Source organism: Yersinia canariae, assembly GCF_009831415.1.
In the GTDB taxonomy this organism is placed as follows: domain Bacteria; phylum Pseudomonadota; class Gammaproteobacteria; order Enterobacterales; family Enterobacteriaceae; genus Yersinia; species Yersinia canariae.
The window spans coordinates 115,344-173,014 of sequence record NZ_CP043727.1 but is presented as its reverse complement, the minus strand read 5'-3'; the positions used below and the strand labels follow the sequence as shown (position 1 = coordinate 173,014).

Genomic DNA, 57,671 nt, shown 5'->3' with positions numbered 1-57,671 from the left:
AATCTTCTTCTTTTAAATTGAAGCACTTTTTATTTATTTTATTAATATGAACAAAAAACGCGACCATGAATAAATAGTCGCGTTTTTTTCAAGTGGAAAGGATGTTATCCAATCCTCACATCAGTGTTGCCGCCTCAGGGGCTAAGGGGATTAACCCGCAACAGCAATGCGTTTCATATCAGTCATATACCCACGCAGCTTATGGCCAACAGCTTCGATTGGGTGATTACGGATAGCTTCGTTTACATCGCGCAACTGAGCATTATCGACTGCGGTACCGGCAACACTCTTACCCAAATCACCCGCTTGCAGAGAATCCATAAACTTGCCTTTCAGCAAGGGTACGGCTGCATTGGCAAACAGATAGTTACCATATTCAGCAGTATCAGAAATAACAACGTTCATTTCATACAGGCGCTTACGTGCAATAGTATTGGCGATCAGTGGCAATTCATGCAGAGATTCGTAATAAGCAGACTCTTCGATGATGCCAGAATCAACCATGGTTTCGAATGCCAATTCAACACCGGCTTTCACCATAGCAATCATCAATACACCGTGGTCGAAATATTCTTGTTCAGAGATTTTGCCTTCGTACTGTGGCGCGTTCTCAAATGCTGTTTTGCCGGTCTCTTCACGCCAGTTCAGCAATTTAACGTCATCTTCAGCCCAGTCAGCCATCATCCCGCTGGAGAATGCGCCAGAGATAATGTCATCCATATGCTTTTGGAACAGCGGAGCCATGATTTCTTTCAATTGCTCCGACAGCGCATAAGCACGTAATTTAGCTGGGTTGGACAGACGGTCCATCATCAGCGTAATCCCGCCCTGTTTCAGCGCCTCAGTGATGGTTTCCCAACCAAACTGAATCAGTTTTTCAGCATAAGCGGCATCAGTACCTTCAGAAACCAGTTTGTCAAAGCACAACAGTGAACCGGCCTGCAACATACCACACAGGATAGTTTGCTCACCCATCAGGTCAGATTTAACTTCAGCAACGAAAGAGGATTCCAACACACCAGCACGATGGCCGCCAGTCGCCGCCGCCCAAGCCTTGGCAATCGCCATACCTTCGCCTTTAGGATCGTTTTCTGGGTGAACCGCAATCAGTGTCGGTACGCCAAATCCGCGTTTATATTCTTCACGAACTTCTGTCCCTGGGCATTTCGGCGCAACCATCACTACGGTGATGTCTTTACGAACTTGTTCGCCTACTTCAACAATGTTGAAACCGTGGGAGTAACCCAGTGCAGACCCTTCTTTCATCAATGGTTGAATAGCTTGAACCACTGCAGAGTGCTGTTTGTCTGGTGTCAGGTTAACCACTAAATCTGCTTGCGGGATCAGCTCTTCGTAAGTCCCTACTTTGAAGCCATTTTCGGTCGCTTTACGCCATGAAGCGCGCTTTTCTGCAATCGCTTCTTTGCGCAGGGCATAAGCCACATCCAAACCGGAGTCGCGCATGTTCAAGCCTTGGTTCAAGCCTTGTGCGCCACAGCCGACAATCACCACTTTTTTCCCTTTCAGGTAGCCTGCTTCATCGGCAAATTCGTCACGTGCCATAAAGCGACACTTACCTAATTGCGCCAACTGCTGGCGCAGGTTCAATGTGTTGAAATAGTTAGCCATGGTATTACTCCGTTCGGGTTCTGTTTTGTGGGTGCAGCTATTTTTCTGTTACTGCAAACGAATGTTGTGTTGGTGTACTGATACTGTTTTTTTCACATCCCCTGTCTGTGCCGGGGATTACCTTAGATTCACTATATGACAGGAAACACATTGCTGAAATTGATATATTAACAATGTGACATTGCAAATTCTGCAATACTCTTTATTTCTTATGCCATACACTAGGCCATCTCACTCAAGAGGCTGTCTGTGATGGATTTACGCGACCTGAAATTATTTCTTCATTTGGCTGAAAGCCGCCATTTTGGCCGCACTGCCAAAGCAATGCATGTCAGTCCATCCACTCTTTCGCGCCAGATCCAACGGCTGGAAGAAACCATCGGCCAGCCGCTATTTTTACGAGATAACCGCACGGTACAATTGACTGATGCCGGTACTCAGTTGAAAGCCTTTGCTCAGCAAACATTGCTACAATATCAGCAATTGCGCCATGCTCTGGGCCAGCACGGGCCATCACTCAGTGGTGAACTGCGGCTATTTTGCTCAGTCACCGCCGCCTACAGTCATTTACCTCCAATTTTGGACCGCTTTCGCGCGCGTCATCCACTGGTTGAAATCAAACTCACCACCGGTGATGCGGCCGACGCAGTAGATAAAGTGCAATCTAACGAGGCAGATTTAGGGATTGCAGGCCGCCCTGAAGTGCTGCCTACCAGCATTGCATTTACCCAAATTGGTGAGATCCCACTGGTATTGATTGCCCCAGCACTCCCTTGTGCGGTGCGGTCTCAAATCTCCGTGGAGCAACCCGATTGGGCGATGATCCCATTTATCCTGCCGGAGCACGGCCCATCACGAAAACGCATTGATTTGTGGTTCCGCCGTCAGCGCATCAGTAACCCATTGATTTACGCTACAGTTTCTGGTCATGAGGCGATTGTATCGATGGTGGCACTCGGGTGTGGTGTCGCGTTAATTCCATCCGTGGTCGTCGATAACAGCCCGGAACCAGTACGGAATCGTATTTCCCTGTTAGATGATGTTTCGCTGGTTGAGCCGTTTGAATTAGGGGTTTGCGTGCCGAAAAAACGGCTTAATGAGCCGCTAATTGAAGCATTTTGGGGATTATTGTAATTAACCTTGGCTATCTATCATCAATAACATTGACCGATAAATGATAGCGAATGTCATTAATATAAAAAAATCAGGCATCAAAAGTGCCTGATTTTTTGCTGCTATTTCATCTTATGAGTAAGACAATTAACCCGCTAAGAAGAACTTAAACGCTGGGTTATTCGTTTCATCATGGCAATCATAGCCCAATGCAGCCAGGTGCTGTTCAAATTGTGGTTCAGTGGCTGATAATTCAAAGGCTGCCAGCACTCGGCCAAAATCTGTACCGTGGCTACGATAGTGGAACAGAGAAATGTTCCAATGCGTGCCCAAAGTATGCAGGAATTTCAGCAATGCACCGGGAGATTCCGGGAATTCAAAGCTGAACAGCCGCTCGCGCAATGGTTTTGAAGGCCGCCCCCCGACCATATAACGAACATGCAACTTGGCCATTTCGTCATCAGATAAATCCACCACCTGATAACCTTTATCCTGTAATTCAGCTAAGATTTCTGCCCGCTCAGCATAACCGCGGGTCAAACGTACCCCAACAAAAATACAGGCGTTATCTGCATCAGCATAACGATAGTTAAACTCAGTGACTGAACGGCCGCCCAGCAACTCACAAAACCGCAGAAAACTGCCTTTTTGCTCAGGGATAGTCACCGCCAGCAAGGCTTCGCGCTGCTCACCTAACTCACAGCGTTCTGACACATAACGAAGGCCATGAAAGTTAACATTAGCACCAGAAAGCACATGAGCCAGCCGCTCACCCTGGATATTATGCTGCTGAACATACTTTTTCAGACCCGCCAGCGCCAGAGCACCAGAAGGCTCCGCAATGGCGCGCACATCTTCAAATAAGTCTTTTACTGCCGCACAAATGGCGTCGCTATCAACCGTAATAACTTCGTCCAGATATTCCTGACACAGGCGGAAACACTCGTCGCCAATGCGCTTAACCGCCACGCCCTCAGCGAATAATCCGACACGGGCCAAATCCACCGGTTTACCCGCATCCAGTGCCGCCCGTAAGCAGGCAGAATCTTCCGCCTCGACACCAATCACTTTAATCTGTGGCATTAGCTGTTTGATAAGCACCGCTACCCCAGCCACCAGCCCACCGCCTCCGACAGGAACAAATATCCGGTCAAGATGTGCGTCTTGCTGGAGTAACTCCATCGCTAACGTCCCCTGCCCAGCAATCACAGCGGGGTGATCGAACGGTGGAACAAAGGTATAGCCTTGCAGTTGGGACAGCTCGATAGCTTTGGCTTTGGCTTCATCAAAATTGGCACCAAACAGCAGTACTTCGCCACCAAACCCACGGACTGCATCAACTTTGATATCAGCGGTTGCCACTGGCATCACAATAAGCGCTTTGATTCCAAGCTTATTGGCTGACAGCGCCACCCCCTGCGCATGGTTACCGGCAGAGGCGGTTATCACACCACAGGCTTTCTGTTCTTCTGTCAGACCCGCCAACATCGCATAAGCACCACGCAGTTTAAAGCTGTGTACGGGTTGCCGGTCTTCGCGTTTCACTAAAATGGTATTACCCAAGCGGGAGGAGATTTTTTCCATCACTTGCAATGGGGTGACTTGCGCCACCTCATACACCGGCGCGCGAAGTATCGCCCGCAGATATTCTGCCCCACAGGGGGCAGTTGATAAGGGTTGTGATACCGCCATGGGTATTAGCCTCCCAGCTTACTTTTGTCGCGAACAGCACCTTTGTCAGCACTGGTCGCCAGCAAAGCATAAGCCCGTAATGCATAAGAAACCTGACGTTCACGGGCTTTCGGTGTCCATGCAGCATCACCGCGCGCTAATTCTGTTTCACGGCGTGTGGCCAATTCAGCATCACTGACGTCCAGTTTCATCGCACGGTTGGGAATATCAATATCAATAATGTCGCCATCTTGGACCAAAGCAATCAACCCACCGCTGGCGGCTTCCGGCGAAGCATGGCCAATGGATAACCCCGAAGTCCCCCCCGAGAAACGGCCATCTGTTAACAACGCACAGCTTTTCCCTAATCCCATCGATTTCAGGTAAGTGGTCGGATACAACATTTCTTGCATCCCTGGCCCGCCTTTTGGCCCTTCGTAGCGGATAACAACCACATCACCCGCCACCACTTTGCCACCCAGAATAGCGGCAACAGCATCATCCTGACTCTCATAGACTTTGGCCGGGCCGCGGAAAGTTAAGCTGTCTTTATCCACCCCGGCGGTTTTAACAATCGAGCCATTTTCCGAGAGATTGCCATATAACACGGCCAAACCGCCGTCTTGGCTGTAAGCATGTTCACGAGTACGAATACAGCCCTCTTGGCGGTCAGTATCCAGTGATGGGAAGCGGCAATCTTGTGAGAAGGCTTTAGTGGTGCGAATACCGGCTGGGCCTGCGGCGTACATCTGCTTGACCCCTTCGTCTTTGGTCAGCATCACATCATAAGCTTCCAGTGTTTGTGGCAGATTCAGCCCCAACACATTACTGACTTCGCGATTTAGCAACCCGGCCCTGTCCAACTCACCTAAAATACCAACGACCCCCCCCGCACGATGCACATCTTCCATATGGTATTTCTGAGTGCTTGGCGCAACTTTGCACAAATGTGGCACTTTACGAGACAGGCGGTCGATATCGCTGATATCAAAATCAATATCTCCTTCCTGCGCTGCCGCCAGCAAATGCAGGACGGTATTGGTGGAGCCGCCCATGGCGATATCCAGTGTCATGGCATTTTCAAACGCCGCTTTGTTCGCAATGCTGCGCGGCAAGGCGCTGATATCATCTTGTTCATAATAACGTTTGGTCAGCGCAACAATATGCTTGCCAGCATCAAGGAACAGCTGCTTACGATCCGCATGGGTTGCCAGCAATGAGCCGTTGCCCGGCAGCGCCAGACCCAGAGCTTCATTCAGACAGTTCATCGAGTTGGCCGTGAACATGCCAGAACAGGAACCGCAAGTTGGGCAAGCAGAGCGCTCAATTTGCTCGCTGTCGGCATCACTGACATTGGGGTTTGCCCCTTGAATCATGGCATCGACCAAATCTAGCTTGATAATTTTATCGGATAACTTGGTTTTACCGGCTTCCATCGGGCCGCCAGAAACAAAGATAACCGGAATATTCAAGCGCAGAGACGCCATCAGCATCCCTGGGGTAATTTTATCGCAGTTAGAGATACACACCATGGCGTCCGCACAGTGGGCGTTAACCATGTATTCAACGGAGTCGGCAATCAATTCACGTGAAGGCAGTGAATAGAGCATGCCGCCGTGGCCCATCGCGATCCCATCATCCACCGCAATAGTATTGAACTCTTTAGCCACACCGCCGGACGCTTCAATTTGCTCTGCCACCAGCTTTCCTAAGTCGCGCAAATGAACGTGGCCCGGTACAAACTGGGTAAATGAGTTAACTACCGCAATAATTGGTTTGCCGAAGTCATCATCGGTCATACCGGTTGCGCGCCACAATGCGCGGGCGCCAGCCATATTACGGCCATGAGTGGTGGTATGGGAACGGTACTTAGGCATTGTCTCTTCACTCCAGATTTTATTTTTTAAATCAACTAGTTGTTATAAATACAGTGTGTTGCAAATAGGTGCTGTATGGCAGGTAGCGAACGAACTACCTGCTAATGCTGTCTGCTTGTCGTTATTATGGATTGATCGGATCCAGCCAACCGTGTTTATCTTCGGTTTCACCGGTGAACAGGCCGAAGAACGCTTGTTGAATTTTTGTAGTGATCGGGCCACGTTTACCAATACCAACCTGAATACCATCTACGCTACGCACTGGGGTAATTTCTGCCGCAGTACCAGACATAAATACTTCATCGGCCAGATAGAGAGATTCACGTGACAACACTTGCTCACGGACTTCCAGACCCATGTCTTTCGCCAGTTTAATAATGGCGTCGCGGGTAATACCCGGCAGGGCAGAAGAGGTAAACGGCGGCGTGAACAGAATGCCATCTTTCACTTCAAACAAGTTTTCACCCGCACCTTCAGACAGGAAGCCGTGAATATCCAGTGCAATCCCTTCCTGATAGCCATGGCGGCGTGCTTCACTACCCACCAGCAAGGACGACAGGTAGTTACCACCCGCTTTAGCCGCAGTTGGAATGGTGTTTGGCGCTACACGATTCCATGAAGACACCATCGCATCAATACCTTGCTCCAATGCTTCTGCGCCCAAATAAGCCCCCCACGGGAAGGCCGCAATGATGATGTCTGTCTTATAACCATCCGGCGGATTAACACCCATGCCGACATCACCAATAAAGACCAATGGGCGGATATAGGCGCTGGTTAGCTTGTTTTTACGCAGTGTTGCGCGGCAAGCCTCCATCAGCTCATCAACCGACTGAGAAACCGGCATGCGGTAAATTTTGGCTGAGTCGTGCAAGCGCTGCATGTGTTCGCGGTGACGGAAAACTACCGGCCCCTTGTGGGATTCGTAACAACGAACACCTTCGAAGACTGACGTGCCATAGTGTAACGCGTGAGACATCACGTGAACTTTCGCTTCTGCCCACGGAACCATTTCGCCGTTAAACCAAATAAAATCAGCTTTCTTCGTCATTCTTTTCTTTCCTTGTGGCGCATCAGGCGCGTATCTGTAATGTATTAGGTTGTAGGATCTCGACGCAGGCGACATCCATAAGCTTACTCAGCTGAGAAGACAGTAAATCGACAGGTCGCCCGCTGGCAACGGTCAATTCAATATTAATATTCTCAGCGTTAATCATTGGTGACATATTCATAGCACAAACCTGAAAACCGCGGTGCCGCACGACTCGCAATACGCGCTCTAACATCTCAGGGCGGAAGCGGGCTTGGATAGAGAGTTGATGTTGCATCATGAGATTTTCTCCAGCATGGTTTCATTACCTGCGCCTGGCGGCACTAACGGCCAAACGTTTTCGAGTTCGTCGATAGAAACCTGGAGCAAATAAGGCCCTTCGCTGTTAAACAGCGCATCCAGTGCGGCTTCGACTTGGTCTTTTCGGGTGATACGTTGGCCGGGGATATTGAAAGCACTGGCCAGTGTGATGAAATCGGGGTTATCAGAAAGATTGGTTTCGCTATAGCGTCCATCAAAAAACAGTTGCTGCCACTGCCTAACCATACCTAATCGCTGGTTATCCAATAAAACAATTTTCAGCGGTAACTGTCGGCGTTTTATGGTGCCCAGCTCCTGAACATTCATCATGAATGAGCCATCGCCGGAAACACATATAACCATGTCATCTGGCCGGGCCATCTGCGCACCAACGGCGGCGGGAACACCAAAGCCCATCGTGCCCAGACCGCTAGAAGTGATGAAATTCTCAGGGCGGGTAAAGCTCATGTGCTGCGCTGTCCACATCTGGTGCTGGCCTACGTCAGTGGTGACCACAGTCTGCGGGGCTTTACGCTCGGAGATCTGCTTGAGCAGTAATGGCGCATAAATTGCTTGGCCGGGGTGATCATAACGCCAGCTATGCTGATGTTTTAACGCCATAACCTCATCACGCCACGGCTGAATACTCAGCGGTTGCTGCAAGGCGGGCAGTAACACTTTCAAATCGCCCTGCAACGCGACATGCGCCTGGCGCAATTTACCCAGCTCTGCCGGGTCGATATCCATATGAATAACTTTTGCTTTCGCGGCAAATGTATTCAGCTTGCCAGTCACGCGATCATCAAAACGCGCGCCCACGGCTATCAATAAGTCACAGTCCTGTACCGCAAAATTCGCCGCTTTGGTGCCGTGCATCCCCAGCATGCCCAAATAGCACGGGTGATGAGTATCTGGCGCGCCCAAACCTTTCAAGGTGGCAACCGCAGGAATACCGGTGACGTCAATAAACTCGCGTAAAGCCGGAACCGCCTGCGCCATCCCAACGCCGCCACCGACATACAACATCGGCTTTTTAGCTGTTGCCAACATATCCAAGGCCTGTTGTAACTCAGCAGCAGAATCAACCGGATACTCTTCAACGGGCATCAAATGCGGGGTCAATTCCCCCACCGCCAATTGAATATCTTTTGGAATGTCGATTAAAACAGGCCCAGGACGGCCACTGGTGGCGATAGCAAAAGCTTCCGCCATGATCCCCGGCAGCGCATCTAATGATTCGACCAAAAAACTGTGTTTGGTACAGGCCAGAGACAGGCCCAGAACATCAATTTCCTGAAAAGCGTCAGTGCCGATTAAAGCCGACCCGACCTGACCAGTGATGGCGATTACCGGCACAGAATCGAGCAAAGCATCAGCCAAACCGGTGATCAGATTAGTGGCTCCGGGGCCGGAAGTGGCGATACACACCCCGACTTTACCGGTTGCACGCGCATAACCAATAGCGGCAATAGCAGCACCCTGCTCATGGCGGCAGAGCAAATGCTCGACACCACCATCATACAAAGCATCGTAGACAGGCATTATTGCCCCGCCCGGATAGCCGAATACCGTATCAACCCCCTGCGCACGCAACGCTTGAACCACCCACTGAGCACCATTCATAGTTATTTCCCCGACCTTTTACGGGAGGAGCAGGATTTTATTCTGTTGTGCATTTTATGTCCCTCGCGTCTTTTAACGTACCAATAAAAAAACCCCCGGACCTTTCGGTGCGGGGGTTCTCTTGAGATTAAGGCTTGATTTTTATGCCTTTATTCGTCCAAGTGCAGCCCCGCACGGTGGGATAATAATCACCACCACGCTAATTAGGACTAGGTTAATCACTTGGACAATCGCTTTCATAATTAGGTTGTTCATCTGTCTAGTGTCGAACGAATACCTACAGAGTTATCACAGTTATTGGTTACCTGACAATATTTATTTAAATTATTATTTTGTGGGCATCTGTGCAAAACACAATAAATATATTATTTATCAATCAGTAAAACCCACATCGGCACTTAGGTCTTTTTTCTGCGCTCTGCATCGCAATTTTTGATTTTGATACATCCATTGCAACGAAACTTCTCGCGAGCTTTCGCAAACCAATACTTTTTCTAAGTGCTGAAAAAAAACCTGAGGCACTCTGTGACCATGCCCCAACACTAAGGGCGCACGACAGCAAAGGAAAGCGAAATGTCACTGGCAACTATTCATACCCGTGCCACATTAGGTATTCAGGCCCCCTCAGTTACGGTTGAAGTTCATATCAGCAATGGGCTACCTGGGTTAATTTTGGTTGGACTGCCGGAAACGACGGTAAGAGAGGCGCGGGACAGGGTTCGTAGCGCATTAATCAACAGCGGCTTTACTTATCCAGCCAAACGGATCACGGTCAGTCTGGCACCGGCAGATTTACCCAAAGAAGGAGGCCGTTATGACCTGCCTATCGCTTTAGCGATATTAGCCGCGTCAGAGCAGATTCCTGCGGATAAATTAGCGCACTATGAGTTCTTGGGTGAGCTAGCCCTATCAGGGGCGCTAAGACGCGTTAGCGGCGCAATTCCAGCAGCTCTCGCCAGCAGTCAGGTCCATCGACAATTAATTTTGCCGTCAGAGAACAGTGTGGAGATAGGGTTAATTGCACAAGATGACAGCTGGGTCGCAGATCACTTATTAGCAGTGTGTGGTTTTCTACAAGGTGAAAATACGCTTGCTCAAGGTCAACGCCTTGAGGCTGTTTCAAATTGGGATGACCGCCTTGATCTACAAGATATTATCGGCCAATCACAAGCCAAACGTGCTCTGGAGATAACCGCTGCCGGTGGGCACAACCTGCTGTTGCTCGGGCCGCCTGGCACTGGCAAAACTATGCTGGCAAATCGGCTCACTGGGTTATTACCGCCGCTGACGGATCAAGAAGCACTCGAGGCTGCGGCCATTAATGGCTTATCGCACAGCAATGAACTGCCGGCTCAATGGCGCTATCGGGCTTTTCGGGCACCGCATCACAGCGCGTCGATGGCTGCTTTGATTGGCGGAGGATCAATTCCCCGCCCCGGCGAAATATCACTGGCACACAACGGGGTACTTTTTCTGGATGAACTGCCGGAGTTTGAACGCAGGGTACTGGATTCATTGCGCGAACCACTAGAATCGGGTGAAATTATCATTTCCCGCGCAACCGCAAAAGTCTGTTTCCCAGCTAGAGTACAGTTGATAGCCGCGATGAATCCTAGCCCCAGTGGCCATTATCAAGGCATCCATAATCGAGCACCGCCACAACAAGTCTTACGCTATCTGGCAAAACTATCAGGCCCATTTTTGGACCGATTTGATTTATCGATTGAAGTACCACTACTTCCTGCAGGAATGCTGGGGGCACAAAAACATCAGGGTGAAAGTAGTAAAACTGTCAGGCAACGAGTATTGCAGGCTAGAAAAAGACAATTGGATAGAGCGGGGAAGATAAACACGCGGCTGAACAGCCAAGAGATAGCTGAATATTGCTATTTAACACCTGAGAATGCCGTTTTTTTGGAACAGGTATTACTAAAACTGGGGCTATCAGTGCGCGCCTGGCACCATATTTTGAAAGTGGCACGGACCATTGCGGATCTGGCTCTGGAAGATAATATTCAAAAAAATCATCTTTCAGAAGCACTGAGCTATCGTTGTATGGACCGGTTACTTTTGCAGTTGCACAAAAGCTTGATATAAAAACTAAAATGGGGCAAAAAAACCATAAGACTTAAACGCAATATTATACCCAGAATGATGGAAGAGTCGCAGGTCAGTAATTACAGTGCCCTGCGACTTCAAGAACAAAGGATATTAGTCGTCGCTATCAGTGTAATCTTCCACTGCGTCCATCTGCGGTTTACCGCCAGATAGCGTATGGAAACGTTTAGGGCGACGAGTCCGGGTCACATACTTGGACCAGACTTTCTCCTCAGCGCTGACTGGCTCACGCTCGCCGCGACAGACAGCAACAAACAACTGTTCTTCTTCCGTTGCAGGCTGGCGTTTTCCGAGATCGAGTTCGTTGAAGGCGTAACCGCAGCGCTCTAGTAATTGCGCCTCTTTAATGGTGAAATCGCCGTGACGCGAGAACCCGCGAGGATAATGTTTATTATCAAAAAAACGATTGGTCGTGATGAAGCTATCCGCCATCTGACACGCTCCTAATTCTCTCATGGTCGTGCTGTTTATGGCGCGGAGTATTAGATAGGCTTGACATCGTGTAAAACAAAACATTTAAATCTTAACGACAAAAAAAATTGGAGATGGGTGTGGATACCGAATTACTGAAAACCTTTTTGGAGGTCAGTAGAACTCGCCACTTTGGTCGCGCAGCTGAATCTTTGTACTTAACCCAGTCGGCGGTGAGTTTTCGTATCCGTCAGTTGGAAAATCAATTAGGTGCAAATTTATTCACTCGCCATCGCAATAATATTCGCCTGACTCCAGCCGGTGAACGGTTGGTGCCTTATGCTGAAACACTGATGAGCACTTGGCAGTTAGCCAAAAAAGAAGTTGTTCACTCGCTGCAACACACCGAGTTGTCCATTGGTGCAACCGCCTCACTTTGGGAGGCTTACCTCACTCCTTGGTTGCAACAGCTATATAAACAACGAGAGGCATTACGACTTGAGGCGCGGATTGCACTACGTCAATCGCTGGTCAAACAGTTGCACGAACGGCAACTCGATTTATTGATAACGACCGAACCTCCTAAAATGGACGAGTTGGCCAGCCTGCTACTAGGCCATTTTTCATTGCGCTTGTTCTCCTCGATTCCCCTTGGTCTATCTGAGAAAACTGACGACGAGACCGAGTATAAAAATGTAAATGAAGCGCCATATATCAAACTTGAATGGGGAGCAGATTTCCATCAGCAAGAAAATCGTTTACTCAATAGCGAGCAAATGCCCGTGCTGACCACGACTTCTGCCCATTTAACCCGGCAGCTGTTGGAAACCACCGGCGGCTGTGCTTTTCTACCTGAACATTGGCAAAAAGAGTACCCAGAGTTGATCATCAACACTGAAATACCGCCCATAGTTCGGCCACTGTATGCCGTTTGGTTGCAAAACAGTGACCAGCAAACATTAATTCGACAGTTATTAAAAACGCCTATGAATAACGCAGCCCAAAGCGCTATACCGGATTAAGTGGGGGTGATTGAGGACGAGCGCGTCGATTCAAATAAAATGCACTCATCGCCTTCTGGATGGCAATAAAGCTAAATAGCAGAATTCCGATGACAATTTTGGTCCACCATGAACTGAGAGTGCCATCAAAAGTGATATAACTCTGTATCAGGCCTTGAATCAGCACGCCAAACAGAGTGCCGAAAACTGTACCAATACCGCCGGTAAGCAAAGTGCCACCAATTACGACGGCGGCTATAGCATCGAGCTCAACACCACTAGCCGCTAATGCATAACCTGCGGAGGTATAGAGAGAGAAAACAATCCCGGACAGAGCAGCCAAGGTGCTCGATAACATGTAGATTTTTATCGTGGTTTGTCTAACCGGAACTCCCATCAGGGCTGCAGAAACACTATTGCCACCGATTGCATAGACGTTATGACCAAAGCGGGTTTTATGGGCTAGCAAAATACCAAATACCACAACCAATAGCATAATCAGGGCGAGCAGTGTAAATCGCCCACCACCGGGAACTTTCCAAGCATAATTAGCAAGATAGCCATAAAGTGGGTGATTAATGGGAATGGACTCTTCCGATACAATAAAACTCATGCCACGGACAAAAAACATCCCCGCAAGAGTGATGATAAACGCCGGGAGTTTCAGTGAATCAATAATCCAGCCCATGAACGCACCAAACATCGCGCCCATAACTAAGACGATAGCAAAAGCATACATTGGGTGAATACCATAAGTACCGATTAGCTTTGCCAGTAGTACGCCAGTAAACGCAATAACTGAACCGACAGATAAATCGATACCACCGGATAAAATAACAAAGGTCATACCTACGGCGACAATTCCCAGAAAAGCATTATCAGTCAGTAAGTCACACCAAACACGGGTGGAAGAAAAGCTGGGGAATTGGCTGAGACAAAAGGCATATCCCAGAATAAAAACGGCGATAGTAATCAGCAAAGGAATATTACGCTTTAACATTATTTTCGCCTCCGGAAGATATGGCTCAATGAGATCATCGGTGACTGCACCACCAATACGGCTAACACCACAATGGCTTTAAGAACCAGATTAAATTCAGGTTGATAACCTGAAAGTAAAATCCCAGTATTCATTCCCTGAATAATCAAAGCGCCAATGACCGAGAGCAAAAGATTAAAACGCCCTCCCATTAAGGATGCACCGCCAATTACTACCGCCAGAATGGCATCCAATTCCAGCCATAAACCCGCATTGTTAGCATCAGCACCTCGAATATCGGCCGTCACAATAATGCCCGCGACCGCGGCACAGATGCCGCAAATCACATACACAGCAATCAGCACCAACCGGGTACTCACGCCCGCATTACGCGCAGAACGCAAATTGATCCCGACCGACTCAATAAAGAGCCCCAACGCCGTTTTGCGCGTCAATAACCACACAATAATCAGCATGCTGAATGCGATAACCACAGACATCGGCATATACATCAATGTGCTGCTGCCTAACTCTGCCAACCCACCGCTATCAAATGTAACAATCTGCCCTTGTGTAATAAGCTGAGCGATACCTCGCCCGGCGACCATTAACATCAATGTGGCGACAATAGGTTGAATTTGTAACACCGCGACTAAAAAACCGTTCCATAATCCGCACAATGCCCCAACGGCAAGCGCTGCAACCAATACCGTGAATAAAGGATACCCAGCACTGGTCAGGGTCGCAGCCGTGGCACCAGCAATTGCCATTACTGCTCCAACGGATAAATCAATGCCCCCAGTTGCAATAACTAATGTCATTCCCAGTGCTAATAAAGCAACGGGCGCACCCCGGTTTAAGATATCAATGACACTGCCGAATAGCCGTCCATCCTGGATGTGAATGGAGAAAAAGTGCGGGGCGACTAAGCTATCAATTAATAAAATGGCAGCCAGAGCACCAAACTGAGTGGCACCCTTCGGCAAGACCCATTTAACTTTACGCGGCCTTTGCGGCATAGATAGGCTCCTGTTTCCCATGAGATAACTCCTTATTGCACCGCGATCGCCTGCATAATGGCAGGAACAGAAATCTCATCGTGACCGAGTTGTGCAATATGCTTACGATCTCGCAGGACAATGACGCGATCGGCATAACCAGCCAATTCCTCTAATTCGGAAGAGATAATAAGTAGCGCCAAACCTTCGTCACACAATTTCTCAATCAACCGAATAATTTCAGCATGCGCTCCCACATCAATACCGCGGGTTGGCTCATCTAAAATCAAAAATCGAGGTTTTGTGGCCAGCCAACGGGCTAATAATACTTTTTGCTGGTTCCCACCGGAGAGATACTGAATTTGCTGTTCAGGGCCAGGGGTTCGGATACCTAACTGCTGGATAAAATCCTCAGCAATTTGAGTCTGTTCTCGCATAGATATAGGTCTCAGCCACCCACGCTGGGCCTGAAGGGCTAAAATAATATTTTCTCGTACCGTTGCAGCCCCCACAATACCATCGGTTTTGCGGTCTTCCGGGCAATAACCAAAACCGTATTTTGATGCTTTACGTGGTGTTCTAATCTTCACCGGCTTGCCCTGAATTTTAGCTTCACCAGTGTCAGGTGTTGTAACGCCGAAAATTAACTGTGCCGTTTCTGTTCGACCAGACCCCAATAACCCCGCTAGCCCAACAATTTCACCGGGAGAAACAGATAAATCGAAGCTCTCCACAACCCCTCGCCGACCATAGTTTTTGAATTCAACCAATGGGTTACTAACCGCAATATTATGTTCACTACGTTTTAGTAATTGTTCATCAAAGCTATGACCCAGCATCATCTGAACCAATTCAATGCGAGGAAGTTCCGTTGTGGTTTTAGTACCGACGAGCTTGCCGTTACGCAAAACAGTAATGCGGTCACTGATCCGATAGACTTGATCAAGGAAATGAGTCACGAAAACCATGCCAATACCTTGGTCCCGCAACTGTCGCAAAATATCCAGTAACATACTGACTTCTTTAGCATCCAAACTCGCCGTCGGTTCATCCAAAATCAGTACTTTCGCTGACAAATCAACTGCCCGTGCAATTGCAACAATCTGCTGTATTGCAATAGAGAAATCAGCCAAAGGCCGCTGAACATCCAACACCAGTCCATAGCCTTCCAGTAATTTTTCCGCCTTTCGGTTCATCGTACGATTATCGATTAATCCCCAACGTAATGGCTCTCGGCCAATAAAGAGATTTGCTGCAATAGAAATATTTGGCAGTAAATTCACTTCTTGATAAACAGTACCAATCCCCATCTTTTGAGCATCAGCTGTATCAATAGGACAGATGGCGACACCCTCTAAATAAACTTCACCGGCGGCCCGTTTATAGACCCCAGTTAATGCCTTGATTAAAGTCGATTTTCCCGCACCATTCTCCCCCAATAAAGCGACAACCTCGCCACGATGTAGAGAAAAATCCACAGAATCTAATGCCTTAACACCAGGAAATTCAACTGATAAGCCACGGACTTCTAGCAGTGTTTCCATCAGATGTACCCACGTTCAAAAACGACTCAGATATTGCCCAAATACAGGTGACGAAAGCAGGCGGGGTTTTCCCCGCCTTTAAAATCAATAACCCAGGCTCTTCTTGGATTCATATTCCTGTTTAGCCGTATCAGGCTGTAATAGGCGGGATTCTGTCTGGATAAACTTAGGTGGTTGGGTACCATCTTTCTTGAGCGCAATGAGTGCATCAAAAGCTGGGCCGGCCATATTTGGTGTTAATTCAACAGTCGCGTTTGCTTCACCACTACTCATTGCTTTGAAAATATCTGGGACACCATCGATAGAAACGATTTTAATTTCTGAACCAGGCTTCAAACCAGCTTCTTTAATGGCTTGAATGGCACCAATTGCCATATCATCGTTATGAGCATAGACGGCACAGATATTCTTACCGTTTTGTTCTGCTTTAATGAAGCTCTCCATAACTTCTTTGCCTTTACTGCGTGTGAAATCCCCAGACTGAGAGCGAATTATTTTCACATTTGGTGCTGAAGCTATGCCGTCAGCAAACCCTTTTTTACGGTTAATCGCTACGCTGGAACCAACCGTACCTTGGAGTTCAACAACGTTACAAGGCTTGCCTGCCACATCTTTCAGCAGCCATTCCCCTGCAACTTTACCTTCATATACACTGTCAGAAGCCACTGCCGCTGTGTATAAAGAGGGATCATTCACCTCAATCATACGATCAAGTAGGAATACAGGAATTTTGGCTTCTTTAGCTTCCTGTAATACTGGCGTCCAACCAGTTGCGACTACTGGAGCAATAAAAATGGCATCAACACCTTGAGCAATAAACGATCTGACCGCTTTGATTTGGTTTTCTTGTTTTTGTTGAGCATCCGCGATTTTTAATGTTATTCCGCGTTTCTCCGCTTCTTGTTTAGAAACCTTAGTCTCCGCAGAGCGCCAACCGGACTCTGAACCAATTTGAGAAAAACCCACGACCAGTGGAGCTGCCTGGGCGGTGCTACACATTGCTGCTGTCACAGCTGCTGCTAACAGTAAACGCCTGTACATATTTATCTCCTCACTTACCATCGTCGAGCCGCTGACTCATTACTATTCCGAAGAACAGTTAACATGATCATTCAGGCCATTGATTGCCCTGAAATTCGGCCAATTTGCAGATAATGTTGTTCTAAAAGCACATGATGTTTTTTAAGGTGAGCTTCCTGATAGCTAAAATGTTAATTAGTTTTAGTACATTTTGTGAAAGTAATAATGAGCAACGTCACACCGTAGAATAACAATCGTTTTGTACATAAATTCAGCTAAATAGGTATGCGTTGGGAACGTTACCTGCTAAATCTTCAGGGTGATTTAATAAGAAATATTGCTATAACAAATATTAACTGCGTAAAGCACATATTATGAGTAGGTGACATCAGAAGGAATTTCTAAGGGAAAAAGTGGAACACAGATATGGGCTAGAGGAGAAAAAGAAGGGAGAAATAGACAAAGGGAATAAAAAAATCGGTATAAAAAAAGAACTAATTGAGTATTTCCAATATAAAAAAACCCCTCGTTTTCACGAAGGGTTGTTTATATGGCAGGGGCGGAGAGACTCGAACTCGCGACACCCGGTTTTGGAGACCGGTGCTCTACCAACTGAGCTACGCCCCTAAATTACGCTTAACATTATGCCTGCTAAGATAAGCAGGCATAATTTAAATAAGTGGCGGAACGGACGGGGCTCGAACCCGCGACCCCCTGCGTGACAGGCAGGTATTCTAACCAACTGAACTACCGCTCCACCGATTCTTTTACGTGTATCATCCTGATACCTACCCTTAAAGGGCCAGCGCTCCTCGCTGTGCAAAACCGCATCTGGCGATTTTGTCAGTCACCAGATGTCACTCTGATAACTCGTGTTTGATGCCTGGCAGTGTCCTACTCTCGCATGGGGAGACCCCACACTACCATCGGCGCTACGGCGTTTCACTTCTGAGTTCGGCATGGGATCAGGTGGGACCACCGCGCTATGGCCGCCAGGCAAATTCTGTCTAAACTAACCCGCTATGTAATCCTACACACAGCCAGCCAGCCCAATCTCGGAACGTCGCTGAAAATCTCTCTCAAACACAAAACACCTTCGGTGTTGTAAGGTTAAGCCTCACGGATCATTAGTACTGGTTAGCTCAATGCATCGCTGCACTTACACACCCAGCCTATCAACGTCATAGTCTTTAACGTTCCTTCAGGGGGCTTAAAGCCCCAGGGAAGACTCATCTCGAGGCAAGTTTCCCGCTTAGATGCTTTCAGCGGTTATCTCTTCCGAATTTAGCTACCGGGCAATGCCATTGGCATGACAACCCGAACACCAGTGATTCGTCCACTCCGGTCCTCTCGTACTAGGAGCAGCCCCTCTCAATCTTCCAACGCCCACGGCAGATAGGGACCGAACTGTCTCACGACGTTCTAAACCCAGCTCGCGTACCACTTTAAATGGCGAACAGCCATACCCTTGGGACCTACTTCAGCCCCAGGATGTGATGAGCCGACATCGAGGTGCCAAACACCGCCGTCGATATGAACTCTTGGGCGGTATCAGCCTGTTATCCCCGGAGTACCTTTTATCCGTTGAGCGATGGCCCTTCCATTCAGAACCACCGGATCACTAAGACCTACTTTCGTACCTGCTCGAGCCGTCACTCTCGCAGTCAAGCTAGCTTATGCCTTTGCACTAACCTCACGATGTCCGACCGTGATTAGCTAACCTTCGTGCTCCTCCGTTACTCTTTGGGAGGAGACCGCCCCAGTCAAACTACCCACCAGACACTGTCCTCACCCCGGATTACGGGGCCGAGTTAGAACATCAAACATTAAAGGGTGGTATTTCAAGGTTGGCTCCACGCAGACTGGCGTCCACGCTTCGATGCCTCCCACCTATCCTACACATCAAGGCTCAATGTTCAGTGTCAAGCTATAGTAAAGGTTCACGGGGTCTTTCCGTCTTGCCGCGGGTACACTGCATCTTCACAGCGAGTTCAATTTCACTGAGTCTCGGGTGGAGACAGCCTGGCCATCATTACGCCATTCGTGCAGGTCGGAACTTACCCGACAAGGAATTTCGCTACCTTAGGACCGTTATAGTTACGGCCGCCGTTTACTGGGGCTTCGATCAAGAGCTTCGCCTTGCGGCTGACCCCATCAATTAACCTTCCAGCACCGGGCAGGCGTCACACCGTATACGTCCACTTTCGTGTTTGCACAGTGCTGTGTTTTTATTAAACAGTTGCAGCCAGCTGGTATCTGCGACTGGCTTCGGCGCCGAGAGCAAGTCTCTTTACCTAATGCCAGCGTGCCTTCTCCCGAAGTTACGGCACCATTTTGCCTAGTTCCTTCACCCGAGTTCTCTCAAGCGCCTGAGTATTCTCTACCTGACCACCTGTGTCGGTTTGGGGTACGATTTAATGTTACCTGATGCTTAGAGGCTTTTCCTGGAAGCTTGGCATCAACTACTTCACCACCGTAGTGGCTCGTCATCACACCTCAGCGTTGATAAGCAACCGGATTTACCAAGTCACTCCGCCTACATGCTTAAACCGGGACAACCGTCGCCCGGCTAGCCTAGCCTTCTCCGTCCCCCCCCTTCGCAGTAACACCAAGTACAGGAATATTAACCTGTTTCCCATCGACTACGCTTTTCAGCCTCGCCTTAGGGGTCGACTCACCCTGCCCCGATTAACGTTGGACAGGAACCCTTGGTCTTCCGGCGTGCGGGCTTTTCACCCGCATTATCGTTACTTATGTCAGCATTCGCACTTCTGATACCTCCAGCAACCCTCACAGGTCACCTTCAACGGCTTACAGAACGCTCCCCTACCCAACAACACCTAAGTGTCGCTGCCGCAGCTTCGGTGCATGGTTTAGCCCCGTTACATCTTCCGCGCAGGCCGACTCGACCAGTGAGCTATTACGCTTTCTTTAAATGATGGCTGCTTCTAAGCCAACATCCTGGCTGTCTATGCCTTCCCACATCGTTTCCCACTTAACCATGACTTTGGGACCTTAGCTGGCGGTCTGGGTTGTTTCCCTCTTCACGACGGACGTTAGCACCCGCCGTGTGTCTCCCGTGATAACATTCTTCGGTATTCGGAGTTTGCATCGGTTTGGTAAGTCGGGATGACCCCCTAGCCGAAACAGTGCTCTACCCCCGAAGATGAGTTCACGAGGCGCTACCTAAATAGCTTTCGGGGAGAACCAGCTATCTCCCGGTTTGATTGGCCTTTCACCCCCAGCCACAAGTCATCCGCTAATTTTTCAACATTAGTCGGTTCGGTCCTCCAGTTAGTGTTACCCAACCTTCAACCTGCCCATGGCTAGATCACCGGGTTTCGGGTCTATACCTTGCAACTAGACGCCCAGTTAAGACTCGGTTTCCCTACGGCTCCCCCTATTCGGTTAACCTTGCTACAAAATATAAGTCGCTGACCCATTATACAAAAGGTACGCAGTCACACCACGAAGGTGCTCCCACTGCTTGTACGTACACGGTTTCAGGTTCTATTTCACTCCCCCTCGCCGGGGTTCTTTTCGCCTTTCCCTCACGGTACTGGTTCACTATCGGTCAGTCAGGAGTATTTAGCCTTGGAGGATGGTCCCCCCCATATTCAGACAGGATGTCACGTGTCCCGCCCTACTCATCGAGTTCACAGCAAGTGTGTTTTTGTGTACGGGAGTATCACCCTGTACCCTGCGACTTTCCAGACGCTTCCACTAACACACAAACTGATTCAGACTCTGGGCTCCTCCCCCGTTCGCTCGCCGCTACTGGGGGAATCTCGGTTGATTTCTTTTCCTCGGGGTACTTAGATGTTTCAGTTCCCCCGGTTCGCCTTGCATGGCTATGTATTCACCATGCAATAGTGCAACGAATTGCACTGGGTTTCCCCATTCGGGTATCGTCGGTTGTAACGGTTCATATCACCTTACCGACGCTTTTCGCAGATTAGCACGCCCTTCATCGCCTCTGACTGCCTAGGCATCCACCGTGTACGCTTAGTCGCTTAACCTCACAACCCGAAGGTGTCTTTACAGACATCGTCGTATTGCGATTATTTGAGAGACTCTAATACAGGTTAATCCTTATCTCAGTAAATCTACGGAGAGATAAGTTTCAGCTGTATTGTTTCAATTTTCAGCTTGTTCCAGATTGTTAAAGAGCAATATTTCACAACACACTGAGTCTTACGACCGCAGTACGTTTTGAAATAATTTTTTATATGGTGGAGCTAAGCGGGATCGAACCGCTGACCTCCTGCGTGCAAGGCAGGCGCTCTCCCAGCTGAGCTATAGCCCCATATAAAAAGCAAATCACCTTATTGCTGCAACTCATTTTCAGACAAGGCACAGATACGCGACGTTTATTGTTATAAACGAGTGTGACTGTAACGCAGTATGGGGATGAGTTGGTGGGTCTGAGTGGACTTGAACCACCGACCTCACCCTTATCAGGGGTGCGCTCTAACCACCTGAGCTACAGACCCAACAAGGTACTAAAGCCCGACTAATTTCTCAGCCCGGCCTTATTTGCTCGTTACTTTCTATCAGACAATCTGTGTGGACACTGCGCAATGCGTATCGTTAGGTAAGGAGGTGATCCAACCGCAGGTTCCCCTACGGTTACCTTGTTACGACTTCACCCCAGTCATGAATCACAAAGTGGTAAGCGCCCTCCCGAAGGTTAAGCTACCTACTTCTTTTGCAACCCACTCCCATGGTGTGACGGGCGGTGTGTACAAGGCCCGGGAACGTATTCACCGTAGCATTCTGATCTACGATTACTAGCGATTCCGACTTCATGGAGTCGAGTTGCAGACTCCAATCCGGACTACGACAGACTTTATGTGGTCCGCTTGCTCTCGCGAGTTCGCTTCACTTTGTATCTGCCATTGTAGCACGTGTGTAGCCCTACTCGTAAGGGCCATGATGACTTGACGTCATCCCCACCTTCCTCCGGTTTATCACCGGCAGTCTCCTTTGAGTTCCCACCATTACGTGCTGGCAACAAAGGATAAGGGTTGCGCTCGTTGCGGGACTTAACCCAACATTTCACAACACGAGCTGACGACAGCCATGCAGCACCTGTCTCACAGTTCCCGAAGGCACCGAAGCATCTCTGCTAAGTTCTGTGGATGTCAAGAGTAGGTAAGGTTCTTCGCGTTGCATCGAATTAAACCACATGCTCCACCGCTTGTGCGGGCCCCCGTCAATTCATTTGAGTTTTAACCTTGCGGCCGTACTCCCCAGGCGGTCGACTTAACGCGTTAGCTCCGGAAGCCACGCCTCAAGGGCACAACCTCCAAGTCGACATCGTTTACAGCGTGGACTACCAGGGTATCTAATCCTGTTTGCTCCCCACGCTTTCGCACCTGAGCGTCAGTCTTTGTCCAGGGGGCCGCCTTCGCCACCGGTATTCCTCCAGATCTCTACGCATTTCACCGCTACACCTGGAATTCTACCCCCCCTCTACAAGACTCTAGCTTGCCAGTTTCAAATGCAGTTCCCACGTTAAGCGCGGGGATTTCACATCTGACTTAACAAACCGCCTGCGTGCGCTTTACGCCCAGTAATTCCGATTAACGCTTGCACCCTCCGTATTACCGCGGCTGCTGGCACGGAGTTAGCCGGTGCTTCTTCTGCGAGTAACGTCAATCACTGCGGTTATTAACCACAATGCCTTCCTCCTCGCTGAAAGTGCTTTACAACCCGAAGGCCTTCTTCACACACGCGGCATGGCTGCATCAGGCTTGCGCCCATTGTGCAATATTCCCCACTGCTGCCTCCCGTAGGAGTCTGGACCGTGTCTCAGTTCCAGTGTGGCTGGTCATCCTCTCAGACCAGCTAGGGATCGTCGCCTAGGTGAGCCGTTACCCCACCTACTAGCTAATCCCATCTGGGCACATCCGATGGCGTGAGGCCCTAAGGTCCCCCACTTTGCTCTTGCGAGGTCATGCGGTATTAGCTACCGTTTCCAGTAGTTATCCCCCCTCCATCAGGCAGTTTCCCAGACATTACTCACCCGTCCGCCGCTCGCCGGCGAAGTAGTAAACTACTTCCCGCTGCCGCTCGACTTGCATGTGTTAGGCCTGCCGCCAGCGTTCAATCTGAGCCATGATCAAACTCTTCAATTTAAGATTTGTTTGATTTGCTACTAATGAAAGTAGCGATGCTCAAAGATTACTTTCTGCAAATATGCATTCGAACCGAGGTTCAAATGTGTACTGCTTTGGTCACTCTTCAAGACTTTGATATTTCTTTGCCTGTCGAAACAGGCTTCGATATCGTCTTGCGAGTGCCCACACAGATTGTCTGATAAATTGTTAAAGAGCGTTCGTTACCCGTTTGCCTTGCGGCGAATCTTACGGTAACGCGGGAGGCAGATAATACGCTTTCCCGCTGAAGAGTCAAGAGTTTATTTGTTTTCTTTCGAAGTCAAAGTCTATCTTTTCTCTTCCTGACCCGGCGAAGTATGTTTCGTTGTTCCCGGTCAGTGGAGGCGCATTATAGGGAGTTCCTGACAGCCTGCAACCCCTAATTTGAAAAAACTTTTCAACCGCTGATTCTTTAGTCAAAACGCCGTTAAATTGGCAGTTTTTCCAGCGTTAGAAAACCATATCCCTGTAAAACGGGCAATAAAGCGTCAGTATCCGCATTCAGTGCCATGCAATACGCGATGTTTTCTTCATCAGAAGAAATCACATTTTCTTGAGAAGAGATAAGCCAGGCGGTACGGCGAGCAATTGCAGCGCCGGAATCGACCATTCGGGTGCCTTCTGGTAACACTTGTGCTAACTCTTCAGTTAATAGAGGGAAATGGGTACAGCCTAAAACGATGGTATCTGGCGGTTCACGCATTGCGAGCCACGGATGAAGGATTTTCTTTAATGCTTCTTTCGGAACAACACCACCATGCAACTTGGTTTCCGCCAACTCCACCAGCTCAGATGAACCCAGTAATTCAATTTTGCAGTCTGTCGCAAAGCGCTCGATCAAATCACGAGTATAAGAAGCATGAACTGTGCCCCGGGTAGCCAATAGGCCGACCACGCCATTACGGGTTAAGCGCACCGCAGGTTTGATAGCCGGGACAACCCCGACGACAGGAAAGGTAAAACGTTCGCGTAATGCAGGAAGGCAAACCGTGCTGGCAGTGTTACAGGCGATAACTACAATCGCCAGCGGATGGCGCTGCTGTACCGCAGTGACAATGTCCAATACGCGCTCAACGATGAATTCGCCGGACTTCTCGCCATAAGGGAACGCGACATTGTCGAAAGCATATATATAGTGGAGATCCGGCAGCAATTGCCGAATCTCCTGATAGACAGATAGCCCGCCAACACCGGAATCAAAAATCAGCGCTGTCGGGCGAAGAGCAGTATCAGCCTTATTAGAAGTTATAACTTCCTGTGAGGTAATACTCTCGTCCAGCGGTTTTATAGCCATAAGCCGTTTCGTATTCTTTATCAAACAGGTTAGCAATTCTACCACGAACTGTTAGATGAGAAGTAACCGGATAACCAGCTGAAACGTCTACTGTGCTATAACTCGACAATTCGCGCTGCGTTGTACTGTACGCAGAGGTGTTATTGTCATAGCGTTTGCCGTAATACTGATAAGAAACGTCCATGTCTAAGTTGAACATGGTCCAATCCAACTGATACTTGGCTTGTTGCTTAGAGCGGCGGGCTAGCACTTCGTTATTTACATCGTTTCGCGGATCAATATATTGCAGTGTGACCGCGTGCGTAAATATGCCGGTAGTCAGATTCCCCGTCCATTCCACTCCTTTTATCGTCGCAGAATTGACATTGTAGTAATGTCCTTTGAATGTTGAATTATCAAAGGAGTAATCAATCAGATTTTCAATTTTGTTGTGATAAGCCGATAAGCGCCAGTCAACCGGCCCTGTGATACCTTCCAAACCGGCTTCCCATTGGCGCGATTCTTCCGGCTTAAGGTCACTGTTGGAGATGATGTCGAAGCGCTGCGAACCATATTGCTGACCCAATGATGGTGCTAAGAAACCGGTGCCGTAAGACACCGTCACACGATAGTCAGGAATGAACTCCCAGCCCGCCGCAGTTTGCCATGTTTCGTGCCAACCGAATTGCTCGTCTTTATCTGCACGGCCAGAAGCTTCAAGCGTCACGTTATCAAACTTCTGCTGTCCGCTGAGGTACAAACCGGTGTTATCCCGCTTATAAGTATCAGAGATGGTCTGGTTAGATGAGGTCAAGCGCTGCTGTTGCCAGTCAAGACCCCCGCTCAGAGTCCCACTTTCAAAGCTGTAAGTGTTACCCCATTGCACATTGCGCTGATCCATATTGTCCAACGTGGTAGCCACACCATAGCGGCCATATTGGCTGCTAAAGTTATAGTCTTTATATTTCTGATAACTGCCCACTAATTGGGAAGAATAAGCGCCCGAAGCATAACGTAGCCCCGCATCATAAGTATGGTTATATAACCGCTCTTCATCGCCACTGTAAGCAGGAGAAGAAATGTTGCCAATATCGTAATCAGAATTATTGGTATAGCCATAGCCTCTGACAAAACCAGAGATCTCTTGGTTGAATTGGTGCTCCAATCCTGCCCAGAAATTTTTATTACGGAAACCATCTCGATCATTATCGATTGGATTCGGTGAATCAGGTTTGATGTTATAGCCATTGCTCGTTTGATACCCACCCGCTAACGTGGCCAAGGTATCGCCAAAGCGCTGGCGAACACTGCCATCATATTGCTGATAGCCTTTGGAACCAATCCCGGCATTAATCTGCGCGCCTTCCTGGTCTGTCTGTGTAATCACGTTAATGACGCCACCAATTGCACCAGAACCATACACAGCAGAACGTGGCCCACGGATATATTCAACCCGCTGCACTAAGGAAATAGGTATTTGATTGAGATTAACGCTATTGACGATACCAGTACGAGCCAGAGGAATGCCATCAATCAATATCAATACATGGCGAGCTTCAGTACCCCGGATATACATGGAAGAGCCCTGACCTAATCCCCCCATTTGGGCAATATCCACCCCTGGTAACCGCCGCATCACTTCATTCAGGCTTTTTGCCTGCCAGCGGTCAATATCATCACGTGTGACGACATCGGCGGGTGCTAATACAGTCGAAACGGGTTGTTTGAAACGGCTGGCGGTAACCATCATTTCATCTTTATTATTAGCGGTTGTGGTGTTGTCCTGCGCCCATCCAGAAAATGCTGTCACAGAAAGGGCTGTGAGCAGCGTATATTTTTTAATTGTCATTAGAAATAGCATCCAAACACAAATAGCGGATGCCGCAGTGCCATGGCCGGTATTACGCGACGGCCACGAATATTGCGACGTATACCGGCAGGTCTTCGGGCTTGGGATCTCTGAAAAACAGAGCGGGCGATGACTTCCCGTCTTGCGGACAGTGTCTGATTGAAACCTATCGCCGTAACTTCCCCTTACCGCTGCGCGTCAGCTCCGGATTTACACCGGATTCCCTTTTAACTCTTAGGTGTTTAAGTAACAGCATGAGGCCGGACCGCAATGCTACGATCAAGTAAAATAGATGTCTAGACTTCCAATGTTGTTACGCAGAATAAACACAACAAAACTGGACATCACCCCCACTTTCCCTACAATCCGCAGCAGTAACCCTCTTTTATAATGGCCAGACGAGAAGAATCATGACGCCCGACATCCTGCCGACAGATAGCTACGACCACCAATTGGCGGAAAAATCTGCCCGTCTTCAGGCGATGATGTCGCCGTTTCAGGCCCCTGCTCCGGAAATATTCCGTTCTCCTGCACAACATTACCGCATGAGAGCCGAGTTCCGCGTTTGGCACGACGAAGACGACCTGTACCACATCATGTTTGACCAACAGACTAAGCAGCGAATTCGAGTCGAGCAATTCCCGGTGGCTAATCTGCTAATCAATCGCCTGATGAGTGCCCTGATGACCGCCATCAGAGCTGAGCCAATCTTGCGGTATAAACTGTTTCAGATTGATTACTTATCGACTCTTAGCGGTAAACTGATTGCGTCCTTGCTATATCACCGTCAAATAGATGAAGAATGGCAGCATAAAGCGCAAGAATTACGTGATCAGTTGCGCGAGCAAGGTTTTGATTTTCAACTGATTGGGCGGGCGTCAAAAACCAAAATCATGCTCGATCACGACTATATCGACGAAGTGTTGCCCGTCGCCGGGCGCGATATGATTTACCGCCAGGTTGAGAATAGCTTCACCCAACCTAATGCGGCGGTGAATATCCATATGTTGGAATGGGCGATTGATGTCACCCAACATGCCAGCGGCGATTTATTAGAGCTGTACTGCGGCAACGGTAATTTCTCACTGGCGCTGGCGCGCAATTTCGATCGGGTATTGGCAACTGAAATTGCCAAACCGTCAGTCGCCGCGGCGCAATACAACATCGCGGCCAATCATATTGATAATGTGCAAATTATCCGAATGTCTGCGGAGGAATTTACCCAGGCCATGCAAGGTGTGCGTGAGTTTAAGCGCCTGAAGGGCATTGATTTGAGTGGTTATAACTGCGAGACCATTTTTGTCGACCCGCCGCGCAGTGGGCTGGATGACGAAACCGTCAAGCTGGTGCAGGCCTACCCGCGCATCCTTTATATCTCCTGTAACCCAGAGACCTTGTGCGCCAACCTTGAACAGTTACAACACACACATAAAATCAGCCGGTTAGCGCTATTTGATCAGTTCCCTTACACCCATCATATGGAGTGTGGGGTTTTACTGGAAAAACGAAACTGACGACAAGCAGAAATCGGGACAAAATAAGGGCAACGCGATGTTGCCCTTTCTATTGGGTTCGATGAGTGAACGGAAAAGCTATTGCGGCTGCTGATTGTCAGTCTCTGTGTCGGCATCGGCATTCATATCTGTCTGCGCCGATTTTCGCGTTTTCAGTTTGAACAAAATCCAAAATACCAACACCACACTTAGAATCGAAGGAACAAAGTTAGAACCAATCGCCGGATGCTCAACCCGCACAATCGCGCTGTACAATAGAATGCCGAGTAAGAAACACGCACAAACCAGCACTGGCAGGCCTTGCGGCATCGCAAAATTGAGATAGCGCTGGTGCAGACAATAAACCGCCAAGATTAATGTCAGCAGCGGAAAGACTGAAAAAGGAACAAATCCGCTGAATAATGCGTTAAATGAACCATTTATTGCCAAACCCGTAATTAAAGCCAACAACAGGGTGCCGGTTTCACGGTGAGGTCGTTTTTCTGAGCACGAGTGTTCCATCATTTTCTTTACCTTATTAAGCGCGGGACACAGCAAGCTTTTCCTGCTCGCGACGATACCAATAATAAGCGCCCTTGGAGATCATTCGCAGTTGTAAAACCAGCCGTTCTTCTAACTGTCGCCGTTGTTCGATATCCACGTCCAGCGCTTCTGCACCCGCACTGAAGACAATGGTGACCATGGCCTCAGCTTGAGCTTCAGTGAAGCTGCGCGGCATGTGGTTTTCCAGTTCAAGGTAGTCGGCCAGCTCAGCAATAAAATGCTGAATTTCACGCGCAACTGCCGCACGGAATGCGGCGGACGTCCCGGAGCGTTCCCGTAGCAATAAGCGGAATGCATTAGGGTTATTACCGATAAACTCCATAAATGTAGATACTGAGGTGCGGATAACACTGCCGCCCTTGGCAATCCGCTGACGAGCTTGCCGCATAAGTTGGCGCAACATCAGGCCGCTTTCGTCGACCATTGTCAGCCCAAGTTCATCTACATCACGGAAATGCCGATAAAAAGAAGTCGGTGCAATACCCGCCTCACGGGAGACCTCCCGCAAACTCAAGCTGGCAAAACTCCGCTCAGCACTCAGTTGGCTGAACGCCGCTTCGATAAGGGAACGACGAGTCCGCTCTTTTTGTTGTGCTCTGACGCCCATAATCGTACCCAAGGGATATCCAATTTCTCAATCTAAGACATATAGTCAGCAATATACCAAACTTTATAGTAACAACCGTTATACAAACTTATCATCACAATACGGAATTCCCGCTTTACAGCACACATCACGGCGATTTGCCCATTGTTTATTGGGTTATACTTGGGATGATGTTAATGTAGCGTTGTAATTTTGTATAATAATAGGTCTCTCCTACATGCAACAGCACTTCCATTTTGATGCCATTGTCATTGGCTCGGGTCCTGGCGGTGAAGGCGCCGCTATGGGGTTGGTCAAACAAGGTGCCCGCGTTGCCGTGATTGAACGGTATAATAATGTGGGCGGGGGTTGCACCCATTGGGGCACCATCCCTTCCAAAGCTTTGCGCCACGCCGTTAGCCGTATTATCGAGTTCAATCAAAACCCACTTTACAGCGACAATGCCCGAACTATCAGCTCTTCTTTCTCTGATATCTTAAACCATGCAGATCGTGTTATTAACCAGCAGACCCGCATGCGCCAAGGCTTTTATGATCGCAATCACTGCCAAATGTTCTCCGGTGATGCCAGTTTCATCGATGCCAATACCATCAACGTACGTTATGCCGATGGCACCAACGATACACTGCGGGCCGACAACATCGTGATAGCGACCGGCTCACGTCCTTATCGCCCAGCAAACGTTGATTTCACCCACGAACGTATTTACGACAGTGATACCATTTTACAACTCAGCCATGAACCACAACACGTTATTATCTATGGCGCAGGCGTTATTGGCTGTGAATATGCTTCAATTTTCCGTGGTTTGAGTGTCAAAGTTGATTTAATCAATACCCGTGACCGTCTGCTGGCTTTCCTCGATCAGGAAATGTCAGATGCCCTCTCTTACCATTTCTGGAATAACGGCGTGGTTATCCGTCATAACGAAGAGTTTGAGCAGATAGAGGGAACCGCTGACGGGGTTATCGTCCATCTAAAATCAGGCAAAAAGGTCAAAGCGGATTGCTTGCTGTATGCCAATGGGCGCACCGGCAATACCAGTGGTTTAGGCCTGGAGAAGATTGGGCTGGAAGCGGATAGCCGTGGGTTGTTGAAGGTCAACAGCATGTATCAGACAGCACTTTCCCATGTGTATGCAGTTGGGGATGTGATTGGCTACCCAAGTCTGGCCTCTGCGGCTTATGACCAAGGGCGAATTGCAGCACAGGCAATGATCAAAGGCGAAGCGAATACTCACCTGATCGAAGATATTCCAACCGGAATTTATACTATTCCGGAAATCAGTTCGGTGGGAAAAACAGAACAAGATCTGACGGCGATGAAAGTCCCCTACGAGGTCGGTCGGGCGCAATTTAAACATCTCGCGCGGGCGCAAATCGTTGGTATGGATACCGGCAGTTTAAAAATCCTGTTCCATCGGGAAACCAAGCAGATCCTCGGTATTCATTGCTTTGGTGAACGTGCGGCTGAAATTATCCACATCGGGCAGGCCATCATGGAGCAAAAAGGAGAAGGCAATACTATCGAATATTTCGTTAATACTACCTTCAACTACCCAACTATGGCGGAAGCCTACCGAGTGGCAGCACTCAATGGATTAAACCGCCTGTTCTAGTTTTTGGTTGATAACATCTGGATCCATGCGCGGTTGCATGTGTTCACGTATTGCCTCGGCAAGTTGCTCATAGCGGCCACGCAATGGGGAGCCGGGGCGATACACTAACGCAATGGTGCGTTTTGGTACTGGCTTATAGCATTCCAGATAACAAACACCGTCACGCTTTCTTTCATTCGGTACTGCCAGTGATGGCAATAGCGTAATTCCACTACCCGCTGCGACCATGTTGCGCAAGGTTTCCAAACTGGTGGCGCGGAAATGCGTGTCTTCTTCAGCACCCGCCTGGAAGCAAAAGCCCATCGCCTGATCACGCAAACAGTGACCATCTTCCAGCATCAGCAGTTTCTCGCCCGCCAGCTCATGCATCTGCACTTTGTCACGATCTGCCCATGGGTGATCGGCATAAATCGCCAGTTGCATCGGCTCATCAAACAGCGGAACTTCAATAAAGGCCTCAGTCTCTTTGACTAATGCCAAAATGGCGCAATCGAGTTTACCGCTATCTAACTGAGCCAGAAGGTTTTGGGTTTGCGCTTCGTGCAGATACATTTCCAGTTTCGGGAATGTTTGATGCAACATAGGAATGATTTGCGGCAACAAATAAGGCCCAACAGTCGGGATCAGCCCAATATGCAGCGGGCCAGACATACTTTCACCCTGCAAACTGGCCATTTCTTTGAGCACTTTCACTTCTCGCAATACTGTTCTGGCTTGCTCCACCAGCAATAATCCTGCCTGAGTAAACAGCACCTTACGACTGGTGCGCTCTAACAACATCACGCCCAGTTCATCTTCCAATTTACGAATCTGGCCACTTAATGTGGGTTGACTGACATGACAAGAGTCGGCTGCACGCCGGAAATGCCTGAACTCAGCCAGCGCCACTAGGTATTCTAAATCACGAATATTCATCGGTGCTCCGCTTTATGATAGCCATTAACGATAGATAAGATAGCAACGAGTGATTAGAACTATCAAGTGATAAAATGAATAATGTGTCCCAACGAAGAGATACCTAGAAAAATTTAAATATTTTATTTTTTAATTAAGGAGTTACAGATGTTTACTAACCAAGAAGGTAAAAAAATCCCACAAGTCACTTTTCATACCCGTCAGGGCGACCAGTGGATTGATGTAACCACCGATGAATTGTTTAACAATAAAACTGTAATCGTATTTTCATTGCCGGGTGCCTTTACCCCGACCTGTTCTTCCAGCCATCTGCCGCGTTATAACGAACTGGCCGGTGTGTTTAAACAGCATGGTGTTGATAGCATTCTGTGTGTGTCCGTCAATGATACTTTCGTGATGAATGCTTGGAAAGCCGATCAACATGCTGAAAATATTACTTTTATCCCTGATGGTAACGGCGAATTCACCAAAGGCATGGACATGCTGGTTGAGAAAGCTGACTTAGGCTTTGGCCCGCGTTCATGGCGTTACTCCATGCTGGTACGTAATGGCGTGGTTGAGAAAATGTTTGTAGAGCCGAACAAGCCGGGCGACCCGTTTGAAGTGTCTGATGCTGATACCATGCTGAAATATCTGGCACCTGATTTTAAAGTACAAGAATCTGTTTCTGTGTTTACCAAGCCGGGCTGCCCATTCTGCGCCAAAGCAAAACAAATGCTGCAAGAACGTGGCATTCAGTATGAAGAAATCGTGTTGGGTAAAGACGCAACCACCGTCAGTCTGCGTGCTGTCACGGGCCGAGGGACAGTACCACAAGTGTTTATCGGTGGTCGTCATATCGGTGGCAGTGATGATTTAGAGAATTTCTTATCTGCTTAATAATATTAATAGAATGAAGATAATGTGAAGTAACTTGGTAGGCTTCGGCCTACCCTTTTTTTCTGTTAGGAGCAGACATGAAAACCTTAAATGTTGATGTCGCTGTTATTGGCGGCGGTACTGCTGGGCTTGGCGCTTACCGCGCCGCCAAACTGTCGACCCCCAATGTGGTGATGATTGAAGGTGGCGAGTACGGTACTACCTGTGCCCGTGTCGGTTGCATGCCATCCAAACTACTGATTGCGGCGGCCGAAGCTGTACATCAGATTGAAAAAGCCCCCGGTTTTGGTATTCACCCACAAGGTGACATTCTGATTAATGGCCGCGAAGTCATGGATCGCGTAAAACGCGAGCGTGACCGTTTTGTGGGTTTTGTTTTGGAAGGTGTCGATAGCATTCCGGCAGATGACAAAATTCAGGGTTATGCCCGTTTTATTGATGACAACACACTACAAGTGGATGATCACACTCGCATTGTTGCACAACGCATTGTGATTGCTACTGGCTCTCGTCCAAGCTGGCCTGCCGCCTGGAATGAGCTGGGTGATCGACTTATCGTCAACGACGACGTATTCAACTGGGACGATTTGCCCAAATCGGTTGCTGTTTTCGGCCCTGGTGTTATTGGGCTGGAACTTGGCCAGGCACTGCATCGACTCGGTGTTCAAGTCAAAATGTTTGGCGTGGGTGGCGGTGTCGGCCCACTAACAGACAGTATTGTGCGCAATTACGCAGCAAAAACGCTGGGCGAAGAGTTCTATCTCAATCCAGATGTGAAAGTGGAAGTGATGCAGCGCGAAGGGGATAAAGTCTTTATCCGCTATCTGGATGAAGCCGGTTCACCACAAGAAATTATGGTGGATTATGTTTTAGCTGCCACTGGCCGCCGCCCAAATGTCGATAAGCTGGGTTTGGAAAATACCTCACTGGAGCTTGACGACCGTGGTGTTCCGCCAGCAGACCGGCTGACAATGCAGACTAGCGTGCCACATATCTTTATTGCCGGTGATGCCAGCAACCAATTACCATTACTGCATGAGGCCAGTGACCAAGCTCGTATTGCGGGAGTGAATGCCGGAGGGTTCCCGGAAGTGGTGCCGGGTTTGCGCCGCAGCCCAATCTCCGTGGTGTTTTCTGATCCACAAATCGCGATGATAGGCTCAACTTTCCGCGAATTATCACAAAAGTTTAGTGCATGTGGTTGCTTTGAAATCGGCGAAGTCTCTTTTGAGAATCAAGGCCGCTCACGTGTCATGCTGAAAAATAAAGGTATTTTGCGAGTTTATGGTGAGCAAGGTACCGGACGTTTTCTCGGTGCCGAGATGATGGGGCCGAGTGCCGAACATATTGCTCATCTATTGGCTTGGGCGCATCAGCAGCAAATGACCATCAACCAGATGTTGGATATGCCGTTCTATCACCCGGTGATTGAAGAAGGCTTGCGTACAGCATTGCGTGATTTGCAGTCTAAATTGAAACTGGGCACTGACGAGGCTGAACGTTGCCTGCGCTGCCCAGGCGAATAATAGCGAAGTCAGGATTTTTAGTTTGATAACAGGGGTTTATCGCCCCCAACGGCGCGATCCCCTTCATTTGACTTTATCTGCTGTCTGAACCGGGCCATATGCCCGGTTTTTTATCCGCTCTTTCTCGGAGTTACCTCGAAAATATTGCGCTATTTACCACTTTCTATTTTTGAGATCAAAACCCACCGGCAGAGTCAATGAAACCGGCCCATTCGCTAACAACTCAACAGGGGGCTGGGGTAAAGGTTGGGCGCGTTTAATCACGGCCAATGCTTCTTGATCTAAAGCAGCAACTCCACTGCTCTTAATCAGTTTAGTGGATAGCACATATCCTTCTTTATTAACCACAAACTGGATAATGACAGTTCCTTGTTGGCGCTGTTTTCGGGCGCGGGGCGGATAACGTTTAAACCCCGCCAGATGTCCTTGTAAGCGGCTTTTCCAATTCATTTTACTTTGTTGATTATGCAACGAATGACTGTTCGCGGCAGCTGCAACTCGCTGACTCTCCCCCGATAAAGACGTACTGGTAACCACTGCTGGCGCAGAGGGTTTGCTATGGTTTTCAGGTGTTTGCTCACTAATCGGCTGGCGTGGTGTCATCACTTTCTGTTGTGGCCGTTTTGCTTTACTTAGCTCTTTTTGCGGCGCATCCACTTCTCTTTCGACAAGCAACGCCGCATTTGAATGCTCAGGCGCGGTCAGCACATGACCCACTTCTTCGGGCTGATGTTCCGACGGCTCAGTCACCGGCTCGTTGATATCTTGAGTTATACCGACCGCCGAATCTTGCTCCACATGTTGGGCAAACTCCGGTTCCGCCGACACCGCGATCATCATTGCTACTGGGGAAACCTCTGTGGAGGTCGGGGGGATAAAGGTATTGCTCAATAGCCATATCAGATAAATATGAATACCGCTGGTTAATAAGGCACTTGTCCCCCAAAACACCCAACTCCCGTTATTTGGTCGAATCTCCATAAATTAAATCACTATATTCCTTTATTTTTAATAAGTTACTTCGGAGTCATCATTCTTCAGCAAAGGCGGCATGCAAGCGATCAGTTAACGGTTTAAACAAATAATTGAGTAACGACCTTTCCCCCGTTCGGATAAAAATATCGACTGACATACCGGGCCGGATTTCCAGCTCAGTCTGTGAGGTGTCAATAGCGACCGTTAAAGGATAATAAGGCTCTAAAGTATGCGGGCGCTGTATACGATCGGCACCAATGTGTAATACCGAACCTTGTAAACGCGGAGTATGGCTTTGATTAAAAGCAGAGAAATTCAGGTCTACCGGTAGCCCAACCATCACCTTATCAATTAACCACACGGGAAGTTGCGCCTCAGCTAATAGTGGCTGCCCACTGGGAACCAGCTCCATTAATGTTTGCCCGGTACTGACCACACCGCCAACCGTGTGTTGAACAAGGTCGATAACTGTGCCACTGACCGGCGCATGAATACGCGTGTTATCTAATTCGTATTCCGCAACACTCAAACGCTGCTCTAACTCCTGAGTGGTTTGTTGTGCTTTGCTCAGTTGCTCGCGATTCTCGCTTTTATACTGCTCAACTCGTTGTAAAATATGCTGTTCTATTTCACTAATTTGCTTATGAAGCTCCAATATATCACTGGTGTTTTTCTCTATATTGGCGCGCAGTGAAATCGCCTGACGTTCCATTTCTAACAGTTGGCTTTGAGAGGCGTGACCATTCTTCGCCAATAATTGAATCCCCTGCAATTGCCGCTGGAATAAGTCAAATTGGTGCTGGTTATGTCCCCGCATTGTTTGTAACCCGTCCAGCCGACTTTCGTGACGTGTAATTTGTGCAGATAGCCGGGCAATTTCACTCAGTTGGGCTTGGCGGCGATGCTGGAAAAGCTGCTGCTGCAACACAGTATTTCGCTCAACTAAAGCGTGTGCTGGATGTTGAAGCAATGCCGGAGGGAAGGTAATTTTCGGTAATTCATGCTGCTCAGCCGTGAGGCGAGACTCCTGAGCAAGTGCGCTCAAATATTGATGCTGTAGGTTATCCCGATGACTTCGCACCGCAGTATCATCCAGTGTGATAAGCAATTGACCTTGCGTGACATCATCGCCCTCAGCTATATGCAACTGCTGGACACGCCCTCCTTGTAACGATTGAACCAACTTGCGGTTTTCCGCGACGACAATATGCCCCATGACCGCAATACCTTTATCCAAAGGTGCCAACCCCGCCCAAATCAGGGAGCCGACAAAACCCCCTAAGACCAATAACCCCCCAAGACGAAGATATCTCCCGCTATTGGTTTGGAGCCGTGGCGGTTCTTGCGATGTTTGATTTTGCTGCTGGGGTGACGAACAACTTGAATCCGATAACATGATTTATCTCCACCCGTGGCCTTTATGATTTGTGTGATGCAGTGCGAATCGGGGCAACACCATAGGACATACCACTCCCCCAACTGCTACGCTCAGCTGTTGCTTTCTCTTTATTCTGAGGGCCTTGCAATATCGTTTGAGTGGGGCCAAACAGCTCTACTTGCCCATTTTGCAAAAATAGTAAGTAATCACTGCCCGATAACAGCTCGGGTTTATGGGTAATCATCACGATAGTGCACCCCTGCTGCTTTAACTGGCTGATACTGACTAATAAGGCTTTTTCGCCAACTTTATCCAAACTGGCATTCGGCTCATCAAGCACGATAAGCCGTGGTACACCGTACATGGCTCTCGCCAATGCAATTCGCTGCCTTTGACCACCGGATAGCCCGTCACCGTCATCCCCCAGTTGGGTGTCATAGCCATGCGGCAGATGTAAAATTAAGTCATGTACATCAGCCAGTTGGGCCGCAGAGATAACTTTTGCATTATCCATTGGGCCAAAACGCGCAATATTCTCAGCAATTGAACCGCGAAATAGCTGAATATCTTGGGGTAGGTAACCGATATATTCCCCTAAATGACTTTTATCCCATTGCGAAAGGTCTGCGCTGTCCAAACGGACCGAACCACTCAGTGCAGATTGGCTCGCGACCAACAACTTCGCCAGAGTAGATTTACCACTCCCTGATGGCCCCAAAACGCCCAAAACATCACCGGGTTGCAGTTCAAAATTGATAGATTGCAATACCGGTATATGTGTTCCCGGTTTACAGACGGTAAGTTGTGTCACACTCAATTCACCCTGAGGCGGGGGGAGAACCATGCCGGTGACTGGCTGAGGATGTTGTGCTAACAAAGACGAGAGACGTTGGTAAGCCAGGCGGGTGTGACTCCATTGTTTCCAAACCGCGATCAATTGATCGATTGGCCCTAACACCCGGCCAACCAAGATAGATCCGGCAATCATAACGCCTGCTGTGATGGCACCATCTATGACCAGCAATGCGCCCAACCCGAGCATCATTGATTGCAATGCCTGACGGCTAGATTTGGATAAGGCCGTCACGCGGCTACTTTTATCGCTGGCAATATTTTGCTGATAGAGAAAATGCGAGTGCTGCTTTAACCAGCGTTCACGTAAAACGTTGAGCATTCCCATTGCTTGAATGGCATCGGCATTACGCAAGTTCGCATTCGCCTGTTGAGTTGCCTGTGAAGTGATGGCTGAGGCCTCTTTCAGTGGCTTTTGGCATATCCAATGATTAAGCCAGGCAAGAAAGATCAGAAAAACGGCCCCCAACGCGGCTAATGCTCCGAGCCAAGGATGAAGGATAAAAATGACCAGTAAATAAAATGGGAACCACGGTGCATCAAAAAAGGCAAAAAGCGCATTACCCGTCGCAAACTGGCGCAAAGTTGTCAGGTCGTTCAATGCCTGCGCAGCCTGTATTTTTTGACCATTAAGGTTAGAGGCAAATGCTGCATTAAAAACCTGCTGATTCAATTGCATATCAATACGTGTTCCCAAGCGGATAACCACTGCGCTCCGGATCCATTCTAATAAACCGATAAATGCAAATATGGCTAGCACGAGAATCGTTAGCATTAATAACGTCATGGTATTCGCTGAAGCAAGCACACGATCATAAACTTGCAGCATATAAATTGCCGGTGCCAACATCAGCAAATTAATTACAGCCGTAAACAATCCGATGCCCCAGAGTATTTTTTTATGATGGGTCAGCTCAGAAATAAGGGTTGGTGATACTGATGAAGATCTGGCATTTTGACTTGATTCCATGACATCCATTTCCATACTGAAAACATTATTCTCCATAAATATCTTGTAATTTATTTTATGGACTAATTATTTCAGAGCAATATCAACATTCACTACTACTGATAAATACTCACATATCACAGGTAAGTTATATAAATATGTCAGTGGCAGTATTATTTACACAGAATATTATTGCACTCGGATTTCACTAAGCAATTAATAGTATTTCGTTCGCCTCGGTTACACCTACAGTATCAATGACTGGCATTTCAGAAGAAACATCAAATTGTCTGGCAATAACAATATCTTTAAGTGGTGTATTAACATCAATGCCTTGGGCTTCAAGGGTTTTCATCATCGGGTCAATATTGCCTCTCAGTAAATTGTATACACCAAGGTCAATATCATTCCGATTGATATTATCCGTCAGCATCGCAAAAACAATCTCAAATATTGAGGTATCAATATCATCTGAGATATTTATTCCACTGAGTTTCAGTTGTGTTTGCTTAAGTTGAAGTTGATGAAATTGAGGGTCTTCTAAATCAGCATCTGGAATAGGGATTAAATATTTACCAAATTGTAGGTTTTCATTCTTTCCTTCTATCAGAGTGGTCCCTGTAGACTTCTTGATTTCATTAACTTCAAAGACCATCGCCGCGTGCATTCCCTTAGACTCCATCACTATCGCGGCTTTACTTTGGGGAGAATTGCTTTGAATTGCATATTTCACACCAACAGTCGGTGGGTTTGGGCCAGCCGAATAAAGATGAAATTTGCTGTCACTTAATTCCGTGGCTATGTCACCAAAATCGGTGGCCCACTGCTTGGTATAAGATGAAATAGTTTGATGTCTAATATCTGCTTGATAGTTTATTTCTATTGCCATAATAATATCCCTTTAATTGACAATTAATTTATGGTTCATCAATAAACCATTCTGAGTTATAATGTAAATAATTTATACCACCGCCAGTAGATTATGCCAAACTAACCCAGAGCATATGGCGGCGGTATTATTTAATATATTCGGATAAAGAATGATTTTTTAATGACCTTTATTATGCGGCCATCAGTATTTCGTTAGCATCATATGTGCCAATTGTCTCAATGATTGGCCCATCAGCCATTACTTCGCTGTTATCTTCAAACTGGCTGGCAATCGCCATATCTTTCAGTGGAATATTCACATCAATACCTTTAGCCGTGAGTACTTCCAGCAGTGGATCGGCATTGCCACGCATCAAACCATAAGTGGCTTTGTGCATATCGCCCAAATGGTTTTCTGCCATCATTTTATCAACGTCATAATCACCAGTAATGTCTAAGCCGCTTAATTTCAGTTGCACTTGAGCAAGCTCTTTACCAATACCATTTGGATTATCAGTCAAGTTTTCACCCAACTCTAAGCTTTCCATTTTTCCGTAGAACGTATGTTGGGGCATAAAGGAGTACTTCAAATCCCCTTCAACAACCATTGCGGTATTAACATTACTGTGAGAGCTACCAACTGAATATTGGGTCCCATGAAACCACCCGCCGCCGGCAAATTGACCAAAATCCTTGGAAAATCCTTCAGCCGCAGTGTCTTTTATATCGCCATGCTTAGTGGCCCACTCATTAATATAAGAACTTAGAGAATTATTACTGAATTGATCAAGATATTTTATTGTTACTGTCATAGTAAATTTCCTTATTGTTAACAATAATAATATGACTCATCATTGAGTCACTGTGACTACAGATGAAGTTATCACTCCACCTGAAGATTTTAAATTAAATATTTAGTTTCTTTATTTTATTTCAATAATTAAAACTTATATTCAAAACCACCCTGAATAGTTCTACCCCGGTTTGGGGCAAAAGAAAGCGAATCACCATAACTAATAAGATAAGCGCGATTAGTTATATTTTCTATTGAGCTGCGCAATGTTAAGTTATTAGTCAATTTATAACTGGCATAAAGATCAAATATAGTATATTTGGGCCAATCCGCGACATAGGCAGTATTTACATGACCATGATTATCAAGGACTGCCTCATCTTGGTGTCCTTTGTTATAACGAATAATGGTGCCTAGATCCAGTTTTTTATCGAATATTCTCCCCCCTAAAGTTAAACTGCCGCGATCACCAGGCAAATAGGCAGAAGACCCAAATAAATTCCTTGCAGCCCTGCAGTCTATTTTATTATTTGAATAATCAGCATCAATAGAATATGCCTTCTTATTACCATTATAATAAACAGATTTTTTCACCCCTCCTAACCAAGCCCTTTTTGAACAGATAGAATTAACACCAATCATTCTGGTATAATTTAAGCTAGTATAAAATAAACCCATATCATAACTTAATTGATATTCCAACCCGCGAAACTGCGTTGTTAGTAAATTATTAATATAAGTGGCGTTAGCAAAGGTTCCGCTGCCAAACAGAGGTTTAGTCTTGGCTAGCTCAAGGTTGATATAATTGGTAACGCGGGTATCAAAGTAGGCCAATTTAGCGACCAGGCGGTCTTCTTCAATAAACAGATTGCTTTGCTGGATATTAATGCCGGCTTCCCAGGCTTTGGAATGCTCTGCTGCCAATATAGGGTTGGGTAAGATCCAACCATGGCCATGTGCGCTGCCCGTAGCCAACATTTCGGTAATCGCCGGCGGCCGCCAGGACTTACCGTAATTACCAAAAAATTCCAACCACTGTACGCCAGGTTTGATACCAATAGCGGCTGTGGGTGAGAGTTGCTGTTTACGGCGATCCACCTCCCAGTTCATTTTCATCAACCGGTTATATGAGCACCGTTTCCATTTGATAAGATGCTGATCATGTAGCTTTATATCGCAGGGGTTTTCACGGGTATAGGTGCCGCTGAAATTTTTGCTATGCATCCAAGTATTGCCTTGTAACCTAAATTGATCGCGACGCAAACCGCCTTCCAACCGCAGCCAATTGTCATAATCGTAATTCAACTGAGCAAAAGTGCTGGTAATAGTGCGCTTGCCGGGTGGGGTGATACCCAGCATCGACTGATGAGTTGAGTTGCCGTTGGAACGGTCACTGAACCACTCAAGGCCATAGTTGAGACGGAATTGATGGTGGTCGGCAAGGCTAAAGAAACTGGTATTTTGCAGTTGTAAACCATGGGTGCTTAAGCGGGTTTGTGTCCAGAATTTATCGCGGAAAATAACATTGGCATTATGAGTATCCGTTTTATCATCGGTATCAACGTAATAGATTTTTGCTGTCATATCTAGCCAGGCGATATGCTCGGGCTTGAGGCTATAATCCAGCCCAATATTGCGATTCAGAACATTACTAACACTACTGCTTAACCAGCCATGCCTTCCTTTTCCTGGACCTTCTTTTATGTTAGTCATAAAACCAGTATTAGGGCTGTGTATTTGTGTTTGTAAATAACTGAATTCCAGCCGTTGATCGGCAGGTAAATTCCAGCCTAGCTTGGCCAAGTGCGACTGCATTTTATAATTGGTGAATGGCACTTTATTATTCTTAATATCATAACTAAATTTCTGTGTACCGTTGCCGAAACGAATATCCCCCAGAGTTCCTTTATTGCCCGGCCAATAATCACTTAAATTGCGCTCGCTGATTGCGATTAATATATCGCCATATTCATTCCCCAATGCCTGTGCGGCACTGCCAATAAACTGAGTGCCGTTATCACCGATTAGGGCGCGGATTTTGCCGCCAATCTCTTTACCTTGCTCAAGGAAATCACTGGCATTAATAGTATTGAAAGTGGCAACCCCGCCAATCACTCCAGCACCGCCAATACCACTGGATGCCCCTTTTTCAATTACTACATTACTTAATATCTCCGGATCGATATACATCACGCCGTGGCGCTGACCATGACCACTTTTCATAAAGTTTTGCCGCATCCCATCAATATTCATATTGACGCGGCCATAATCCTGAATGCCACGGATATTCACTGAAAGTGCCGGATCTTGCTGGCTAACGCTGGAATAGACACCGGGGGTTTGTTCCAATATATCCGCCGCATGGCGAGCAGGCCGATTATCGAGCTGTTCCCGGGATATCTCACTAACAGAATGGAGTTCATCGTAAACCCAGTCCCCCTCATGGGCGTTACTGGTTCCCTCAACTTTGAGTTCATCTAATACTATGTCATGCTCATTAATGGGTATTAAGGTAGTTTCAGCATTAATACTCCCAGAATAGCCCTGAGTGACTAAAGCTAATAATATACCTAATGTAATTCTATTCATTGAATTTATTGTTATTCTTTTGTTTATTACTATATTATCCATTTATAATATTTCATCCTTACTAATATAGAATCAATACATCAATTAATTATTAGCCATTATTTAAATGATATTCGCTATAAAATTTATCCATAGGATTACCGCCAAATAATAGAAAGTATCCGGTTGCTAGAATGATGTTATGTTGTATTGGCTAAATAAGTTACGTCATCAAATAAATGGAACATTAAATTTAAAAATAAAGTCATTACTTTATTAGAGGATTCAGTAATATTTTTCAGTAAAACTTACCGTTATTTAACCTCAGTAATATTCATTGAATTTTTTAATGCTAGTAGAGGTTTTACTATATCGCCATTATTTGATAATGATTATCATAATCATTTGTAGTTATAAACTCAACTGCCTATTAAGAATAAAATAAGAGGCTATTGATGCCATTGATTTTAGAGGAAAATTAAATAATAGATAAATATCGATTCCTGTTACGCGAATTAAAATTTTATAAAAAATTGAGTCACCAGTGATGTATATTTAAGTATTTATAACGCAAAACGGGCCACATTAATTGTGGCCCGCGTCAAGATTAACAAATACTCTGCGAATTAAAATAAACGCGCTTTGGCCTCGGCAATGGCCGATGCGACTTGTTGGGGTGAAACACCACCTTTAGCCACACGCTTATCTAAACAAGATTGTAACGCCAGAATCGGATAAACATCATCGTCAATGACTGCACTGAATTTTTGCAAATCACTTAGCGCTAAAGCCTCTAATGCTTTCTCCTGACGAATAGCCTCAACCACCGCCTCACCAACAATATGGTGTGCTTCACGGAATGGTACGCCTTTGGCGACCAGATAATCAGCTAACTCAGTCGCATTGGCATAACCTTGCTCAGCCGCTTCTTTGCAACGTGGCCGTTTCACTTGAATGCCATCCAACACCAGCGCCGCCATATGTAAGCAGTCAAGCCAGGTATCGAGTGCATCAAACAGCCCTTCTTTATCTTCTTGCATGTCTTTGTTATAAGCCAGAGGCAAGCCTTTTAGCGTCATCATCATCCCGGTCAATGCACCCTGTACCCGACCACATTTCCCACGGATTAATTCCAACGCGTCTGGATTTTTCTTTTGCGGCATCAGTGAAGAGCCTGACGTGACGCGGTCAGATAAGTCGACAAACGCCGCTTCGCCACTGTTGAAGAAAATCAAATCTTCAGCAAAACGGGATAAATGCACCATACCAATACTGGCATCAGACAGTAATTCCAACACATGGTCACGGTCAGAAACGCTGTCCAGACTATTACGTGTGGCCGAAGCAAAACCTAGCCAACCCGCCAGTTGTTCACGATCGATAGCATAGGCTGTTCCGGCCAAAGCACCACTGCCTAACGGGCTGACATCCAAGCGTTTTAGGGTATCTTGTAGGCGGCTTTCATCACGGGCTAGCATTTCAGCATAGGCCAGACACCAGTGTGCAAAGGTCACAGGTTGAGCACGCTGCAAATGGGTATAACCCGGCATCACTGCATCCTGATTGGCTTCAGCAGTGATAACCAGCGCTTGTTGCAACTGTTGCACCGCGGTTTTTAATTCGGTTATCTGGAATTTGCACCACAATTTCAGGTCAGTTGCCACTTGGTCGTTACGGCTGCGCCCTGTATGCAGTTTTTTGCCTAAATCACCAACTTTATCAATTAGTTTCGTTTCAACCCAACTGTGAATATCTTCTGCATCACTGGCTAAAATAGCGTGTGGATCGGCCTGTACTTCCTCTAGTAAAATACAGAGTGCCTGCTCAAGCTGTTGCTGTTCAGCCGCCGTCAAAACGCCAACCGTGACCAGTGCTTTCGACCAGGCAACAGAACCAATAATATCCTGCTCTGCCAGTCGGTAATCAAACCGCAAGGAATCATTAAATTGCTTAAATCGCTGATCTGCTGCCTGACTGAACCGTCCGCCCCACAATGCCATAATCTTGCTTCCCTAAATTCTTAATAAAAAATCATAATAGTCTGTTTGAACAGTATTAAGCCAGAATCCGTGTACCAATCGGCACGCCATTAAATAATGCAGGCAACTGATCAGCATGACGCCAACTGGCAATATCCACTGGGCGGCCCAATGAGCGAGCCGCATCCAGCGCCGCATTCACTTTAACGACCATGCCGTCAGTGATGATGCCCTGCGCAATCAGTTGCTCGGCTTTTTGTGCGGTCATTTCAGCAATTCGCTGGCCTTTGCCATCTAAAATCCCACTGACATCTGACAGCAAAATTAAATCGGCTCCCAATGTCGCGGCCAGAGCCGTGGCTGCCTGATCAGCATTTACATTCATCAGACTACCCTCTTTGGTGATACCAATAGAGCTGATGATTGGCATGTAATTTGCGGCCAGTAAGGTTTGGACTAAAGCCGGCGAGCCAGCTTCCGCCTTGCCCACATGGCCGAGTGCTGCATCCAGTGGTGTGACCGACACGGTATTACCATCGCCCAAACATAAGCCAACAGCATTGATGTCATGTTTCACCGCCCAAGCCAGCAACGTTTTGTTGGCGGTGCCCGCTAATGCACCTGTAATAATGTCAATTTGATCGGCTGGCGTCACGCGCAGGCCGTTTTTCTTCACGACCGGCAACGCGAGCTTTTTCATCAGATCATCAACTACGCAACCACCACCGTGCATAATCACAAGCGGGCGCTCATGCTTCTCACGATAGGTCACCAATGCAGTAAACAGGCGTTCCAGCGCTTCTTCGCTGTCGAGCAACACGCCACCTAATTTAATGACCAACGGGTTTATCATGTTTCGCCTCAATATAATTGGAAAAAATGTCTGTTCCGACTCTGTCGCAAACCGCTCTGTTACCGACTGTTTTATTGTTCACAATAGGGACTGGGTTTCCGCAAAACCAAAACGTATATTCATGCATTGCACCGCCTGCGCCGCCGCGCCTTTCAGCAGGTTATCTTCTGTCGCGACAATAATTAAATGCTCGCCCTGCACAGAGAAACCAATATCGCAGAACGGCAGGCCCACCACCGCTTTTAGCGCCGGCACGCCTTGCTTATAGAGCCTTACCAGTGGTTTGTCCTGATAAGCATTGTGATACGCCTCGGCGATATCTTGTGCCGTCACACCTGCTTTTAGGCGGCAAGTAATAGTCGCCAAAATACCGCGTGCAAAATTCCCCAAGTGCGGAGTAAAAATCACTGGCGTACCAAGGTGGGCAACAATTTCCGGCTGATGACGATGATTAAACAAACCATACGGCTGCAAACTCACTTCACAGAAACTGTTGCCAATACTGGCCTTGCGCCCCGCACCACTGACACCGCTGACGGCGTTAATCACCGGCCATTGCGCATCATTGAGCAAATCGCCATCCACCAACGGCTTAAGCGCCAGTTGGGATGCGGTTGGATAACAACCGGGTACCGCGATCAATTGGGCCTGCTTGATTTGTTCGGCCTGCCATTCAGCTAATCCATAGACCGCTTTATTCAGCCAATCGGCATGTTGATGCTCAAAACCGTAATACTGACTATAAAACGCCGCATCCTGAACCCGGAATGCGCCGGAGAGATCGAATACCACACAACCCGCCGCCAGGAATTGCGGTGCTAAATCATGGCTGACCTCATGAGCGGTGGCGAGGAAGACGACATCAACACCTTTTGCCGCTTGAGCCACATCCACCAAGGGTTGCAGCGGAAGATCAATAATGCCTTTTAGTTGCGGATGCAGATCAGAAAGCAATTTTCCTGCATCTGCACTTTGCGCTGAAACCGTTAAACCGGTTATGTTCATATGTGGGTGACGATTCAGGTAAGCCGTAAGCTCCGCTCCGGCATAACCACTGGCACCAACAATCAGCGTATTTAACATGGGTTCCGTTTACCTTCTGAGTATTCTTACCTAGGTATATACCCCATTATGAATATGGGTATAACAACATAAGTAGTCAAAACCGGCATTTGGGTTCTCAGCAAGGTTTTACTGTTCCCCCACGTGATTGAGCATTGACATTTTCGTAAATTTAAGGGTGTTTTTAGGTTCCCTTACGCTCAAGCTTAATGTATTTTTATTCATAATTAATGCATGAATATTGATACTACCCTAACCAAAGGCTGTCAACAGTGAAGATGAAATTACCTCCATTTATTGAGCTGTATCGGGCGCTAATCGCAACGCCATCGATCAGCGCAACCGATAGCGCCCTCGATCAAAGCAATGAGGCGTTAATCAACTTGTTGGCCGGATGGTTTGCTGATTTGGGTTTTCGCGTCGAAATCCAGCCTGTCCCGGAGACACGCCACAAATTTAATCTGCTCGCCAGCATCGGAGAGGGCCACGGCGGGCTGCTATTGGCAGGTCATACCGACACCGTCCCTTACGATGAAGGCCGCTGGACCCGAGATCCCTTCACTCTGACCGAACATGACAATAAATTGTATGGTCTGGGTACTGCCGACATGAAAGGCTTCTTTGCCTTTATTCTTGATGCAGTGCGTGATATCGATGCCAGCACATTGAGTAAACCACTGTATATTCTCGCGACCGCCGATGAAGAAACCACCATGGCGGGCGCGCGCTATTTTGCTGCTTCCACCCAATTACGCCCTGACTTTGCCATTATTGGTGAGCCAACATCACTGCAACCGGTGCGAGCACATAAAGGCCATATTTCCAATGCTATCCGTATTACGGGTCAGTCCGGCCATTCCAGTGATCCGGCGCGCGGCGTTAATGCTATTGATTTGATGCATGAATCTATTACCCAGTTAATGAAGCTGCGTACCACCCTGCAAGAGCGTTATAACAACCCAGCATTTGCCATCCCTTATCCCACCATGAATTTCGGTCATATCAATGGTGGTGATGCTGCAAACCGTATCTGTGCTTGCTGTGAATTACATATGGATATCCGCCCATTGCCAGGGCTGACATTAAGTGATCTGGATGAATTGATGACGGAAGCACTGGCCCCCGTCAGTGCCCGCTGGCCGGGCCGCTTAAGTATTGATGAACTGCATCCGCCGATTCCGGGCTATGAATGTCCGACAGATCATCATATGGTCGGGGTTATCGAGAAATTACTGGGTGAGCGTACGGCGGTGGTTAACTACTGCACCGAAGCCCCGTTTATTCAGCAAATTTGCCCGACATTAGTGCTGGGGCCCGGCTCCATTAATCAAGCTCATCAACCAGATGAATTCATTGATATGGCCTTTATCGAGCCAACACGCGAGTTGATTGGCCAGTTAGTTGATCATTTCTGCCAGCAGAAATAACCATTATGGGGTAGGCGGATCAATATTGCCGATAAGCCAGACTGATAATCTGGCCTTGGTAATTAAATTTCAGCAATATCCCTAAAAATGATGTTTTTTTGCTAAAAATAGTGTCAATTGGGGTATGGAATTGAACGTGGCGAGTGGATTTGTCCATCTTTGCCTTTTGGATGAAACTAATTTACAAAAAGAAACCATAAAAGTTTATACCCAAAGTCATTGGCGTTGCAGCCAGGCAGCAAGTGAACAAATCCCGATGAGCTGACATTGGTCAGTGATTCCGGTGAGTGAGCGTTGCTAACAACTCTGCGGCGTCAAGGGCGAAGGGGATATGGGTCAGGGGTCATATGAACGAACAATATTCCGCAATGCGAAGTAACGTCAGTATGCTCGGTAAACTACTCGGGGACACAATCAAGGAAGCGCTCGGCGAGCACATTCTGGATAGAGTAGAAACCATCCGTAAATTATCTAAATCTTCGCGTGCTGGTAATGAAGCAAGCCGTCAGGAACTGCTGACAACACTGCAAAATTTATCCAATGACGAGCTGCTGCCGGTAGCCCGTGCTTTTAGCCAATTCCTCAATCTGACGAATACGGCTGAGCAATATCACAGCATTTCGCCGCATGGTGAAGCCGCAAGTAACCCGGAAGCTCTGGCCCAGCTCTTCACCCGTTTGAAAGATAAAAAGCTGAGCGAAAAAGACATGCGCAGCGCGGTGGATGAGTTATCCATTGAGCTGGTGCTAACCGCTCACCCAACTGAAATTACCCGCCGGACCCTGATTCATAAGCTGGTCGAAGTGAATTCCTGTCTGAGCCAGTTGGATCACAATGACTTAGCCGATTACGAACGCAACAAGATCATGCGTCGTTTGCGGCAGTTAGTCGCACAATCATGGCATACCGACGAAATTCGTAAAATTCGCCCTTCCCCGGTTGATGAAGCAAAATGGGGCTTTGCTGTTGTTGAAAACAGCTTGTGGGAAGGTGTGCCAGCTTTCCTGCGTGAATTTAACGAGCAGTTGCAAAACTCTCTTGATTACCGCTTGCCGGTAGAAGCGGTGCCGATCCGCTTCACCTCGTGGATGGGCGGCGACCGTGACGGTAACCCGAATGTCACCGCTGAAATTACCCGTCATGTGCTGTTACTAAGCCGTTGGAAAGCAACTGATTTATTCCTGCGCGATATTCAGGTATTGGTGTCAGAGCTTTCCATGTCGGAATGTACGCCAGAACTGCGTGAGTTGGCGGGCGGCGATGAAATACTCGAACCCTATCGTGAACTGATGAAGCACGTGCGCACTCAGTTGAACAATACTCAGGCTTATCTGGAAGCACGCCTGAAGGGCGAGCGCGTATTACCGCCAACAGATTTACTGGTCAGCAATGACCAGCTGTGGGATCCGCTATACGCCTGTTATCAATCCCTGAAAGCGTGTGGCATGGAAATCATCGCCAACGGCCAGTTACTCGATACCTTGCGCCGCGTGCGCTGCTTTGGCGTACCATTGGTGCGCATTGATGTCCGCCAGGAAAGTACCCGTCACACCGATGCCATTGCTGAACTGACCCGCTATTTGGGTCTGGGTGATTATGAAAGCTGGTCTGAAGCTGATAAACAAGCTTTCCTGATCCGCGAACTGAACTCCAAACGCCCATTAGTTCCACTGAAATGGGAACCCAGTGCAGACACCCAAGAAGTGCTGGAAACCTGCCGGGTGATTGCCGAAGCGCCGCAAGGCTCTATCGCCGCGTATGTGATTTCCATGGCAAAAGTGCCATCAGACGTGCTGGCGGTGCATTTACTGCTGAAAGAAGCTGGCTGCCCATTCACTCTGCCAGTAGCGCCATTATTCGAAACCCTTGATGACCTGAACAATGCTGACGACGTGATGACCCAGTTACTGAACATTGACTGGTATCGCGGCCTGATCCAAGGCAAGCAAATGGTGATGATTGGCTATTCTGACTCGGCGAAAGATGCCGGTGTGATGGCCGCGTCTTGGGCACAATATCGCGCGCAGGATGCTTTAATCAAAACCTGCGAGAAAGCCGGTATCTCCCTGACACTGTTCCATGGCCGTGGTGGTTCTATCGGTCGCGGTGGTGCGCCTGCGCATGCCGCTTTGCTTTCTCAGCCTCCGGGCAGCCTGAAAGGCGGCTTACGTGTGACTGAGCAAGGCGAGATGATTCGCTTTAAATTTGGTCTACCGGAAGTCACTATTAGCAGCCTGGCACTGTACGCAGGGGCGATTCTGGAAGCTAATCTATTGCCGCCGCCAGAACCGAAGAAAGAATGGGTTGAGGTGATGGATATTCTGTCTGATGCCTCTTGCGATATGTATCGTGGCTATGTGCGCGAGAATCCCGAATTCGTCCCTTACTTCCGCGCCGCAACGCCAGAGCTGGAATTAGGCAAGCTGCCATTGGGTTCACGCCCAGCCAAACGCCGCCCGAACGGCGGGGTTGAAAGCTTGCGCGCCATTCCGTGGATCTTCGCCTGGACACAAAATCGCCTGATGTTACCTGCGTGGTTGGGTGCGGGGGCAGGTTTGCAGAAAGCTATCGATGCCGGTAAGAAAGAAGCATTAGCCACGATGTGCCGCGACTGGCCGTTCTTCTCAACCCGCATTGGTATGCTGGAAATGGTGTTTGCTAAAGCAGATTTATGGCTGGCCGAATATTATGACCAGCGCCTGGTGGATAAATCATTGTGGCCGTTAGGCCAGCAATTACGCGACCAACTGGAAGCCGATATTAAAGTGGTGCTGGCCATTGCTAACGATGATCACTTGATGGCTGATTTGCCGTGGATTGCCGAATCTATTGCGCTGCGTAACGTGTATACCGACCCACTAAACGTCTTGCAAGCGGAGCTGTTGCACCGTTCGCGCCAGCAAGAACACCCCGATGCCCGCGTTGAGCAAGCATTGATGGTGACCATTGCGGGTGTGGCGGCTGGGATGCGTAATACAGGTTAATCATCCGTAGAGCTGCATAATATGATATGACCAAACGGGCCAAGCGCCCGTTTTTTATTGTCCACTCAGCACGTTAGATTCATCCGCTTATCCATCCTCGTTTTATGACAGACTTGTATTGGTAATTGACTCATTATTAACCTAATAAAACCATTTTTATTAATAATATTAGGAATCAATATGAGTATTCAAAGATCAACCCAGAGCGCATCTCCGAAAGTTCATTTTAGCGATATCAAAGCGGTGAAAAGCTCGCTAAAGGAATTAACAAGCACTAAATTGAGTGGTGGTCCATTAATGTCGGGCAAATTAGCTGATATAAAAAATAGTTGCGAAAACTTGCAAACAAGGCTTGATTCGCAGCACACAAAGGCAACAGATGATAAAAAACTAAAAGTTGGAGAACTGTTGAAACAAGTTACCAACCTAATTAATAAAAACGCACCACGAACAGAGGAAAGCAATAATTTAACCGAGAAAAAAACAAATCATTTTAAAGAAAAAGACCTTAAGAACTCTTATATTCGTATGAGCCAAGGTCTCGACTTCTCTAGTAACACAAAATCACATAGACAGGATGTGGCGCTGTAAATAAAACAAAAACCTATTTCAGCTTTATATAATAAACCCGCCAATCGCCGGGTTTAATCTATCTAAACTACGGCCTCACCCCAAGGGTATGGCAAATCGCATAGCTCAATTCTGCACGATTCAGTGTGTAGAAATGGAAATCCTTCACCCCTTCGCGACTGAGGATCTTCACCATGTCCATGGCCACCGATGCTCCGACCATTTTGCGCGTCTCAGGGTCGTTATCCAGCCCTTCAAAAATAGTGGTCATCCAATTAGGCACTCGCACATTGGTCATTGTGGCAAAGCGCTGAAGTTGCTTAAAGTTAGATACGGGTAAAATGCCGGGAACTATCTCCACGTCAATGCCGGTTGCCACACAACGGTCGCGAAAACGCAGATAACTTTCCACATCAAAGAAGAACTGAGTGATTGCGCGGTTAGCACCGGCATCAATCTTACGTTTCAGATTAATCAGATCCGCTTGCGCACTTTTCGCTTCCGGATGCACTTCCGGGTAAGCGGCAACGGAGATATCAAAATCACCCACATCTTTCAGTAAGCTAACTAAATCAGAAGCATACATTTCTGGCTTGCCGCTATCTGGCGGTAAATCACCGCGCAAAGCAACAATATGGCGGATGCCGCTATTCCAGTAATCAGTGGCAATATCACGTAACTGAGTCGGAGAAGCATCAATACAAGTCAAATGCGGTGCGGCTTCAAGCCCAGTGCGCTCTTTAATTCCTTTGATGATGCTGTGAGTGCGATCGCGCTCACCGGAGTTAGCGCCATAAGTCACGGAGACAAATTTTGGTTTTAGAGTGCTCAGACGATCAATCGAGCTCCACAGGGTGTCTTCCATCTCGCTGGTACGCGGCGGGAAAAACTCAAAAGAAACATTAATCTGGCCTTGCAGCTCTGCCAAACTTTGATTCAGCGCTTCCCGCTGGTTTGCGTGGAAAAAACTCATACCCTGTTACCCCATTGCCTGTTGTCATCATTTTGACGACTTATGTTATCTGTCATTTATTTTTTATAAGCGTCTATACGTTTAGACGTCTAAATAGAAAATGACCGAAGTTGGCTAAAGAGTCAACTTTTAAATAAGTTTAGAACGATGATTAATATTCACACGCAATGCGCAGAAAATTCATGTAGCAACTTCACCTCCCCTGCGGCAAGCAGAGGAGGCGAATAAGTGCGGGTTACAACAGTTGGGATAAGCGGTTTAAATCAGACTGAATAGCGCCAGCGGTGACATCACGACCAGCTCCTGGGCCACGGATGACCAACGGATTATCGCGATACCAACGGCTCTCAATGGCAAATACGTTATCGCATGGCAGCAAAGAAGCTAATGGATGGTCAGCACGTACCGCTTCAACACCCACTCGCGCCTTACCATTGGCATCAAAGCGGGCAACGTAACGTAACACCAGACCCATTTCATTCGCGGCTTCTAAACGCTGAATCATTTGCTGATTCAATGCTTCACCATTTTCAAAAAATTGATCCACTGAGCCAACATCGGCACCAGCAGGTACGAGTGATTCCACCCGCACCTGATTCGGTTCAATGTCGTAACCGGCTTCGCGGGCTAAAATCACCAGCTTGCGCATGACGTCTTGCCCAGACAGGTCCACTCGCGGGTCAGGTTCTGTCAGCCCTTGTTGCCAGGCTTGGTCCACCAGATCGGTAAAGGGCACTGTGCCGTCAAATTGCAGGAATAACCAAGATAGAGTGCCGGAGAAAATACCGCTGATCGCCAGAATACTGTCACCGCTATCTCGCAGGTCGCGCACGGTGTGGTTGACTGGCAAACCCGCCCCTACCGTGGCGTTATACAGCCAATGGCGGCCTGTTTTAGCAAAAGCATCGCGGATTTGGCGGTAATTATTGCTACTGGATGCTCCGGCTAATTTATTGGCACTGATAACATGGAAACCGTAGCTGGCGAAATCCAGATATTGCTCTGCCAGTGACTCACTCGCAGTCACATCCAACACCACCAAATCATCAAATGGATGCGCACGCATCCACAAAAATAGCGATTCTTCATCCTGCTCTTGGGCTTCGTCATCGTAAAATGCCAGTGTCCGACTGGCATCCAGCCCGTCATAACTCAGCAGACTGCGGCGGCTATCCACCACTCCCGCCAGCACGAACTCAAAACCACTGCGAGCTGAGATATTTTTTTGCTCACGAGCAAATAGCTCCAGCCAACGGGCACCAATATTACCTTTACCAAACAACATTAAACCGATGCGCTTCTCCGCGCGGAATAGCGACTGATGTAATCCCTGAATCAGATGTTCAGTCGGCCCTAGGCGCAGTACCGCGACCAGACTAATGCCGTCTTCTGCCTGCCAAATAAACTCGACCGGCTGATCTTTCAGTTGCTGATAGAAACGGTGGCTATGCAGTGGGTTCTTGCTGACCCCCGCCCCCACCAAAGCAACCAATGCCAGCCCTTCACGCAGAGATAATTTCCCCGGCAGGGTGGCATCTTCCAGCACTCTTAATGCGCTGTTAACCACTTCTGAGGTATAGCAAAGTTGCAATAGATTGCGGTCAGGATGAATGCCGGTCGCCAACGGCTTGATTTGTGCGCGCTTGAGCAGCAAGTCGATCTCTTTTTGTGCCAGCGAGAAATCATGGTGGCTGGCAATCTGCAATTCGATAAGACAGACATCATCATGGCTGGTAACAATCTTGGCACCGGAGCCAGAAGCCAGTACGCGCTCAATTCGGGTTGAACCTTGTTCTGGCTGATAACTACAACGCAGTTGCAAATCAATATCACTGCCCGAAACCGGCTGTAGTGTGCGGGTGTGCAACACCGGAGCCGCCAGACGGGCCAATTCACTGGCTTCATCCAGGCGCAGTAATGGCAACAAACAGGCGTCTTTCACTTTGCGCGGGTCAGCACTGTATACCCCAGCCACGTCACTCCATATCGTGACGCGTTCGACCCCCGCCAGTGCGCCAACTTGTGTCGCGGAATAGTCACTGCCGTTACGCCCTAACAGCACGGTTTCACCCGTGTTATTGCGCGAAATAAACCCGGTCACCACCAGACGTTGATGTGGGTGCTGCACCATCAATTGTTGCAACAACGGATAAGAGCGGCCCTCGTCGATTTGTGGCTGCGCCGCGCGTTCAGCACGCAGGAAACTGCGAGCATCAAGCCAGGTAGCTTCCATATCAAGTTTGTTCAATACCGCCGCCATCAGACGGGCGGACCAAATCTCACCATGGCCGACCACTTCAGCATAAATGGCATCGTCGACTTTGTTATCTAACAGACCAGCCAGGCGCTCCAAATCATGGATAAACTCACTAATCAGCGGCTCAGCCATTTCTGGAGACAATAAGCCGCTAATCAGGTCATGTTGGTAACGACGCAGATTTTGCTGCACCTGATGGGCAGAAAGACGATCACTTTGACTGAGTTTCAACCAGCTAATCAGCTGGTTTGTTGTACTACCTGCCGCAGACACCACCATGAGATCGCCGGGATGACTGTAATTGGCCATGATATTGGCCACTCGCAGGTAACACTTCACATCCGCAAGACTACTACCACCAAACTTATGCAGTTGACGGCCAGTCACCGCCGCTGCTACCGCTGTTGCATTCATACTTACCTCGGTCTCGCCAACTGGAAAGCATTTTCCAAATCGGCAATCAAATCTTCGCTGTCTTCGATACCCACGGAAATTCGCAATAAACTATCAGTAATACCTGCGGCAGTGCGCGCTTCTGGCGCCATACCGGCATGGGTCATGGTTGCAGCATGGGAAATCAGGCTTTCAACGCCCCCCAAAGATTCTGCCAAGGTAAATAATTCAAGGGCAGAAAGGAAACGACGCAATACCTGTTCATCACCCTCTAGCTCAAAACTGAGCATCGCACCAAAACCTGACTGCTGACGGCGAGCAATTTCGTGGCCGGGATGTTGTGGCAGAGAAGGATGATACAGCTTTTTCACTAAAGGCTGCTGCTGTAAATAGCGAACAATTTCATCCGCGTTACGCTGCTGTTGAGCCATGCGGGGCGATAACGTACGCAATCCGCGTAATAACAGGTAACTGTCGAATGCCGCACCGGTAACACCGATATTATTCGCCCACCATGCCAGCTCAACAGCCAACTCTGGATCTTTGGCAATCACCGCGCCGGCGACCACATCAGAATGACCATTCAGATATTTAGTACATGAGTGAACCACCAGATCCGCACCGAGAGAAAGAGGCTGTTGCAACGCCGGGCTAAGGAAGGTGTTATCGCAAACTGTTAATGCGCCAACGGCATGAGCTGCTGTGCAAATAGCGGCAATATCCACCACCCGTAACAGCGGGTTACTCGGAGTTTCAATCAATACAAGCTTGGGTTTTTCAGCCAATGCCTGACTCAATGCCACTTCATCGCCTTGGTCAACAAACAGCACCCGATACGCGCCGCGCTTGCTTAAACTGTCAAATAGGCGATAGCTACCGCCGTAACAGTCATGCGGAGCAACCAGTAAATCGCCCGGTTTAAGAAAAGTGGTGCAAACCAAATGAATCGCCGACATCCCGCTGCTGGTCATCACTGCACCAGCACCTCCTTCCAGCTCAGCTAATGCCCGTTGCACGACATCACGCGTTGGATTACCACGACGTGAATAGTCATGGGCGCGCGGCTGATTAAAGTCGATAAAATTATAGGTACTGGAGAGGTGAATCGGGGGGACAACGCAACCGTATTGCTCGTCATCGTTCAACCCGCTACGGACTGCTATTGTTGCCTGTTTACGCGTCATATGGATTTCCACCAGCCGGTTATCGAGAAAATGTTACGCCAGAGTAGACTCACAAATTACGGACGTCAATACATCTGGACATCTAAACTTCTTTGCGTATAGATTGAGCAATGGGATAATAACCGCTAAAATTATAGAGGTTTTAGATATCCTCATGATGTCAGTCAGCTTTCAGTAGTGCTTTGTTTAACCGCAAAGATGGCATAGAAAGGTAATAGCTATCAATAAATAGCAAAAAAGGTTATTTCAGTGACCTTAGTCTAGTAAAATCGACATTTATTTAGTGAGAACAGCGAAGATCGGGCATAATTGGTCGGTTTTCAGAACTTTGTATTTTTCCGACAAATTTAAGGTGTCCCATGGCTGAGTGGAACGGCGAGTATGTCAGCCCTTACGCTGAACACGGTAAGAAAAGCGAACAGGTCAAAAAAATTACGGTATCCATTCCGCTGAAGGTTTTAAAAATCCTCACCGATGAACGGACCCGCCGTCAGGTGAACAACCTGCGCCACGCCACCAACAGTGAATTGTTGTGTGAGGCTTTTCTGCATGCATTTACCGGTCAGCCGCTGCCGAATGACGAAGATCTGCGTAAAGAGCGCAGTGATGAAATCCCGGAAGCCGCGAAGATTTTAATGCGTGAGTTGGGCGTTGATCCCGATACCTGGGAATATTGATTTCCGGTGGCAACTCAGTTTATTGGTTAACATGAACTGGGCTGTAGAAATGAAAAAAGGCGCCTAAGGCGCCTTTTTCGTCTGACGGGCAATAATTACTTCTTAGCACCCGGCACGCTGAAACGCTTGTTGAAGCGGTCAACACGGCCACCGGTCGCAACATCACGCTGCTTGCCAGTGTAGAACGGGTGGCATTCGCCGCACACGTCCAGATTCAGGTCATGACCAACAGTTGAGTTGATCTTGATAACGTTACCGCAAGAGCAAGAAGCAGTAACTAAGTCGTATTTAGGGTGGATACCTTGTTTCATGGAAAACCTCTATATTTAGGCCGTGTCGCTATCCAGCCCTGTACCGCCAGACACCACACGATTGATAAATAACAATTTGATTGTTAACGAACCGCTGCTGACAAAGTGAGCAAGTGTTGTTAACAGGATTTGATATCGAATTATATCAAAGGCGGCGAATAATACAGAATTTGACCAAGCCGCGCAATCGAATCCGCACATTGTGAAGCACGCGGTGTAAACTATTCAATCTTTTATTTATTCAGGCCCATTTTATTTAGCAGGATAAAAATGTATGTCCGTGGTTCAAGTGGCTTTACCCGTTCCTCTGACCCGTACCTTTGATTACCGGCTAGACAGCACTATGGTTTGTCCGGTAGTGGGTGCTCGCGTCAGTGTGCCATTTGGTAAACGTAA

Annotated in this window: 42 protein-coding genes, 4 tRNA genes, 3 rRNA genes and 1 riboswitch (1 of these 50 only partly in view); of the genes, 12 read left to right on the top strand and 37 right to left on the bottom strand. The window is 47.9% G+C overall.

The window, feature by feature from the left end; genetic code table 11:
- Positions 1 to 150: 150 nt before the first annotated feature.
- Positions 151 to 1,629 (bottom strand): ketol-acid reductoisomerase, encoded by a 1,479-nt coding sequence (gene ilvC, locus F0T03_RS00775; protein WP_145556038.1) that lies wholly within the window; start codon positions 1,627 to 1,629, stop codon positions 151 to 153.
- A 252-nt stretch (positions 1,630 to 1,881) separates the two neighbouring features.
- On the opposite strand from ilvC, the gene ilvY reads away from it, so the two are divergent.
- Complete coding sequence (gene ilvY, locus F0T03_RS00770) at positions 1,882 to 2,763, top strand: HTH-type transcriptional activator IlvY (RefSeq protein WP_159680598.1); 882 nt, start codon at positions 1,882 to 1,884, stop codon at positions 2,761 to 2,763.
- 126 nt (positions 2,764 to 2,889) lie between these two features.
- Here ilvY and ilvA read toward each other — a convergent pair whose 3' ends face one another.
- The 6 genes from ilvA to ilvL all read right to left on the bottom strand — a co-directional run bounded on the left by ilvA (position 2,890) and on the right by ilvL (position 9,504).
- Complete coding sequence (gene ilvA / locus F0T03_RS00765; protein ID WP_145556037.1) at positions 2,890 to 4,434, bottom strand: threonine ammonia-lyase, biosynthetic; 1,545 nt, start codon at positions 4,432 to 4,434, stop codon at positions 2,890 to 2,892.
- 5 nt (positions 4,435 to 4,439) lie between these two features.
- Positions 4,440 to 6,290 carry a dihydroxy-acid dehydratase gene (ilvD, locus tag F0T03_RS00760; RefSeq protein ID WP_145556036.1) on the bottom strand — a complete coding sequence of 617 codons (1,851 nt, stop codon included), beginning with the start codon at positions 6,288 to 6,290 and terminating at the stop codon, positions 4,440 to 4,442.
- A 124-nt stretch (positions 6,291 to 6,414) separates the two neighbouring features.
- Positions 6,415 to 7,341, bottom strand: a complete 927-nt coding sequence (locus F0T03_RS00755; protein WP_145556035.1) for a branched-chain amino acid transaminase — start codon at positions 7,339 to 7,341, stop codon at positions 6,415 to 6,417.
- Positions 7,342 to 7,363: 22 nt separating this feature from the next.
- The gene (ilvM, locus tag F0T03_RS00750) at positions 7,364 to 7,621 is read right to left on the bottom strand and encodes an acetolactate synthase 2 small subunit (RefSeq protein ID WP_025379943.1); all 258 of its coding nucleotides are present in this window, start codon (positions 7,619 to 7,621) and stop codon (positions 7,364 to 7,366) included.
- Positions 7,618 to 9,264, bottom strand: coding sequence for an acetolactate synthase 2 catalytic subunit (gene ilvG / locus F0T03_RS00745; protein ID WP_145556034.1), 1,647 nt, complete (start codon positions 9,262 to 9,264; stop codon positions 7,618 to 7,620). The genes ilvM and ilvG overlap by 4 nt, the downstream gene beginning before the upstream one ends.
- A gap of 141 nt (positions 9,265 to 9,405) precedes the next feature.
- Positions 9,406 to 9,504, bottom strand: coding sequence for an ilv operon leader peptide (ilvL, locus tag F0T03_RS00740; RefSeq protein WP_071817873.1), 99 nt, complete (start codon positions 9,502 to 9,504; stop codon positions 9,406 to 9,408).
- 333 nt (positions 9,505 to 9,837) lie between these two features.
- Between ilvL and F0T03_RS00735 the strand changes: the two genes are divergently transcribed.
- Entirely contained in the window at positions 9,838 to 11,361 is a 1,524-nt protein-coding gene (locus F0T03_RS00735) for a YifB family Mg chelatase-like AAA ATPase (RefSeq protein WP_159677045.1), read from the top strand.
- 114 nt (positions 11,362 to 11,475) lie between these two features.
- Here F0T03_RS00735 and F0T03_RS00730 read toward each other — a convergent pair whose 3' ends face one another.
- Positions 11,476 to 11,814 carry a MaoP family protein gene (locus F0T03_RS00730; protein WP_145556032.1) on the bottom strand — a complete coding sequence of 113 codons (339 nt, stop codon included), beginning with the start codon at positions 11,812 to 11,814 and terminating at the stop codon, positions 11,476 to 11,478.
- A gap of 119 nt (positions 11,815 to 11,933) precedes the next feature.
- Here F0T03_RS00730 and hdfR point away from each other — a divergent pair, with 119 nt between their 5' ends.
- A complete protein-coding gene (gene hdfR / locus F0T03_RS00725; protein ID WP_145556031.1) occupies positions 11,934 to 12,815 on the top strand; it encodes an HTH-type transcriptional regulator HdfR in 882 nt (293 codons plus the stop codon).
- Here hdfR and yjfF read toward each other — a convergent pair.
- From yjfF to btuB, 13 genes are all read right to left on the bottom strand, one after another.
- Positions 12,802 to 13,794: a galactofuranose ABC transporter, permease protein YjfF gene (yjfF, locus tag F0T03_RS00720; RefSeq protein WP_159677044.1), complete on the bottom strand. Its 993-nt coding sequence runs from the start codon at positions 13,792 to 13,794 to the stop codon at positions 12,802 to 12,804. The two genes, hdfR and yjfF, sit on opposite strands and share 14 nt — an antisense overlap.
- Positions 13,794 to 14,813 (bottom strand): galactofuranose ABC transporter, ATP-binding protein YtfT, encoded by a 1,020-nt coding sequence (ytfT, locus tag F0T03_RS00715; RefSeq protein ID WP_145556029.1) that lies wholly within the window; start codon positions 14,811 to 14,813, stop codon positions 13,794 to 13,796. Before ytfT ends, yjfF begins: the two co-directional genes overlap by 1 nt.
- Before the next feature lie 11 nt (positions 14,814 to 14,824).
- On the bottom strand, positions 14,825 to 16,315 hold the full coding sequence (gene ytfR, locus F0T03_RS00710; protein WP_145556028.1) for a galactofuranose ABC transporter, ATP-binding protein YtfR: 1,491 nt from the start codon (positions 16,313 to 16,315) through the stop codon (positions 14,825 to 14,827).
- Between the two features lie 84 nt (positions 16,316 to 16,399).
- The gene (gene ytfQ, locus F0T03_RS00705; RefSeq protein WP_145556027.1) at positions 16,400 to 17,356 is read right to left on the bottom strand and encodes a galactofuranose ABC transporter, galactofuranose-binding protein YtfQ; all 957 of its coding nucleotides are present in this window, start codon (positions 17,354 to 17,356) and stop codon (positions 16,400 to 16,402) included.
- 530 nt (positions 17,357 to 17,886) lie between these two features.
- Positions 17,887 to 17,962 (bottom strand) — tRNA-Trp (locus F0T03_RS00700).
- A gap of 53 nt (positions 17,963 to 18,015) precedes the next feature.
- A tRNA-Asp gene (locus F0T03_RS00695) sits at positions 18,016 to 18,092 on the bottom strand.
- Positions 18,093 to 18,216: 124 nt separating this feature from the next.
- Positions 18,217 to 18,332, bottom strand: a 5S ribosomal RNA gene (rrf, locus tag F0T03_RS00690).
- Positions 18,333 to 18,441: 109 nt separating this feature from the next.
- Positions 18,442 to 21,354 (bottom strand): 23S ribosomal RNA (locus F0T03_RS00685).
- A 211-nt stretch (positions 21,355 to 21,565) separates the two neighbouring features.
- Positions 21,566 to 21,641, bottom strand: a tRNA-Ala gene (locus F0T03_RS00680).
- Between the two features lie 110 nt (positions 21,642 to 21,751).
- Positions 21,752 to 21,828: transfer RNA gene (locus F0T03_RS00675), tRNA-Ile, on the bottom strand.
- Between the two features lie 102 nt (positions 21,829 to 21,930).
- Positions 21,931 to 23,475 (bottom strand): 16S ribosomal RNA (locus F0T03_RS00670).
- Together the 16S, 23S and 5S rRNA genes with 4 tRNA genes alongside form the textbook arrangement of a ribosomal RNA operon.
- A gap of 448 nt (positions 23,476 to 23,923) precedes the next feature.
- On the bottom strand, positions 23,924 to 24,790 hold the full coding sequence (murI, locus tag F0T03_RS00660) for a glutamate racemase (protein ID WP_159677043.1): 867 nt from the start codon (positions 24,788 to 24,790) through the stop codon (positions 23,924 to 23,926).
- Entirely contained in the window at positions 24,735 to 26,618 is a 1,884-nt protein-coding gene (gene btuB, locus F0T03_RS00655) for a TonB-dependent vitamin B12 receptor BtuB (protein WP_162526849.1), read from the bottom strand. Before btuB ends, murI begins: the two co-directional genes overlap by 56 nt.
- 69 nt (positions 26,619 to 26,687) lie before the next feature.
- Positions 26,688 to 26,898: riboswitch (cobalamin riboswitch) on the bottom strand.
- Positions 26,899 to 27,028: 130 nt separating this feature from the next.
- Between btuB and trmA the strand changes: the two genes are divergently transcribed.
- Positions 27,029 to 28,132 carry a tRNA (uridine(54)-C5)-methyltransferase TrmA gene (trmA, locus tag F0T03_RS00650; protein WP_159677041.1) on the top strand — a complete coding sequence of 368 codons (1,104 nt, stop codon included), beginning with the start codon at positions 27,029 to 27,031 and terminating at the stop codon, positions 28,130 to 28,132.
- A 78-nt stretch (positions 28,133 to 28,210) separates the two neighbouring features.
- On the opposite strand, the gene F0T03_RS00645 is transcribed toward trmA, so the two are convergent.
- Complete coding sequence (locus F0T03_RS00645) at positions 28,211 to 28,636, bottom strand: YijD family membrane protein (protein WP_145553764.1); 426 nt, start codon at positions 28,634 to 28,636, stop codon at positions 28,211 to 28,213.
- Between the two features lie 13 nt (positions 28,637 to 28,649).
- Positions 28,650 to 29,282: an HTH-type transcriptional repressor FabR gene (fabR, locus tag F0T03_RS00640; RefSeq protein WP_004714448.1), complete on the bottom strand. Its 633-nt coding sequence runs from the start codon at positions 29,280 to 29,282 to the stop codon at positions 28,650 to 28,652.
- Positions 29,283 to 29,499: 217 nt separating this feature from the next.
- Between fabR and sthA the strand changes: the two genes are divergently transcribed.
- Positions 29,500 to 30,900, top strand: coding sequence for a Si-specific NAD(P)(+) transhydrogenase (gene sthA, locus F0T03_RS00635; RefSeq protein ID WP_145553766.1), 1,401 nt, complete (start codon positions 29,500 to 29,502; stop codon positions 30,898 to 30,900).
- Here the strand turns inward: sthA and oxyR are convergent.
- A complete protein-coding gene (gene oxyR / locus F0T03_RS00630; protein ID WP_145553768.1) occupies positions 30,883 to 31,815 on the bottom strand; it encodes a DNA-binding transcriptional regulator OxyR in 933 nt (310 codons plus the stop codon). The genes sthA and oxyR overlap by 18 nt on opposite strands.
- A gap of 147 nt (positions 31,816 to 31,962) precedes the next feature.
- Here oxyR and F0T03_RS00625 point away from each other — a divergent pair, with 147 nt between their 5' ends.
- Together F0T03_RS00625 and F0T03_RS00620 are read left to right on the top strand one after the other, a co-directional pair.
- Complete coding sequence (locus tag F0T03_RS00625) at positions 31,963 to 32,694, top strand: glutathione peroxidase (protein ID WP_159677040.1); 732 nt, start codon at positions 31,963 to 31,965, stop codon at positions 32,692 to 32,694.
- Positions 32,695 to 32,771: 77 nt separating this feature from the next.
- A complete protein-coding gene (locus F0T03_RS00620; RefSeq protein ID WP_159677039.1) occupies positions 32,772 to 34,220 on the top strand; it encodes a dihydrolipoyl dehydrogenase in 1,449 nt (482 codons plus the stop codon).
- Positions 34,221 to 34,373: 153 nt separating this feature from the next.
- Here the strand turns inward: F0T03_RS00620 and F0T03_RS00615 are convergent, their stop codons facing one another.
- The 9 genes from F0T03_RS00615 to argC form a co-directional block, all read right to left on the bottom strand.
- Positions 34,374 to 35,201, bottom strand: a complete 828-nt coding sequence (locus F0T03_RS00615) for an energy transducer TonB (RefSeq protein ID WP_159677038.1) — start codon at positions 35,199 to 35,201, stop codon at positions 34,374 to 34,376.
- Between the two features lie 49 nt (positions 35,202 to 35,250).
- Positions 35,251 to 36,591: an HlyD family type I secretion periplasmic adaptor subunit gene (locus F0T03_RS00610; protein WP_159677037.1), complete on the bottom strand. Its 1,341-nt coding sequence runs from the start codon at positions 36,589 to 36,591 to the stop codon at positions 35,251 to 35,253.
- 22 nt (positions 36,592 to 36,613) lie between these two features.
- Positions 36,614 to 38,395 carry a type I secretion system permease/ATPase gene (locus F0T03_RS00605; protein WP_159677036.1) on the bottom strand — a complete coding sequence of 594 codons (1,782 nt, stop codon included), beginning with the start codon at positions 38,393 to 38,395 and terminating at the stop codon, positions 36,614 to 36,616.
- A gap of 187 nt (positions 38,396 to 38,582) precedes the next feature.
- Positions 38,583 to 39,263 (bottom strand): heme acquisition protein HasA, encoded by a 681-nt coding sequence (locus tag F0T03_RS00600; RefSeq protein WP_159677035.1) that lies wholly within the window; start codon positions 39,261 to 39,263, stop codon positions 38,583 to 38,585.
- Positions 39,264 to 39,435: 172 nt separating this feature from the next.
- On the bottom strand, positions 39,436 to 40,056 hold the full coding sequence (locus F0T03_RS00595; RefSeq protein ID WP_159677034.1) for a heme acquisition protein HasA: 621 nt from the start codon (positions 40,054 to 40,056) through the stop codon (positions 39,436 to 39,438).
- 128 nt (positions 40,057 to 40,184) lie between these two features.
- The gene (locus F0T03_RS00590) at positions 40,185 to 42,668 is read right to left on the bottom strand and encodes a TonB-dependent hemoglobin/transferrin/lactoferrin family receptor (RefSeq protein ID WP_159677033.1); all 2,484 of its coding nucleotides are present in this window, start codon (positions 42,666 to 42,668) and stop codon (positions 40,185 to 40,187) included.
- A gap of 563 nt (positions 42,669 to 43,231) precedes the next feature.
- Positions 43,232 to 44,605, bottom strand: coding sequence for an argininosuccinate lyase (argH, locus tag F0T03_RS00585; RefSeq protein ID WP_145555266.1), 1,374 nt, complete (start codon positions 44,603 to 44,605; stop codon positions 43,232 to 43,234).
- Positions 44,606 to 44,660: 55 nt separating this feature from the next.
- Positions 44,661 to 45,437: an acetylglutamate kinase gene (gene argB / locus F0T03_RS00580; protein WP_181952404.1), complete on the bottom strand. Its 777-nt coding sequence runs from the start codon at positions 45,435 to 45,437 to the stop codon at positions 44,661 to 44,663.
- A 78-nt stretch (positions 45,438 to 45,515) separates the two neighbouring features.
- Entirely contained in the window at positions 45,516 to 46,520 is a 1,005-nt protein-coding gene (gene argC / locus F0T03_RS00575) for an N-acetyl-gamma-glutamyl-phosphate reductase (RefSeq protein ID WP_159677032.1), read from the bottom strand.
- Positions 46,521 to 46,777: 257 nt separating this feature from the next.
- Between argC and argE the strand changes: the two genes are divergently transcribed.
- The 3 genes from argE (at position 46,778) to F0T03_RS00560 (ending at position 51,501) form a co-directional block, all read left to right on the top strand.
- A complete protein-coding gene (gene argE, locus F0T03_RS00570) occupies positions 46,778 to 47,926 on the top strand; it encodes an acetylornithine deacetylase (RefSeq protein WP_162527001.1) in 1,149 nt (382 codons plus the stop codon).
- A 347-nt stretch (positions 47,927 to 48,273) separates the two neighbouring features.
- The gene (ppc, locus tag F0T03_RS00565) at positions 48,274 to 50,910 is read left to right on the top strand and encodes a phosphoenolpyruvate carboxylase (protein WP_145555263.1); all 2,637 of its coding nucleotides are present in this window, start codon (positions 48,274 to 48,276) and stop codon (positions 50,908 to 50,910) included.
- Positions 50,911 to 51,090: 180 nt separating this feature from the next.
- The gene (locus F0T03_RS00560; RefSeq protein ID WP_159677031.1) at positions 51,091 to 51,501 is read left to right on the top strand and encodes a hypothetical protein; all 411 of its coding nucleotides are present in this window, start codon (positions 51,091 to 51,093) and stop codon (positions 51,499 to 51,501) included.
- Positions 51,502 to 51,568: 67 nt separating this feature from the next.
- Here the strand turns inward: F0T03_RS00560 and metF are convergent, their stop codons facing one another.
- The 3 genes from metF to metB form a co-directional block, all read right to left on the bottom strand.
- Entirely contained in the window at positions 51,569 to 52,453 is an 885-nt protein-coding gene (gene metF, locus F0T03_RS00555) for a methylenetetrahydrofolate reductase (RefSeq protein ID WP_145555261.1), read from the bottom strand.
- Positions 52,454 to 52,688: 235 nt separating this feature from the next.
- Entirely contained in the window at positions 52,689 to 55,124 is a 2,436-nt protein-coding gene (locus tag F0T03_RS00550; protein WP_159677030.1) for a bifunctional aspartate kinase/homoserine dehydrogenase II, read from the bottom strand.
- Positions 55,125 to 55,126: 2 nt separating this feature from the next.
- Positions 55,127 to 56,287: a cystathionine gamma-synthase gene (metB, locus tag F0T03_RS00545; RefSeq protein ID WP_145555259.1), complete on the bottom strand. Its 1,161-nt coding sequence runs from the start codon at positions 56,285 to 56,287 to the stop codon at positions 55,127 to 55,129.
- A 359-nt stretch (positions 56,288 to 56,646) separates the two neighbouring features.
- Between metB and metJ the strand changes: the two genes are divergently transcribed.
- A complete protein-coding gene (metJ, locus tag F0T03_RS00540) occupies positions 56,647 to 56,964 on the top strand; it encodes a met regulon transcriptional regulator MetJ (RefSeq protein WP_004392248.1) in 318 nt (105 codons plus the stop codon).
- Between the two features lie 95 nt (positions 56,965 to 57,059).
- Here the strand turns inward: metJ and rpmE are convergent, their stop codons facing one another.
- The gene (gene rpmE / locus F0T03_RS00535) at positions 57,060 to 57,275 is read right to left on the bottom strand and encodes a 50S ribosomal protein L31 (RefSeq protein ID WP_005163858.1); all 216 of its coding nucleotides are present in this window, start codon (positions 57,273 to 57,275) and stop codon (positions 57,060 to 57,062) included.
- Positions 57,276 to 57,549: 274 nt separating this feature from the next.
- Between rpmE and priA the strand changes: the two genes are divergently transcribed.
- On the top strand, positions 57,550 to 57,671 hold the beginning of the coding sequence (priA, locus tag F0T03_RS00530; protein ID WP_159677029.1) for a primosomal protein N'. Its footprint extends 2,077 nt past the window's final position; 122 of the gene's 2,199 nt are visible here — the first part of the coding sequence; the start codon lies at positions 57,550 to 57,552; its stop codon lies beyond the right edge, outside the window.

Coding starts and splice junctions, on each gene's coding strand:
- ilvC (WP_145556038.1), bottom strand. CDS start 1,629: ATGGCTAACTATTTCAACACATTGAACCTGCGCCAGCAGTTGGCGCAA.
- ilvY (WP_159680598.1), top strand. CDS start 1,882: ATGGATTTACGCGACCTGAAATTATTTCTTCATTTGGCTGAAAGCCGC.
- ilvA (WP_145556037.1), bottom strand. CDS start 4,434: ATGGCGGTATCACAACCCTTATCAACTGCCCCCTGTGGGGCAGAATAT.
- ilvD (WP_145556036.1), bottom strand. CDS start 6,290: ATGCCTAAGTACCGTTCCCATACCACCACTCATGGCCGTAATATGGCT.
- F0T03_RS00755 (WP_145556035.1), bottom strand. CDS start 7,341: ATGACGAAGAAAGCTGATTTTATTTGGTTTAACGGCGAAATGGTTCCG.
- ilvM (WP_025379943.1), bottom strand. CDS start 7,621: ATGATGCAACATCAACTCTCTATCCAAGCCCGCTTCCGCCCTGAGATG.
- ilvG (WP_145556034.1), bottom strand. CDS start 9,264: ATGAATGGTGCTCAGTGGGTGGTTCAAGCGTTGCGTGCGCAGGGGGTT.
- ilvL (WP_071817873.1), bottom strand. CDS start 9,504: ATGAAAGCGATTGTCCAAGTGATTAACCTAGTCCTAATTAGCGTGGTG.
- F0T03_RS00735 (WP_159677045.1), top strand. CDS start 9,838: ATGTCACTGGCAACTATTCATACCCGTGCCACATTAGGTATTCAGGCC.
- F0T03_RS00730 (WP_145556032.1), bottom strand. CDS start 11,814: ATGGCGGATAGCTTCATCACGACCAATCGTTTTTTTGATAATAAACAT.
- yjfF (WP_159677044.1), bottom strand. CDS start 13,794: ATGTTAAAGCGTAATATTCCTTTGCTGATTACTATCGCCGTTTTTATT.
- ytfT (WP_145556029.1), bottom strand. CDS start 14,813: ATGGGAAACAGGAGCCTATCTATGCCGCAAAGGCCGCGTAAAGTTAAA.
- ytfR (WP_145556028.1), bottom strand. CDS start 16,315: ATGGAAACACTGCTAGAAGTCCGTGGCTTATCAGTTGAATTTCCTGGT.
- ytfQ (WP_145556027.1), bottom strand. CDS start 17,356: ATGTACAGGCGTTTACTGTTAGCAGCAGCTGTGACAGCAGCAATGTGT.
- murI (WP_159677043.1), bottom strand. CDS start 24,790: ATGGCTATAAAACCGCTGGACGAGAGTATTACCTCACAGGAAGTTATA.
- btuB (WP_162526849.1), bottom strand. CDS start 26,618: ATGACAATTAAAAAATATACGCTGCTCACAGCCCTTTCTGTGACAGCA.
- trmA (WP_159677041.1), top strand. CDS start 27,029: ATGACGCCCGACATCCTGCCGACAGATAGCTACGACCACCAATTGGCG.
- F0T03_RS00645 (WP_145553764.1), bottom strand. CDS start 28,636: ATGATGGAACACTCGTGCTCAGAAAAACGACCTCACCGTGAAACCGGC.
- fabR (WP_004714448.1), bottom strand. CDS start 29,282: ATGGGCGTCAGAGCACAACAAAAAGAGCGGACTCGTCGTTCCCTTATC.
- sthA (WP_145553766.1), top strand. CDS start 29,500: ATGCAACAGCACTTCCATTTTGATGCCATTGTCATTGGCTCGGGTCCT.
- oxyR (WP_145553768.1), bottom strand. CDS start 31,815: ATGAATATTCGTGATTTAGAATACCTAGTGGCGCTGGCTGAGTTCAGG.
- F0T03_RS00625 (WP_159677040.1), top strand. CDS start 31,963: ATGTTTACTAACCAAGAAGGTAAAAAAATCCCACAAGTCACTTTTCAT.
- F0T03_RS00620 (WP_159677039.1), top strand. CDS start 32,772: ATGAAAACCTTAAATGTTGATGTCGCTGTTATTGGCGGCGGTACTGCT.
- F0T03_RS00615 (WP_159677038.1), bottom strand. CDS start 35,201: ATGGAGATTCGACCAAATAACGGGAGTTGGGTGTTTTGGGGGACAAGT.
- F0T03_RS00610 (WP_159677037.1), bottom strand. CDS start 36,591: ATGTTATCGGATTCAAGTTGTTCGTCACCCCAGCAGCAAAATCAAACA.
- F0T03_RS00605 (WP_159677036.1), bottom strand. CDS start 38,395: ATGGAATCAAGTCAAAATGCCAGATCTTCATCAGTATCACCAACCCTT.
- F0T03_RS00600 (WP_159677035.1), bottom strand. CDS start 39,263: ATGGCAATAGAAATAAACTATCAAGCAGATATTAGACATCAAACTATT.
- F0T03_RS00595 (WP_159677034.1), bottom strand. CDS start 40,056: ATGACAGTAACAATAAAATATCTTGATCAATTCAGTAATAATTCTCTA.
- F0T03_RS00590 (WP_159677033.1), bottom strand. CDS start 42,668: ATGGATAATATAGTAATAAACAAAAGAATAACAATAAATTCAATGAAT.
- argH (WP_145555266.1), bottom strand. CDS start 44,605: ATGGCATTGTGGGGCGGACGGTTCAGTCAGGCAGCAGATCAGCGATTT.
- argB (WP_181952404.1), bottom strand. CDS start 45,437: ATGATAAACCCGTTGGTCATTAAATTAGGTGGCGTGTTGCTCGACAGC.
- argC (WP_159677032.1), bottom strand. CDS start 46,520: ATGTTAAATACGCTGATTGTTGGTGCCAGTGGTTATGCCGGAGCGGAG.
- argE (WP_162527001.1), top strand. CDS start 46,778: ATGAAATTACCTCCATTTATTGAGCTGTATCGGGCGCTAATCGCAACG.
- ppc (WP_145555263.1), top strand. CDS start 48,274: ATGAACGAACAATATTCCGCAATGCGAAGTAACGTCAGTATGCTCGGT.
- F0T03_RS00560 (WP_159677031.1), top strand. CDS start 51,091: ATGAGTATTCAAAGATCAACCCAGAGCGCATCTCCGAAAGTTCATTTT.
- metF (WP_145555261.1), bottom strand. CDS start 52,453: ATGAGTTTTTTCCACGCAAACCAGCGGGAAGCGCTGAATCAAAGTTTG.
- F0T03_RS00550 (WP_159677030.1), bottom strand. CDS start 55,124: ATGAATGCAACAGCGGTAGCAGCGGCGGTGACTGGCCGTCAACTGCAT.
- metB (WP_145555259.1), bottom strand. CDS start 56,287: ATGACGCGTAAACAGGCAACAATAGCAGTCCGTAGCGGGTTGAACGAT.
- metJ (WP_004392248.1), top strand. CDS start 56,647: ATGGCTGAGTGGAACGGCGAGTATGTCAGCCCTTACGCTGAACACGGT.
- rpmE (WP_005163858.1), bottom strand. CDS start 57,275: ATGAAACAAGGTATCCACCCTAAATACGACTTAGTTACTGCTTCTTGC.